General features: G+C 60.5%; 46 protein-coding genes (2 of these 46 running past the window's edge). 34 read left to right on the top strand and 12 right to left on the bottom strand.

Annotated features, from left to right (window positions below):
- The 4 genes in view from fliP to fliF are tightly spaced (each overlapping or abutting the next) and all read right to left on the bottom strand, a layout consistent with a single transcriptional unit that may run on beyond the window.
- Positions 1 to 146 carry the 5' portion of a flagellar type III secretion system pore protein FliP gene (gene fliP / locus BBF93_RS10860; protein WP_035600122.1) on the bottom strand. It extends 613 nt beyond the left edge of the window, so 146 of the gene's 759 nt are visible here — the first part of the coding sequence; the start codon lies at positions 144 to 146; the stop codon falls past the left edge of the window.
- A complete protein-coding gene (locus BBF93_RS10855) occupies positions 143 to 463 on the bottom strand; it encodes a FliM/FliN family flagellar motor C-terminal domain-containing protein (protein WP_051612643.1) in 321 nt (106 codons plus the stop codon). The genes fliP and BBF93_RS10855 overlap by 4 nt, the downstream gene beginning before the upstream one ends.
- Positions 463 to 1,074 (bottom strand): hypothetical protein, encoded by a 612-nt coding sequence (locus BBF93_RS10850; RefSeq protein WP_114105904.1) that lies wholly within the window; start codon positions 1,072 to 1,074, stop codon positions 463 to 465. Before BBF93_RS10850 ends, BBF93_RS10855 begins: the two co-directional genes overlap by 1 nt.
- The gene (gene fliF, locus BBF93_RS10845; RefSeq protein WP_114105903.1) at positions 1,067 to 2,647 is read right to left on the bottom strand and encodes a flagellar basal-body MS-ring/collar protein FliF; all 1,581 of its coding nucleotides are present in this window, start codon (positions 2,645 to 2,647) and stop codon (positions 1,067 to 1,069) included. Before fliF ends, BBF93_RS10850 begins: the two co-directional genes overlap by 8 nt.
- 128 nt (positions 2,648 to 2,775) lie before the next feature.
- Here fliF and fliL point away from each other — a divergent pair, with 128 nt between their 5' ends.
- The 6 genes from fliL (at position 2,776) to BBF93_RS10815 (ending at position 8,034) form a co-directional block, all read left to right on the top strand.
- Positions 2,776 to 3,291 carry a flagellar basal body-associated protein FliL gene (gene fliL, locus BBF93_RS10840; protein ID WP_035600116.1) on the top strand — a complete coding sequence of 172 codons (516 nt, stop codon included), beginning with the start codon at positions 2,776 to 2,778 and terminating at the stop codon, positions 3,289 to 3,291.
- Positions 3,292 to 3,295: 4 nt separating this feature from the next.
- A complete protein-coding gene (locus BBF93_RS10835) occupies positions 3,296 to 3,784 on the top strand; it encodes a hypothetical protein (protein ID WP_114105902.1) in 489 nt (162 codons plus the stop codon).
- Between the two features lie 18 nt (positions 3,785 to 3,802).
- Positions 3,803 to 4,426, top strand: a complete 624-nt coding sequence (locus BBF93_RS10830; RefSeq protein WP_114105901.1) for a MotE family protein — start codon at positions 3,803 to 3,805, stop codon at positions 4,424 to 4,426.
- A 149-nt stretch (positions 4,427 to 4,575) separates the two neighbouring features.
- Entirely contained in the window at positions 4,576 to 5,499 is a 924-nt protein-coding gene (locus tag BBF93_RS10825) for an oxygenase MpaB family protein (protein ID WP_035600113.1), read from the top strand.
- Positions 5,496 to 6,716, top strand: coding sequence for an acyl-CoA dehydrogenase family protein (locus BBF93_RS10820; RefSeq protein ID WP_114105900.1), 1,221 nt, complete (start codon positions 5,496 to 5,498; stop codon positions 6,714 to 6,716). The genes BBF93_RS10825 and BBF93_RS10820 overlap by 4 nt, the downstream gene beginning before the upstream one ends.
- A gap of 115 nt (positions 6,717 to 6,831) precedes the next feature.
- Positions 6,832 to 8,034 carry an aromatic ring-hydroxylating dioxygenase subunit alpha gene (locus tag BBF93_RS10815; RefSeq protein WP_114105899.1) on the top strand — a complete coding sequence of 401 codons (1,203 nt, stop codon included), beginning with the start codon at positions 6,832 to 6,834 and terminating at the stop codon, positions 8,032 to 8,034.
- A 23-nt stretch (positions 8,035 to 8,057) separates the two neighbouring features.
- Here the strand turns inward: BBF93_RS10815 and BBF93_RS10810 are convergent, their stop codons facing one another.
- Positions 8,058 to 9,656 (bottom strand): GMC family oxidoreductase, encoded by a 1,599-nt coding sequence (locus tag BBF93_RS10810; protein WP_114105898.1) that lies wholly within the window; start codon positions 9,654 to 9,656, stop codon positions 8,058 to 8,060.
- Between the two features lie 112 nt (positions 9,657 to 9,768).
- Between BBF93_RS10810 and BBF93_RS10805 the strand changes: the two genes are divergently transcribed.
- The 5 genes from BBF93_RS10805 (at position 9,769) to BBF93_RS10785 (ending at position 14,439) form a co-directional block, all read left to right on the top strand.
- On the top strand, positions 9,769 to 10,089 hold the full coding sequence (locus BBF93_RS10805; RefSeq protein ID WP_114105897.1) for a 2Fe-2S iron-sulfur cluster-binding protein: 321 nt from the start codon (positions 9,769 to 9,771) through the stop codon (positions 10,087 to 10,089).
- Positions 10,090 to 10,180: 91 nt separating this feature from the next.
- Complete coding sequence (locus BBF93_RS10800; protein WP_114105896.1) at positions 10,181 to 11,389, top strand: cytochrome P450; 1,209 nt, start codon at positions 10,181 to 10,183, stop codon at positions 11,387 to 11,389.
- A gap of 4 nt (positions 11,390 to 11,393) precedes the next feature.
- Positions 11,394 to 11,807: a Zn-ribbon domain-containing OB-fold protein gene (locus tag BBF93_RS10795; RefSeq protein ID WP_114105895.1), complete on the top strand. Its 414-nt coding sequence runs from the start codon at positions 11,394 to 11,396 to the stop codon at positions 11,805 to 11,807.
- Positions 11,804 to 12,973, top strand: a complete 1,170-nt coding sequence (locus BBF93_RS10790) for a transporter (RefSeq protein ID WP_114105894.1) — start codon at positions 11,804 to 11,806, stop codon at positions 12,971 to 12,973. The genes BBF93_RS10795 and BBF93_RS10790 overlap by 4 nt, the downstream gene beginning before the upstream one ends.
- A gap of 32 nt (positions 12,974 to 13,005) precedes the next feature.
- Positions 13,006 to 14,439 (top strand): aldehyde dehydrogenase family protein, encoded by a 1,434-nt coding sequence (locus BBF93_RS10785; protein WP_114107062.1) that lies wholly within the window; start codon positions 13,006 to 13,008, stop codon positions 14,437 to 14,439.
- On the opposite strand, the gene BBF93_RS10780 is transcribed toward BBF93_RS10785, so the two are convergent.
- The gene (locus tag BBF93_RS10780; protein WP_114105893.1) at positions 14,440 to 15,063 is read right to left on the bottom strand and encodes a TetR/AcrR family transcriptional regulator; all 624 of its coding nucleotides are present in this window, start codon (positions 15,061 to 15,063) and stop codon (positions 14,440 to 14,442) included.
- Between the two features lie 508 nt (positions 15,064 to 15,571).
- Between BBF93_RS10780 and BBF93_RS10775 the strand changes: the two genes are divergently transcribed.
- The 3 genes from BBF93_RS10775 to BBF93_RS10765 all read left to right on the top strand — a co-directional run bounded on the left by BBF93_RS10775 (position 15,572) and on the right by BBF93_RS10765 (position 19,717).
- Positions 15,572 to 17,992, top strand: a complete 2,421-nt coding sequence (locus BBF93_RS10775; protein ID WP_233349092.1) for a TonB-dependent receptor — start codon at positions 15,572 to 15,574, stop codon at positions 17,990 to 17,992.
- Positions 17,993 to 18,054: 62 nt separating this feature from the next.
- Positions 18,055 to 18,843 carry an enoyl-CoA hydratase/isomerase family protein gene (locus tag BBF93_RS10770; RefSeq protein WP_114105891.1) on the top strand — a complete coding sequence of 263 codons (789 nt, stop codon included), beginning with the start codon at positions 18,055 to 18,057 and terminating at the stop codon, positions 18,841 to 18,843.
- Positions 18,836 to 19,717 carry an alpha/beta fold hydrolase gene (locus BBF93_RS10765; RefSeq protein WP_114105890.1) on the top strand — a complete coding sequence of 294 codons (882 nt, stop codon included), beginning with the start codon at positions 18,836 to 18,838 and terminating at the stop codon, positions 19,715 to 19,717. Before BBF93_RS10770 ends, BBF93_RS10765 begins: the two co-directional genes overlap by 8 nt.
- Here BBF93_RS10765 and BBF93_RS10760 read toward each other — a convergent pair.
- Positions 19,656 to 21,011 carry a CaiB/BaiF CoA-transferase family protein gene (locus BBF93_RS10760; RefSeq protein WP_233349091.1) on the bottom strand — a complete coding sequence of 452 codons (1,356 nt, stop codon included), beginning with the start codon at positions 21,009 to 21,011 and terminating at the stop codon, positions 19,656 to 19,658. The genes BBF93_RS10765 and BBF93_RS10760 overlap by 62 nt on opposite strands.
- A gap of 17 nt (positions 21,012 to 21,028) precedes the next feature.
- On the opposite strand from BBF93_RS10760, the gene BBF93_RS10755 reads away from it, so the two are divergent.
- Positions 21,029 to 22,261, top strand: a complete 1,233-nt coding sequence (locus BBF93_RS10755) for an NAD(P)/FAD-dependent oxidoreductase (RefSeq protein ID WP_114105889.1) — start codon at positions 21,029 to 21,031, stop codon at positions 22,259 to 22,261.
- Positions 22,262 to 22,643: 382 nt separating this feature from the next.
- Here the strand turns inward: BBF93_RS10755 and alkB are convergent, their stop codons facing one another.
- Complete coding sequence (gene alkB / locus BBF93_RS10745; RefSeq protein ID WP_114107060.1) at positions 22,644 to 23,294, bottom strand: DNA oxidative demethylase AlkB; 651 nt, start codon at positions 23,292 to 23,294, stop codon at positions 22,644 to 22,646.
- A 178-nt stretch (positions 23,295 to 23,472) separates the two neighbouring features.
- Positions 23,473 to 25,824, bottom strand: coding sequence for a TonB-dependent receptor (locus BBF93_RS10740; protein ID WP_114105887.1), 2,352 nt, complete (start codon positions 25,822 to 25,824; stop codon positions 23,473 to 23,475).
- A 241-nt stretch (positions 25,825 to 26,065) separates the two neighbouring features.
- On the opposite strand from BBF93_RS10740, the gene BBF93_RS10735 reads away from it, so the two are divergent.
- The gene (locus BBF93_RS10735) at positions 26,066 to 27,550 is read left to right on the top strand and encodes an aldehyde dehydrogenase (protein WP_114105886.1); all 1,485 of its coding nucleotides are present in this window, start codon (positions 26,066 to 26,068) and stop codon (positions 27,548 to 27,550) included.
- Positions 27,551 to 27,557: 7 nt separating this feature from the next.
- On the opposite strand, the gene BBF93_RS10730 is transcribed toward BBF93_RS10735, so the two are convergent.
- Entirely contained in the window at positions 27,558 to 29,165 is a 1,608-nt protein-coding gene (locus tag BBF93_RS10730; RefSeq protein WP_035594625.1) for a GMC family oxidoreductase, read from the bottom strand.
- A gap of 280 nt (positions 29,166 to 29,445) precedes the next feature.
- On the opposite strand from BBF93_RS10730, the gene BBF93_RS10725 reads away from it, so the two are divergent.
- The 3 genes from BBF93_RS10725 (at position 29,446) to BBF93_RS10715 (ending at position 33,142) form a co-directional block, all read left to right on the top strand.
- Positions 29,446 to 30,924, top strand: coding sequence for an AMP-binding protein (locus tag BBF93_RS10725; protein ID WP_035594628.1), 1,479 nt, complete (start codon positions 29,446 to 29,448; stop codon positions 30,922 to 30,924).
- Positions 30,925 to 30,949: 25 nt separating this feature from the next.
- The gene (locus BBF93_RS10720; protein WP_233349089.1) at positions 30,950 to 31,741 is read left to right on the top strand and encodes an enoyl-CoA hydratase/isomerase family protein; all 792 of its coding nucleotides are present in this window, start codon (positions 30,950 to 30,952) and stop codon (positions 31,739 to 31,741) included.
- Between the two features lie 78 nt (positions 31,742 to 31,819).
- A complete protein-coding gene (locus tag BBF93_RS10715) occupies positions 31,820 to 33,142 on the top strand; it encodes an MFS transporter (RefSeq protein WP_051612233.1) in 1,323 nt (440 codons plus the stop codon).
- 13 nt (positions 33,143 to 33,155) lie between these two features.
- Here the strand turns inward: BBF93_RS10715 and BBF93_RS10710 are convergent, their stop codons facing one another.
- Positions 33,156 to 34,079 (bottom strand): LysR family transcriptional regulator, encoded by a 924-nt coding sequence (locus BBF93_RS10710; protein ID WP_035594630.1) that lies wholly within the window; start codon positions 34,077 to 34,079, stop codon positions 33,156 to 33,158.
- A gap of 133 nt (positions 34,080 to 34,212) precedes the next feature.
- On the opposite strand from BBF93_RS10710, the gene BBF93_RS10705 reads away from it, so the two are divergent.
- The 3 genes from BBF93_RS10705 to BBF93_RS10695 are packed head-to-tail and all read left to right on the top strand — an operon-like array spanning position 34,213 to position 37,778.
- A complete protein-coding gene (locus BBF93_RS10705; RefSeq protein ID WP_114105885.1) occupies positions 34,213 to 35,118 on the top strand; it encodes an SDR family NAD(P)-dependent oxidoreductase in 906 nt (301 codons plus the stop codon).
- A complete protein-coding gene (locus BBF93_RS10700; RefSeq protein ID WP_035594635.1) occupies positions 35,118 to 36,581 on the top strand; it encodes an OB-fold domain-containing protein in 1,464 nt (487 codons plus the stop codon). The genes BBF93_RS10705 and BBF93_RS10700 overlap by 1 nt, the downstream gene beginning before the upstream one ends.
- Before the next feature lie 3 nt (positions 36,582 to 36,584).
- The gene (locus tag BBF93_RS10695; RefSeq protein ID WP_114105884.1) at positions 36,585 to 37,778 is read left to right on the top strand and encodes an acetyl-CoA acetyltransferase; all 1,194 of its coding nucleotides are present in this window, start codon (positions 36,585 to 36,587) and stop codon (positions 37,776 to 37,778) included.
- Between the two features lie 103 nt (positions 37,779 to 37,881).
- Here BBF93_RS10695 and BBF93_RS10690 read toward each other — a convergent pair whose 3' ends face one another.
- Positions 37,882 to 39,027 (bottom strand): aminotransferase class V-fold PLP-dependent enzyme, encoded by a 1,146-nt coding sequence (locus tag BBF93_RS10690; protein ID WP_162786511.1) that lies wholly within the window; start codon positions 39,025 to 39,027, stop codon positions 37,882 to 37,884.
- 454 nt (positions 39,028 to 39,481) lie between these two features.
- Here BBF93_RS10690 and BBF93_RS10685 point away from each other — a divergent pair, with 454 nt between their 5' ends.
- The 12 genes from BBF93_RS10685 to BBF93_RS10630 all read left to right on the top strand — a co-directional run.
- A complete protein-coding gene (locus BBF93_RS10685; protein WP_114105882.1) occupies positions 39,482 to 40,033 on the top strand; it encodes a CinA family protein in 552 nt (183 codons plus the stop codon).
- Positions 40,030 to 41,052 carry an SDR family oxidoreductase gene (locus BBF93_RS10680; protein WP_114105881.1) on the top strand — a complete coding sequence of 341 codons (1,023 nt, stop codon included), beginning with the start codon at positions 40,030 to 40,032 and terminating at the stop codon, positions 41,050 to 41,052. The genes BBF93_RS10685 and BBF93_RS10680 overlap by 4 nt, the downstream gene beginning before the upstream one ends.
- A gap of 74 nt (positions 41,053 to 41,126) precedes the next feature.
- Entirely contained in the window at positions 41,127 to 42,908 is a 1,782-nt protein-coding gene (locus tag BBF93_RS10675; RefSeq protein ID WP_233349087.1) for a glycoside hydrolase family 15 protein, read from the top strand.
- 338 nt (positions 42,909 to 43,246) lie between these two features.
- Positions 43,247 to 46,264, top strand: a complete 3,018-nt coding sequence (locus tag BBF93_RS10670) for a response regulator (RefSeq protein ID WP_114107058.1) — start codon at positions 43,247 to 43,249, stop codon at positions 46,262 to 46,264.
- The gene (locus tag BBF93_RS10665; RefSeq protein WP_114105879.1) at positions 46,261 to 47,124 is read left to right on the top strand and encodes a protein-glutamate O-methyltransferase CheR; all 864 of its coding nucleotides are present in this window, start codon (positions 46,261 to 46,263) and stop codon (positions 47,122 to 47,124) included. Before BBF93_RS10670 ends, BBF93_RS10665 begins: the two co-directional genes overlap by 4 nt.
- Positions 47,114 to 48,949: a response regulator gene (locus tag BBF93_RS10660; RefSeq protein WP_114105878.1), complete on the top strand. Its 1,836-nt coding sequence runs from the start codon at positions 47,114 to 47,116 to the stop codon at positions 48,947 to 48,949. Before BBF93_RS10665 ends, BBF93_RS10660 begins: the two co-directional genes overlap by 11 nt.
- Positions 48,950 to 49,244: 295 nt before the next feature.
- Positions 49,245 to 49,877, top strand: coding sequence for a TetR/AcrR family transcriptional regulator (locus BBF93_RS10655; protein ID WP_206742117.1), 633 nt, complete (start codon positions 49,245 to 49,247; stop codon positions 49,875 to 49,877).
- 149 nt (positions 49,878 to 50,026) lie between these two features.
- On the top strand, positions 50,027 to 52,303 hold the full coding sequence (locus BBF93_RS10650) for a TonB-dependent receptor (RefSeq protein WP_114105877.1): 2,277 nt from the start codon (positions 50,027 to 50,029) through the stop codon (positions 52,301 to 52,303).
- Between the two features lie 4 nt (positions 52,304 to 52,307).
- A complete protein-coding gene (locus tag BBF93_RS10645; RefSeq protein WP_114107057.1) occupies positions 52,308 to 53,675 on the top strand; it encodes an MFS transporter in 1,368 nt (455 codons plus the stop codon).
- Positions 53,672 to 55,318 carry a carboxylesterase/lipase family protein gene (locus tag BBF93_RS10640; protein WP_114105876.1) on the top strand — a complete coding sequence of 549 codons (1,647 nt, stop codon included), beginning with the start codon at positions 53,672 to 53,674 and terminating at the stop codon, positions 55,316 to 55,318. Before BBF93_RS10645 ends, BBF93_RS10640 begins: the two co-directional genes overlap by 4 nt.
- Positions 55,315 to 56,931, top strand: a complete 1,617-nt coding sequence (locus tag BBF93_RS10635) for an AMP-binding protein (protein WP_114105875.1) — start codon at positions 55,315 to 55,317, stop codon at positions 56,929 to 56,931. Before BBF93_RS10640 ends, BBF93_RS10635 begins: the two co-directional genes overlap by 4 nt.
- Positions 56,932 to 56,949: 18 nt before the next feature.
- Positions 56,950 to 57,671, top strand: the beginning of a protein-coding gene (locus BBF93_RS10630; RefSeq protein ID WP_114105874.1) for an FG-GAP-like repeat-containing protein. It continues 1,810 nt past the right edge of the window; only the first 722 of its 2,532 coding nucleotides appear in the window; its start codon is at positions 56,950 to 56,952; its stop codon lies beyond the right edge, outside the window.

Below are 57,671 nucleotides of genomic sequence, written 5' to 3'. Positions count from 1 at the left end.
ACCGAGCTTGAAAGCTGTCCGTCACCGGAAGGGTTCAGCAGGCCATCCAGCGCTGCTGGCGCCTCCTGCGCATGGCCGGAAAAGGCTATGCAGGCCGCAAAGGCGGCCAGAAACAGGATACGGTAGATGGCCACGAGCCGGATCATTCCACCTCTACGGCCTTTTCGATGATCTCCACGATCTTCACCGCGATCTGGCCCTCATCTGTTTCGACCAGTTCGCCTTTGGCAATCAGCTTGTCATCGATGAACAGGTCCACCGGATCATCCACCTTGGACATCAGCGCAATCACCGAATCGGGCTGCAGCTCCAGGATTTCCTGCACGCTGAGGCGTTTCTGACCAATCGAAACGGTCACCGTTACCGGGACGCTGAAGATAGAGCGGCGATAGGCATTGCGGCCAGACGGGTCGCGCCGGTCCTGACCGTCAAACTCCTGCACCGCCTTTTCGGAAGTTGCCATCACTTGTACTCCGCATTCTGTTTATGTGTTGATCCAAGATCGTTCAGGCAGGCCGTCAGGAGACTGTCGAAATCAAACGTCGCTCCGCCCGTGCGCCAGGAAACCTCGGCGCGGCCATCGCCCTGCCCTTCCCTGGAAATGATATTGCACCGCCCCTCCAGATTGGGATGCCGGCCGGTTATTTCCTGCAGTTGCGCGGCTAAGGCGGGTTCCGCGTAGATGTCCACTTTCGGCGCCGCTGCGGGAACAAGCCCCGGAAGGTGGCGGCCAATCTCTTCGGCAAGGAAACGCCGCGACAGCTCGGGGAAAAGCTGGCCGGCAATCGCGCGCACGGTATCCACTGTCTGCTGGCGCGCTTCCGCTTCAATCCTTTCGATCGCTTTTGCGAGGCTTGAGATTGTTGCCTGCAGCGCGGCGGTTTCTTGTGGGATGGGGCGAACGGCAACCGGCTCCGCCTTCACGGCCGCAGGCGGCGTGGCGGTTTCTTCGCAAGGGGCCGGATTGGGGGGCGCGCCGCGCTCGCCCGCCGTCATGGCGCGCAACCATTCGGCCGGGCGCGGCCCGGTTACGGTGTCAAACCTGGGCAGATGCGAGAAAACCGGATCACTCATTCACGGCCACCTTGCGTGTGTCAAAGGCTGCCGCGATGGGATCAGCCTGGCCCGGCTGCTGGTCTTCGGTAAGCCATTGTTGCAGCAGCGCGGCTGTCTCTTCCTGGCGCTCGCTGGCATAGTCCTTGAGGTAGGCGAAAGGATCGGCCTCCACATCGGCCGCCGCCACCGCGCCTGCTGCCCCCGCAGCGCCAGCTCCGGCACCCAGGCCTTCCGGCGACAGCGCTTCCTTCGGCTTCTGCACCAGCATGGGGCGAACAACACCGACCCCCAGCACAATCACCACCAGCCCCAGCAACAGCGCCTGCAGGCCCGACCAGAAATACCGCTCCATCAGCTGCTCGAAGAGGCCCGGCGCCTGAACCAGATCCTCTGCGGGCACCGCCTGGAAGGGCATCAGCTCGACCGAGATCGTGTCGCCGCGCGCCATGTCGAGCCCTGCCGCCGACGCGACCAGCTTCTCGAAGTCCGCCGCCATCTGCTGTTGACGCGTGGCCGCGTCCGCCGCCGCCGGATCAATCCCCAGCGCCTGTTCATTCAGGAGAACCGCGATGCTGATCTTCTGGATTTCACCCGGCAGTGTTTCCACTTCTGTGCGCGTTTCGTTGATTTCGTAAGAAACCGTCTCGGTCGAATTCTTGTTGGTCGACGTGCCCCCGCCCCCGGTATTGCCCTGTGGCAGATTGCTGGCCACCGTCATGCCGCCGCCTGCCCCACCGCTTGACCCGCTTGTGTCATTGGTCGTCCGGTTACGGATAACCCTGGAATTGGGATCAAACGTCACGGCCGAAGTGCGCTGGCGCTGGCGGCTGACATCCACGGTTGCCGAAACACGCGCATTGCCCATGCCGACCCGCGGCTCCAGCAGGCTGAGGATCTTCTGCTCCAGCAGGCTTGCCTGCGTCGCGGCCGCAACGGCGGGTTCCTCGGTCCGGTTGGCCTTCGGGCCAGCCAGAATACCCTTCACCGGATCGATCACGGCAACATCTTCCGCATTCAGCCCAGCCACGGCCAGCGCCACCATATACTGGATCGCTTCGGCTTGGCCCGACGTCATGTCCCGCGCCGTGGTCAAGGTCACCGAAGCGGTCTGATGGGGCTGGGACCGCGCGAAACCGGAACGCAGATTCGCGCCGATATGGACGCGCGCAGATGTGACCCCGGGAATCGCCAGGATGGTCCGCGTCAGCTCCCCTTCCTTGGCGCGCCAGTAGGCCGCGTTGTACATCTCCGAAGTGACCGAAAATCCGTTCACCTGGTCAAGCAGTTCATACCCCTGCACAGAGGGGCGCGGCAGTCCCTGCTGGGCAAGATTGAAGCGGATCGCATCCCGCTTGCCCTGCGGCACAAAGATCGCTTCTCCCTTGATTTCATAAGGCGTTCCGGACTGTTCCAGCTGCTTGATGATGTCCCCGGCATGGGCCGGCTCCAGGCCCGAATAGAGCAGTGTCATCGGATCACGCGTCGCCCCCTGAACCAGGAACGTCATGGCGGCGATGATACCGGCCACGGCAGCGGCCAGGATCAGCTGCCGCGACGGGGGCAGGGCTTTGAGAGTCTCAAGGAATTTCATGAATGCTTCGGCCCCAGGCAGCTTGCGAGTCAGCTGTAATGATTAATATTTGGCGCCAAATCGTTAAGGTTATCTTTACCCCGGATCAGTCATTAGGAACCTGCCTGACAAGATAACATGGGCGCTAGATGGCTAAGAAACCCGACACGAATGAATCGGGGCAGACAGAATCCGGGAAGAAGTCCGGCGGCGGTATCGCCGGGCTGGCGATTGTTGCGGCCGCCTCTCTGGCCAGCTCATTCGCCCTGTTCTACTTCCTGACTCCGCCTGCTCCTCCGCCTGCGGCCCCCTGCCCTCCGGCAGCGGAGGGCGCGACTGCGCCGGCTATCAAGCCGCTGGCACAGGATCAGGTCTATGTGGAGATGAAGGAAATCCTCATCACCATCGGCAGCGCGCCCGCCACCCGGTACCTGAAACTCAACGTTACCATCGTCACCGGCAAGGACAGCGCCGCCAAGGTCAAGCAGGCCGAGCCGATGCTGATCGATGCGTTCAACAACTATCTCCGCTCGATAGAGCTGTCGGATCTGGAAGATCCCGGCTTTTACCCTCACCTGCGGGAACAGCTTGCACGCCGCTCCGAACTGGTGGTCGGCAGTGCAGCCTCCAGCGGTGTGCTGATCACAGAGTTTCTGCTGAGGTAGCGCCATGGACATCCAGAGCATCATCAACAGCATTCAGCCCACGGACGTCGCGATCTTCCTCGTGTCCTTCGCGGCCTGCGTATACTGTTTTGTCCTCTCCAAGCGCCTGCGGGCGCTGCAGGACACCAAGGATGGGCTCGGGGCCACCATCACGGCGATGACGAACTCGGTCTCTGCAATGTCCCAGGCCACTCATGACACCCGCACCCGGGTCGAAAGCATGGCCACCCGCCTCGCGCATCTGATCAATGATGGCGAGAAGATGTGCAAACGTCTGGAAGACACGATCATGACGATGGAGCGGTCGCAGACCCATGTGACCAACCAGGTTCATGCCGCCCAGACCGAGCTTAACGTGCTGATGCGCGATGTGCTCGACCAGTCCCGCGCCCGTATCGTCGAAATGACCACCCTGATGCGCCAGATGCGCGCCATGAGTGAGGCGGGCGAAGCCGACATCACCGCCCCGCCTCCCCGAGCTAAATCGGCCTGATCGAAAAGAGTTATGCCCATGCACAACCGCTCGAACGTCCTGCTCACTCTCGGTGTCCTCTTCACAATCGGAGGCGCCACCCGCTTCCTGCCTGATGCACTCGCTTTCGCAGAGCAGGCGCCCGCTACGGGCGCAAATGCAGCTGCCACTCCGTCGGTGCCGAAAGCGGCGCCCGCCCCGCAACCAGCTGCCGCCAGCTCAGGCAACCTCACTCAGGTCTGCTTTTCTTCTGAATCCGCCTCGCTTCTTGAAGAGGATCAATGGCTGTTCGAATCCGAACGCGAAGAAATCAGGAAGCAGCAGCTGGAGCTACAAACCTGGGAAAACCAGCTGCAGCAACAGACCGCTGAACTGAAGGTTCTGCAGGAAACCCTCGAGGCCCGGTGGCAGGAAATGCAGGTCAGCTCCGACAAGGACATCGACCACCTCGCCCGCATGTACAGCGCGATGAAGCCCGATCAGGCGGCGCAGATCTTCAACCAGATGGACCCGGGCTTCGCTGCCGGTTTCCTGCGCCTGATGGCGTCTGATCAGGCCGGCCTGATCCTCGCCAATATGGAATCTGAGAAAGCCTATCTTGTCAGCGTGAAGCTTGCCACAATGAATGATGACGTCCGCAACATGGCACTGGCGGCCAACTGAGACGCCGGAAAGACGGGCCCGGCAGCCTATCATTTGTAACAGGTTTTCCCCCAGCCGGTCGCCCCTAGGATGCCTGCTGACGCAGCGTCGTCTCTTTTGGGACGCCCTGCCCTGCGATATGCCTGTCACAAACTCCTGGGGAGGAGACGATGAGCGATCCAAAATCCTATCTCGGCTGGAAGGTGGACTATACCACTCCGCTAGGTGAGCCGGCCCTGATCCCGCCGGATTCGGTTACATGGCAGGTCTTCAAGAATCCCGTGGCGCTCGCCATTGGCGGCGTTTGCGCCGTGCTGCTGGAATTTGCCGACGCCCGCATCCGTTCCGGCGTGTGGGATCATTCGGTCTTCAAGACAGACCCTATCGGCCGCTCCAAACGCACCGGCATTGCCGCCATGGTCGGCACTTATGGCCCGGCCAGCGCGGCCCGGCGCGTCATTCAGGGCGTCACCAACATGCACGCCCGCGTCAGCGGCGAAACGCCGTCGGGCGAGGCCTACCGCGCCCTTGATCCCGAACTGCTTGATTGGGTAAGCGCCACCGCCGCCTATGGCTTCCTGATCGCCTATCATCGCTTTGTCCGAACGCTGACAGATGACGAGATGAACCGCTTCTTCGCCGAAGGCGAAGCGGTGGCCCGCCTCTACGGCGTCCAGCATCCGCTGCGCTCGGTGGAGCATTTCAATTGCATGATGGCCCATCTCCTGCCCCGGTTCGAGCCCCACCCGATCAACACCGAATTTCTGGATATCATGAAATCGGGACGCGCCGCGCCCGGCGCACCCAAAGGCCTGCAGAGCGCGCTGGTGCATGCCGCTGTCGATATCCTGCCCCGCCCCGTCCGCCAGAAACTGCAGCTCGGCAAGGAGTATGATCTTTCAGCTCTCGGACGGCTCACCGTGAAAGGCATGGCCGCCATCGCCGAACGCACGCCGGATCTCAATGGCCCCGCCGCGCAGGCGGCAGAGCGTCTCGGCCTGCCCCGCAGTTTTGTCTGGAAATCCGCACCCGAACGTCGCCGCCTTATCGAGGCAGCCGGCATCCCCGCAACGGCCAAGGAGGCCGCCGCATGAACCTGTCCTTCACCCCCGAAGAAGAAGCCTTCCGTGATCAGGTGCGGGATTTCCTTGCCGATCATCTCACCCCTGAACTGCGCGCCTATGCCCGGCGGATGACGAGTGTGTATGCGACCAAGGAAGTGGCGCTGGAATGGCAGGCAATCCTGGTCAAACAGGGCTGGGCGGCACCCTCCTGGCCGGTGGCGCATGGCGGCACGGACTGGACGCCCGCCCAGCGCTACATCTTTGACGTGGAAATGGCCCGCGCCGGCGCCCCGCCGCTCTCGCCCATGGGCATCGGCATGTGTGGCCCCGCCCTGATCGGCCATGGCTCGAAGGCGCAGAAGGATTTTTACCTGCCGCGCATCCTTTCGGGCGAAGACTTCTGGTGCCAGGGCTATTCAGAGCCCCATGCCGGCTCGGACCTTGCCGCCCTCACCATGTCGGCGATCCCGGATGGCGAGGATTTCATCTGCAATGGCTCCAAGATCTGGACCACCCACGCCCACGAAGCCAACAAGATGTTCTGCCTGGTACGGACGGACAGTTCCGGCAAGCTGCAGCAGGGCATCACCTTCCTGCTGATCGACATGGATGCCCCCGGCGTGCGCGTTGACCCGATCCTGATGCTCTCGGGCGAGCATATCCAGAACGCGGTCTTCTTTTCCGATGTCCGCGTGCCAAAAGCCAATGTCGTCGGCCAGGTGAACCATGGCTGGACGGTCGCCAAGTACCTGCTGGAGTTCGAACGGGGCGGCTCCTCCTACGGACCCCGCCTCCTCGCCCGCGTCCGGACGCTGCGCGCCGCAGCGGCGGAAGAGGGGCTGCTGGAGCCCGGCTTTGCCCGCAAGCTGTCGCTGGCCGAGGCAGAAATCCTCGCGCTGGAAGCGGCCGAGCTTCAGCAGATGTCAGAGCTGGCCGGGGGCGGCGCGCCGGGCCTCAAGGCTTCGATGATGAAGATCCGCGGCACCGAGCTCAGCCAGCATCTCACCGAACTCGCCATCGAGCTGGCCGGGGACTACGTCGCGCCCTTCCAGCCGCAGCATACGTGCCCCGGCGGTCCGGTTCTTGTCCCGAATTGTCCGGATGTGTCCGAAAATGTCCCGGTTGTGGGCCCGGAAAGTGCCGTCACTGTCTCGGCCAAGTACCTCAATGACCGGGCCGGCTCCATCTATGCCGGCTCCAATGAAATCCAGCGCGGCATCCTCGCCAAAGCTCAACTCGGGCTCTAGGTGCGGGCTGGAAGCGACGTCTTATCAATTGACTTTCCAGGCAGGATCCATAAACTAATAACATTAGGTAATAAGAGGACGCCGAACAGCGCCGCATCAGAGGGGTAGGACTTCCATGAACCTGATCGACAAATCCATTCCGGCCGTGCCGGTTGCCGCTGCGCCTGCTCTTAATCGGATCCAGACGCTCAACGACCTCAGTCCGGACCAGATCCGGGCCATCCGGCAGATACCGGGCCATGATCAGGCAAAACCGCGCGCAATCGATGCGCGCCGCCCGGCATCGATCTTTCTGGATCAGGCCCGGTTTGAACTGGAGCAGAAAAATGTGTTCCGGAAGTTTGCGGTTCCTGTGACGGTTTCCGCGCGCCTGCCGCGCAATGGCAGCGTGATCGCCCATGACGGCTATGGTGTCCCGCTGCTGATCAGCCGGGATACCGAAGGAAAGGTTCGCGCCTTCCTCAATGCGTGTACGCACAAGGGTTCAAAGCTCGTCGAGGACTGTGAAACGCATCTGACGAAGAAGCTGACCTGTCCCTACCATGCCTGGACCTTCGGGCTGGACGGGCGGCTGGTGGCCGTGCCGCGCGAAGAAACCATCGCGAACTTTGACAAGAAGGATAGGGGGCTCGCCGAGCTCGCCTGCCGGGAGGCTGGCGGTATCGTCTGGGTGATGCTGGACCGGAATGCGGAGCCGGATTTCCGCGGCATGGATGATCTGCTGGCGGCCGATATGGAAGCGTTCGATCTGCCGCACATGCATGTCTATGGCCAGAAGACCTTTGACCTCGCTGCCAACTGGAAGCTGGTGCAGGAACCCTTCCTCGAAGGCTATCACGTTCAGCGCCTCCACGCGCGTTCGGTCGGACCAATGTTTGCCGATGTTCCTAATGTGACAGATGTCCTTGGGCTGAACATTCGGCAGATTTCCGGGAAGGTAAACTTCACCCCTGAATGCCTTGATACAGAAGGTGAAAATATCCACAAATCGGTGACTCACGCCTATCTTGTGTTCCCAAACACCGTCATCGTAACCAGCCCTTACTATATCAGTGTAATGATCATCATACCGCGCGGACCTGACCGGACGATCGTGGATTATATGATGCTGACACGTGGGAAGGCCGATAACGAAAAGGCCGAAGATGTCTATCGGAGATCTTACGAGATGATCCTGAACGTGTTCGGGAACGAAGACTTCCGTGCGGCAGAAATCTCGCATACGGGCCTTTCTTCCGGCGCGATCAGTGACGTGGTTTATTGTGGCCTCGAAGAAACCATCCCGCTCTATTACGATATTCTCGAACGCTTCCTGTAAGCCCGGGCGGATCATCCTGAGGGTTATCCCCTCAGGATGATGTCCGCAGCCCGCCATGCCATCGCCATGACCGGGCCGTTTGTGTTTCCCGAGGGAATGGCGGGCAGGGCGGATGTGTCCATGATCCGGATGCCCTGAAGGCCGTGCACCCGCAGAGACGGATCGATGACGCTGGTTGCAGGATCCCGGCCCATCCGGCAACTTCCCACAGCGTGATAACCACAGGTGCCGAACCTGTCATATGCTTCAAGGATCTTTTCATCCGTATCATAGTCCGGTCCCGGCATGGTCTCGGAGTCTATAATAGCCTTTAAGGCAGGCTGCTCAGCCATGCGTCGGGCCATCCGCACCGCGCCGACCATGGACTGGCGGTCTTCCTCCGTATCACGATAATTTGTGACAAGTTCCGGCAGTGCATTCGGATCGGAACTGGTGATATGGACGGAACCTCGCGAAGTCGGCCGGAGCGGATAGGTCACAAGGTGCATGCCCGGAAACCGTTCGACATCCTGCCGGTTTTTGGCAAAATCGAAACTGAAAGGGGCCAGCAGGAACTGCACGTCCGGCCGGTTGAGACCGGGGCGCGACTTGAACCAGGCGACCTGTTCATAGGCGGCGGCGGATAAGGGGCCCTTGCGTGTCAGATAATACTGCAGCCCGCTGAGCAGAACGCGCCAGCCATGATATTTCCGGTTGTGGGAAATGTCCCGGTTGAGCTTCCACTGCATGATCAGCCCCCGATGCTCAATCAGATTTTCGCCGACATTCGGGTTCTCAAACCGGATAACTACGCCCAGCTGCTCCAGACGGTCGCGGGCGCCGACACCCGAGCGCTCAAGAATGCCGGGGGAAGCCATCGCCCCGGCACACAGGATGACATCTCTGCGTGCCGTGACGGTCTGCGCCTTGCCAGAAGCGATGACCTCAACGCCTGTGACCCGGTTCTCCTGAAACGTGAGCCTGTCTACAGCGCAGTCTGTCAGAATTGTGAGGTTTGTTCTGTGGCGTATCGGATTGAGGAAAGCCGTCGCTGCGCTCACCCGTCGCCCCTTATAGACGGTCCGCGGAGCATACCCGATGCCCTCGATATCTTCGGGCGAATTGGTGTCCGGCTTGTAGCGCCAGCCGAGTGACTGGCCGGCTTCCACAAATGCGTCCGTCAGTGCGTCCTTCGTGTCGGGCATGGTCACGTTCAGCGGGCCGCTGTCGCCGCGCGTTTCATCGGGGCCCAGTTCATGATTCTCGAGGGCGCGGTAGGCAGGACCTATATGCTCCCAGCTCCAGTCTCCACTGGTCGATTCGGCGATCGCGTCAAAATCGGCAGGCTGGCCACGAACATACATCATGCCATTGATGGACGAGGATCCACCGAGCACGCGTCCCCGAACCCATACCTCCGGGGTCTGAGCATTCGCCGCTTCCGGCTTGCTGGTGTAGGCCCATACATGCGCAGGATCGGCCATGACCTTGGCAAGCCCCTTGGGCATGTGAATGAAGGGATGCACGTCCCGGGGCCCGGCCTCGAGAAGCGCGACCTGGACAGACGGGTCTTCCGACAGGCGGTAGGCAAGCACACAGCCTGCAGCGCCCGCTCCCACGATGACATAATCAAATTCTTGCATGACGTTTTCACCTCCCCGTACCGGATTTCCGGTTTGCGCTATTGAAAACCTATTAGGCATAGGTTTAGGTTGTGGCGCAAGAGTCGTCGAGACGGGGAGGAGGCTGGCGGGCATGGTGCGTATCGAATTTGTTACTCCATCGGGGCACATCCGGCAGGTTGAGGCACAGGATGGCGAAACCCTGATGCAGGCTGCTGTACGCCATCAGATCGAGGGCATAGAAGCGGCCTGTGGGGGCGCGATGTCCTGCGGAACCTGCCATGCATGGGTTCTCACGCCCTGGAATGAGTACATCGCTGCGCCGCAGCCTGATGAGCGCGAAATCCTGGATTTCGGCGTCCATATCCGGGCGGACTCGCGTCTGACCTGCCAGATCAAGGTTTCCTCTGCGCTGGAAGGCGCCCGCATTGAAGTGCCACCGTCTCAGTCGTGATAGGCGCATGCGGGCTTTTCACTGAAAACTAATGATGTTAGATAACTTGAAATTCGGCGCAAAGACGCCTGATAGCGGAGGAATTCACGACATGGCTGACAATCTCAGACCCCCGGCTGTTCCGGGCCATGTGCCTGAAGAGCTTGTTTTCGAATTCAACATTTACGGTGATCCGCGGCTGACGGAGGATGTGCAGGCCTCCTACCAGTCGCTGCACCGGGACGCGCCCGATATTTTCTATTCCCCCCTGAATGGCGGCCACTGGATGGTGACGCGGTATGAGCACATCTTCGAGATCGTGAAGGACTATGAGCATTTCTCGGTGCGCGAAATGCAGATCCCCCGGATCGAAAGCCCGCCTGTATTCATTCCGCTCAGCCTCGATCCACCCGCAAGCCTGCCTTATCGCCAGGCACTGATGCCGCATTTTTCGCCCAAGGCGGTTGGCGCGATGGAGCCCAAGCTCCGGGCCTTCGCGGTCGAATTCATCGAGGAAGTTCTGGCCCGCGGCGAGTGCGACTTCGTGCATGATATTGCTGCCCGGTTTCCTGTCTCCGTCTTTATGGAACTGATGGGTATGCCGCTTGACCGGCTGAGGGATTTCCGTGCGCTGGCGGATGAATATTTCAAGGCGCGCACGAATGAGGAGATCGGGGCTCTGGGCGAACGTATCATCGGCCTGATGACCGAATTGGTAGAGCTTCGCCGGAAAGAGCCGGCTGACGATCTGATCTCGAAGATGATCGAATTCCAGGTCGATGGCCGGCCCATCACGCTGGGCGAGCTGCAATCCATGTTGTTCGTCATGTTCCTCGGCGGCATGGATACGGTCACCAATGTTGCCTCCTACACCTACCGTCATCTGGCCCAGGACAGCGGCCTGCAGGCACGTCTGGCATCCGATCCGTCTCTTATTCCGCGTTTTGTCGAAGAGGGGGTCCGGAGTTTCGGGGTCATCAACACGCCGCGCATCGTGGTAAAGGATTGCGAGCGCTTCGGGGTGAAGTTCAAGCAAGGCGATATGGTGCTCTGCGTCCTGCCGCTTGGCAGCCGTGATGACCGGCGGTTTGAAAATTCCGCAGACTTTGACATCGACCGGCAGGCCTTGACGCACCTTACTTTCTCTTCGGGCCCACACTTGTGTCTGGGGCACAATCTCGCCCGCATGGAAATCCGTATCCTGACGGAAGAGTGGATCAAGCGCATACCGGAATTTTCGCTCAAGCCCGGCTTGCGCCACCACTCCCGCGTCGGGACGGTCATTGCGATTGAGAACCTGCCCATCCAGTGGCCGGTCTGATCCCATGAGTAGCGCAGGCGAAATCTGGTCCACCGGGGCCGACGGCCCCTACTGGGATGGACTGGCAGACGGGCGGTTAATGCTGCCCAGATGCAGCAGCTGTGGCCGCTGGCACTGGCCGGCGGTCTGGCGGTGTGCCGACTGCGGATCATGGGATCACGAATGGCAACAGGTAGAACCTGCGGGGCAGATCTACAGCTGGACGCGCAACTGGCACCCCTTCGGCGGGCTTGAAAGCCTGCAGCTGCCATTTGTCATTGGCGTCGTGGCGCTTGAGGCGGCAGGCGGAGCAAGGCTGATGGGCCTGGTCGAGGAGCTTGCCGGCCCGGTAAAAATCGGCGCGCCGGTCACCGGCACATTTGCAACCACCGTCTATGCGGGCCGCTCCGTGCCCGCGATTCATTGGAGAACCACATGAAACCGATCGCCGGGATTGCGGCTGTCGCTGGTGTGGGCGTGCGCCAGTATCGGCGGGGCGCGTCTCCGCTGCCGGAGCGCGGCGTGCTCATCCGTGCCATCATCGATGCCTGTGAAGATGCCGGCTTCGACCCGGCACAGATCGACGGCTTCGTCTCCTATGGCGACGATCGCAATGAGCCTGTCCGGCTGATGAGTGATCTCGGCACGCGGGAACTGACCTGGTCCAGCCAGGTCTTCGGCGGTGGGGGCGGCGGCATTGCCGGGGCGATCGGGCAGGCAGTCGGCGCCATCGCAACCGGGCAGGCAAAAGCCGTCATCGTCTTCCGCGCGCTTGTGCAGGATAACAGCGGCCGGCTGTCTGCCGCGGTTATGGCGCATCACCTCAACGGCCATATGATGGCCGCAGGGCTCGTCGCCCCCGCCCAGGTCTGCGCCATCCGTGCCCAGCGTATGTTTGAACATCATGGCGTGCCCGTATCGGCCGTCGAAGCTTTCGTTGAAGCCGCCTACTACCATGGCGCGCGCAACCCCGAAGCGGTGGCTTATGGCAAAGACTTTGACCTGGAGGCCTACCGGTCCGCCCGGTGGATCAGCGAGCCGTTCCGCTTGCTTGACTGCTCCAGGGAAAATGATGGCGCCGGCGCGCTGTTGATTGTCAGTGCGGAAGAGGCGAGGGATCTTCGCAAGCCCCCCGTTCATATTCTTGGGGTCGCCCAGGGCGCCGCCGCCGGCTGGGGGGACCTTCTGGAAAACGACGCCGATGATCAGTATTCCACAGGCGGCTTCCGGTCCGTCGCGCGCCAGCTCTGGCGCCAGACCGGCCTCACCCCGGCAGACATTGATGTGGCCCAGGTCTACGAGAATTTCAGCGCCCAGGGCGTTGCTTCCCTGATCGATCATGGCTTCTGCAGTTACGAATCGGTGGGTGAATTCTGCCGGTTTGAAAATCTCATCGCGCCGGGTGGAAAGCTGCCGGTGAACACCGCCGGGGGCAACCTCGCTCAGGGTTTCATTCATGGCATCGGCATGCCCATTGAGGCAGTGCGCCAGCTGCGCGGCGAGTCGGCAAATCCGGTTCCCGGCGCGCGTACATGCCTGCTTGCTGGCGGGCCAGGCGCGCCCATTGTTTCCTCCGCCATATTCGGGACGGCAGAGACAGTTTGAAGATCAAGCATAACACGGCAGGAGGCATCGACATGACGGTGGATACAAAACAATACAGCCTACTGATTGATGGCGCCCTCACCGCAGGAGCGGAAAGCTTGGATGTCGTCAATCCGGCGACCGGCCAGGCATTTGCCACCTATCCCCGGGCCTCCGCGCAGGATCTGGACCGGGCCGTCAACGCCGCCGCGCGGGCTTTCAGCAGCTGGAAGCTGACAGACATCGGCCATCGCAAGGCGCTTCTGCGCCAGGCAGGCGACATCATCCTCACCCATGCCGATGAACTCGCCGCGATCTTCACGCGGGAGCAGGGCCGCCCCCTGCCGCTCGCCCTCCAGGAAGTTCAGGGCGCAGGCCAATGGTTCCACGCCACCGCAGCGCTGGACCTGCCGGTGGATATCACCGAGGACACGCAAACCCGCCGTATTGAAGTCCACCATGTGCCCCTCGGCGTCGTTTGCGGGATCGTACCCTGGAATTTTCCGGTACTGCTCGCGGCCTGGAAGATCGCGCCGGCGATCCTTGCGGGCAACACCATCGTCCTCAAGCCCTCGCCCTTCACACCGCTCTGTACTTTGAGGATTGGTGAACTCCTGAAAGATGTTTTCCCGAAAGGCGTCCTGAACATCCTTTCCGGCGGAGACGAACTGGGCCCGATGATGTCGGCTCATAAGGGCTTCGCCAAGATCACTTTCACCGGCTCCACCGCCACAGGTAGGCGCGTGATGGAAGCTGCATCGCGCGATCTCAAACGCGTCACCCTGGAACTGGGCGGCAATGACGCTGCCATCGTCCTGCCCGATGTGGACCCCGCCAAAGTCTCCGAGCAACTTTTCATGGGCGCATTCTTCAACTCCGCGCAAGTCTGCGTCGCCACCAAGCGGCTCTATGTGCATGACGATATTTACGACCGGGTGCGGGACCATCTGGTAACACTGATCGAAAATGCGCCGGTCGGTGATGGCAGCCAGCAGGGCATTCTCTTCGGCCCAGTCCAGAACCTTCCCCAGTACAACCGCGTCAACGCGATGATTGAAGAAGCCAGGGCCGAAGGGCTCACGCTCCATCAGGGCACCATTCCGTCCGGGAACGGCTATTTCATTCCGCTCACCCTGGTCGACAATCCTCCTGAGAGTTCCCGTGTCGTACAGGAAGAAGCCTTCGGGCCCGTCCTGCCGCTCCTGCGCTTCCACTCAGTGGATGAGGTGATCGCCCGCGCCAATGACACCGAATATGGCCTCGCTGGCGCAGTCTGGTCGGCGGATATTGAGCAGGCCGCCAGGATCGCCGCCCGTCTTGACACCGGCACAGTCTGGATCAACCAGAATCTCCAGTCCACGCCGCTCACCCCGCTTGCCGGTCACAAACAATCTGGCATCGGCGTGGAAAACGGCGTCTACGGACTGATGGAGTTCACCCAGCCCAAGGCGATCTATATTCCAAAAGATACCGCTTCTGTCGTCTGATCAGCCAGCCTTTGCGTCTCTCTCGGCGACGACGGCAACCCCGGCGAAGAAAGTTCGGAGTGTTTCAATAAAGAGACCTTCTTCATCATGCTGATTTGCCCTGACGGCGCCGGCGAGATGGGGAAGGTCGGCTGCCGAAAAGTCCGGCATGGCCGGAATTCCGCGTGAACGCGAGGCCGCGGCGAAGAGAGCAGATCCGAAGGTAATTTTCTCTGATCCCTCGATGATCTGAAGCTGGTATTCCGCCGGGTAGGGACAGAAAGAGGTCCAGTAATCGTAGGCTTCAAGGAATATGCGACGCGGAAAGAATTCAAGAAGGAGCGGTGCGGCATTGGGGTGGAGCAGGATCGTCCGCCGCGCCGCGACACAGAGGCCAATCAGCGTGTCTTCCCATCGCTCCGGATCCACGAAGGGCGCCTGGATATCCCTCAGGATGCATAGCGCCACTTCAGAAAGCAGTTCAGACTTGTCCTTGAAATGGTGGTAGAGAGAGGGCGCGCGCACGCCGATCTTTCGGGCGACAAGTTCGAGACTGAGCGCATTCAGACCCTGAACATCAATAACATCCAGCGCTGCCCGCGCGGCGCGTTCCCTGGATATCAGGGGTTTTTCAGGTCTGCCCAACTTCTGTCTCCCGCATCATTTCCCGCCAAACTTTTTGCCTGATACCAGATGGTGGTACTTTGGCGTTGCCAGTTCCTGCTTCGTCAAGACTGAGCGCCTTTTTGGCAACCCGTCACTGCAGAAAGTCCGAAAAAGCTTTAGAACTAATTTCAATAGGTAAAATCCACTAAGTGAGGCATTTTTGCAACTTTTCGGGCTCATGGTTAGAGGGAAACTGATTCCAATAAAATTCATTGTATCCTCTATAAATGCATATCGGAGCCTTTAGATTGGAATAAAACTGCGGATTATATGAGAAAAATGGAATAACATGCTGATTTATGGATTTTGTTGACGTGCGCGGATATCGCGAAGTAAGCTCCAAATAACTAATACTGTTAGGCAAAAAGCCTGAGCAGAGTTTCGGGAGGAAAGCATGTCTCTTCAATCATCAGAGTCAAATTGCGCGCAGCGGTCGGCTGCGCCGGGGTTCAGATTTCACAGGTCCCTTCTGGGAGCTGCAGCGTTCGTGGCGCTCGCCGCCGCCCTGCCGGCGCTGGCTCAGGAAGCCGACGGTCAGGTTCAGGCCGATGCTGCTGCAGCTGCCGGCGCGGCACCTGCGGCCGAAGAAGACGCTGAACGGCTGAGGCGCCTGGGGATCGTTACCGTCACGGCCCGCCGGCGCGAGGAGAGCCTGCAGGACGCACCTGTGGCGATTACCGCTTTCTCTGGCGAGGGGCTTGAAGATTATGCCGTGACCCGCTTCCAGGATCTGTCCACGCTGGTGCCGACGATGGTTGCCGGCAAAGCCGCCTCTGGCTCTTCGGCAAGCATATTCCTGCGCGGGGTCGGCTCCACCGCGCTGAGCGCGGGTTTTGACCAGTCTGTGTCCTTCATCATTGACGGTATGCCGATGAGTCGGGGACGCGAGATTTCGCTGGCCCAGTACGATATTGAACGGGTTGAAGTGCTTAAAGGCCCTCAGGCATTGTTCTATGGCAAGAACACGACCGGCGGACTGATCAGTGTAGTGACGAAATCTCCAACGGATGAATTCGAAGCGTCCGCCAAAACGGGTTACGGCTTTGAAGCGAGGGAAATCTACGGCGAAGGCATCATCTCCGGGCCGCTGACGGATTCGCTGCGCGCGCGGCTGGCCGTCCGGCTGTCGGAGTCTGACGGCGCCTTTACCAATACGGCGGCCGCAAGCTACACCGATCCTCTTGGCATGACGCGGAGCCCTGTGGCCAGCCGCCGGGGTGGCGGTGAGACGGCCAGCGGCAGGCTGACGCTTGCCTATGAGCCCAATGACATGTTTGACCTTGAGTTCAAGGCGGGCATCACGAAGGTGGAGGATGGCGGCCCGACCGACGTCCTGGAACGGATCTGCGGCAGCGGACGTACCACGCCGGCCTCGGCCAATGGCGTGCCGCCCAGCCCGAATGCAGATTGCCGGATTGATGGACGCTCGGACTCTTCCCGTCTGCCCCCTGAAGTCGCCTCTGCGAATTACCGCTATGCCCGCGACGGGGCTATGTACGCGAAATTTGACTCCTCCTTCGCCGTGCTGACGGGGAACCTCGATTTTGACAAGCTGGGGGTGTCGTCCATCACCTCATTCTATCAGTTTGAGCAGACAGACCTCAACAATGTGTCGGGCGAAGCCTATCCGGCCAGCTTCTCGCAGCTGGCAGATTTCAGCCAGTTCTCCCAGGAGCTGCGGTTCCAGACACGGTATGACAGCCCGCTGAACTTCATGTTCGGGGCGTTCTTTGCCAATTCCGAATTCACCTTCAATACCGACGCCTACATCTTCCCGGTTCCCTTCGACCCGCTCAACGGGACCTATGTAACCTTCAAACGGGACAACGGCTTTGAAGGCGACGCGCTCTCCTTCTTCGTTGAAGGTACCTTTGATATTAGCGATCAGTGGGAGTTTTCCGGCGGGGCCCGCTGGAGCCAGGAGGAGCGCGATTCCTATCAACGGTCGCTGCCCGCCCACATTGCCTTTGCCGCTGCCTTTCCGGGTAATATCAGCCTCGAAGACTCTTTCAAGGATGAGAACATTTCCCCTCAGGCGACCCTGCGCTGGAAGCCGAGCGCCAATGTCTCGGTGTATGGTGCGTATAAGGAAGGCTTCAAAACCGGCGGCTATAATATTTCCCAGGCGCTGACGCCGCTGGCTACCGTTGAGGCGGGTCAGTATGACAGTGAGACCGCAAAGGGCTTTGAGGCAGGGGTGCGGTCGCTCCTGTTCAATGACAGCCTGACGCTGAATGCGACGGTGTATGACTACACGTATGAGAACCTGCAGGTGCAGGTGTTTGACCCGGTCTCCGTCAGTCTGATCGCAGACAATGCCGGTGAGCTGGAAACCAAGGGCATCGAGATTGATTTCAACTGGGTGCCCCGGGAGCTGAGCGGCCTGAGCGTGCGCGGCGCCTTTGCGTACAATGACGCCAAATATCAGAACTATATCGGGCAATGCTATGGTGGCCAGACGGTGGCACAGGGGTGCAACCAGGTGAATGTCGGCGGCGTTTTCCAATCGCAGGATTACAGCGGGCGCCGTCCTCCCAAAGCGCCAGAAACTGCCGGACGTCTGGGGGCCAGCTATGAGTTTCCGGTATTCGGGGATCTCACGGCATCTGTTTCAGCCGACGCCAGCTATACCGGCAAGTATAACTTCACTGATACGCTGCGCCCGGATGCCGTGCAGGACTCCTTCACCCGGATTGACGCCGCTGCGCGTCTGATGGGCCGCGACAATCGCTGGGAACTGTCTTTGATCGGCCGAAATCTGACCGAAGAGTTTGTCGTGACCAGCGCGAACGATATTCCGTTCTCGGGCGGAATTGGCACAGGTACGACTACCGGGGTGACAGCAGACATGTCTGCGTTCGTCGAGAACCCGCGCGAGATCTATCTGGAACTCGCCGTTCGCTTCTAAGCTCCCGTTCCTCGGGTGCCCGCCCAGTGGCGGGCGCCCGTTTTTTTTGGTCAGGAGCGCCGATGGGCTGTCTGAACACATTCCGGCGCGAAGATGTTCTGGTCGTTGAACTCAATCGTCCGGAGAGTCTGAACGCGCTCAACAGAGACCTTGTAGACAGGTTGAGAACGGTCTTTCAGGATCTGTACCGGGACCGGACCGTCCGGGTTGTCATTCTCAGGGCAGCCGGCCGGGTATTCTGCGCCGGGCTTGATCTGAAAGAAGCCGGCGCCGGCTCAGATGAGCGGGTGTCGGTGTCCGACAGGCTGGACAGCCAGCGCGCCCTGGCGGAGGTCTATGTTGCGATGCGCCGGTGCCCACAACCTGTGATCTGTGAGGTTCAGGGGCCGGCCAGTGGCGGCGGCTTTGCGCTCGCCCTCGCATCCGATATCCGTGTTCTGGCGGAAAATGCGCGCATGAACGCCGCTTTCATCCGGATCGGGCTCAGTGCCTGTGACATGGGCGTTTCCTATTTTCTACCGAGAATGATCGGTCAGTCCCTGGCCAGCGAATATCTGCTTACCGGACGGTTTATGGACGCGCGGCGGGCCTTCGAAATCGGGCTCGCTAACCGCGTTGTTCCGATCGATCAGCTGGCTGCGGAGTCTGACGCATTTGCCGAAGACATGCTGCGAGCCACACCGCTGGGGCTCCGCCTGACCAAGGATGGACTTAATCTTTCCGTCGATGCTGCCGGGCTTGAGGCAGTTATGGCGATTGAAGACCGCAACCAGATGCTGACAGCGGGCGATCCGAACTTCACTGAGGGGATGCGCGCATTCCTGGAGAAGAGGCCGCCAAGGTATGAGTGATCTGCCGCTGGAGAGGATCACTGTCCGAACATCAGACGGACTGAAACTCGCCGCCGACATCTGCGGACCGGAGGATGGCCCCGGCGTGGTGCTCGCGCATGGAGGAGGCCAGACGCGGCACGCCTGGGCCGGGGCTCAGGCGGCGCTCTCCGGAGCCGGTTACAGGGTGATATCCTATGACGCCCGCGGCCACGGTGAGAGCGACTGGGCGAGGAACAACAAGTATCCGCTCCGCCAGCGCTGGTCCGATATGTCGCTGGTCTGCGCCGCGCTGAGAAAACCCGTTGCCATTGTCGGGGCCTCAATGGGCGGCGGGGCCGCAATGCAGGGACTTGCCGAGGGCTATCGTCCGGCCGCGCTGGTGCTGGTCGATATTGCGCCCAATGCAAACCGGGAGGGCATAGCGAGGGTTCAGGCATTCATGCGCAGCGGACTCGGCGGATATGACACTCTGGGGGAGGTAGCTGACGCCGTCGCCGCCTATCTGCCGGAGCGGCCGAGGCCTGAGGATGCAAGCGGGCTGATGAAGAACCTGCGGCTCGGGGGAGATGAGCGCTGGTACTGGCACTGGGATCCTGGCGTTGTGATGGTGGACCTGGAGGAGGAGCGCGCCGCAATGGGGGCCACAATGGCGGCGCTTTCCAAGGCGAGGGATGTTCCGCTGATGCTGGTCCGTGGTCTGAGAAGTGATGTCGTGACAGCCGATACCGCCGAGACATTCCGGCGCGCAGTGCCGGGTCTGGAGGTTCTGGAAATTGCTTCGGCGGGGCACATGGTCGCCGGAGACCGCAACGACATGTTCAATGAGGCTGTCATCCGGTTTCTGAAACGGCACGTGCCACCTGTTGGCGGTCCTGGCCGGCCTCCCGCCTGATTTCTTCACTGTGCTCGCCCAGCTGTGGGGCGGCCCGGAGTTCCTGTCCCGGATAAGCGCTGTAGGTCACCGGTCTGCGCATGCGAAAGTATGCGCCTTCGCTGGGATGGATGTCGCGCGAGAAAAAGCCTGTTTCCAGGAGATGCGGATCTTCAAGGATATCTGCCATATCCCGGACCGGCATGCAGGGTATGCGGGCATTCTTGAACAGACGGACCCATTCGGCGGTGGACTTTGAGGGAGTAATCTCCGCTGTGCGCTGGTAGAGGCGGGCCTGGTTGCGGAATTGAAGCGCAGGTGTGTTAAGGTCAGGCTGCTCCAGAAAACCGGGATCGCCCAGCACTTCAAACACTACCGGCCAGGACTGGACTGTATACGGCACAATGGAAATGGCGCCGTCAGCAGTCGGAAAAGGTTGCCGGTCCGGATCGATCTGCCGGAAATAGCATTCGGGAGCATTGGGGGGATCGAAGGTCAGGCCTGAGAGATGTTCCAGCAACATGAATTGCGTAAAGGCTTCGAACATCGGGACCTCAACAAATTGCCCGTTCCCGGTCCGAAGCTTATGAATGTAGGCAGCCAGAACAGCCTGCGCCCCTGTCAGCCCCGCTACCTTGTCGGCGATGAGGGAGGGCAGGTAGCGCGCCTTTCCGGTTCCGTCGACGCGCCCGGCAAGGGTCGCTGCCCCGCTGGCCGCCTGGATCACGTCATCATAGGCCTGAAGCCCTGAATAGGGGCCGCCGGAGCCGAATCCGACACAGTGAACGTAAATGAGCCCTGGATAATTTGCACGGACTGATTCGGGTCCGAAGCCGAGCCGCTCGATCGCTTCAAGGCGCACATTGTGGATGAAAATGTCAGCGCCTGCGATGAGCGTGTTCATCACGGCCTGATCTTCCGCAGATTTCAGGTCGAGGATGATCGAGCGTTTGCCCTTGTTGAGGTTGAGATGGCCCGGGCTCATCCCTTTGGTCTGGGCAGGTTTCCCCGAGAGACGAAAACTGTCGCCCTCAGGGGATTCAACTTTGATAATGTCCGCACCAAGCTCCGCCAGTATCTGGGTGGTATACGGACCAAATACGACGCTGGTCATGTCTATGATCCTGACCCCTTCGAGCATGGGCTGTCCTGTCATCTTGATCTTCTCCTTCAATGTGCCCGGTGTGCGCTCGCTTCCTCCAGGGGGACGGCGGGCGCGTTCGCTCGTGCTGCGAGGGATTGTGCCGGTCTCCAAATAAACTAATAACGTTAGATAAATTGGCCTGGCTGTTTCGGCAATGCCTATCAAACGCAAAAAAGGAGGGCGGCGCCATGCTGCGACGTATCGTGATTGCCGGCGCCGGGCAGGCGGCTGCGCAGGCTGTCCAGTCTTTGCGCCAGGGTGGCTATACAGGCGCCCTTACCATTGTCGGTGAAGAAACCGCGCTGCCCTATCAGCGTCCCCCGCTCTCCAAGGCCTATATGAAGGGCGAAATGGATGAGGAGCGGCTCTATTTCAAACCCGCCGCCTGGTATCAGGACAACAATATCGAGGTCATTCTCGGGGCGCACGCCACCCGGATCGACCGCGCCGCCCGCCAGCTGCATATCGAGCATGGCGGTGTGCTGGATTATGACGCGCTGATTATCGCCGCCGGTTCCCGCCCACGCAAACTGCCCTGCCAGGGGGCCGATCTCGCGGGGGTGCACGACCTGCGCACCCTGTCTGACGTCGAGCGCATCCGCCCGCAGATGGTCTCCGGCCGCCGCATGGTGATCATCGGCGCGGGCTATATCGGCCTCGAAGCGGCCGCCGTGGCCTGCACCATGGGCCTGGATGTCACTGTTCTGGAAATGGCGCCCCGTGTGCTCGCCCGCGTCACCAGCCCGGTGATGAGCGACTTCTACGCCCATGAGCACACCGCCAAAGGCGTGAAGATCCTGACCAGCACGGCCCTTTCGCATCTCGACGGCACCGACGGCCATGTCAGCGCCGCCGTGCTGGCCGATGGCACCCGCCTGCCGGCAGATATCGTCCTCGCCGGCATCGGCATCCTGCCCAATGAGGAACTGGCAAAAGACGCCGGTATTGCCTGCGCCAACGGCATCCTGACAGACCGGGATGGCCGCACCTCTGATCCGCACGTGTTCGCGGCCGGTGACTGTGCCAGCCGCCCGCTGGTTCATTATGGCCGCACTGGGCGCCTTGAGAGCGTCCACAACGCCATCGAACAGGGCAAGCTGGTGGCTGCCGCCATCCTCGGCCTGCCGAGGCCGGCGGAGGACTGCCCCTGGTTCTGGTCGGACCAGTATGACCTCAAACTTCAGATCGCCGGCCTCAGCACGGATTATGACACCATCATCCTGCGCGGCGCTCCGGAGAGCCGCAAGTTTGCCGCCTTCTATCTGCGCAATGGTACCCTCATTGCGGTTGACGCGGTCAACAGCCCGCCGGAGTTCCTAGCATCGAAGAAACTCATCATGACAGGCGCAAAGATTGCGCCTGAAATACTCAGCGACACCACCATCCCAATGAAAGACATTGCCGCAACTGCAGCGGCCTGAAGGAGGGCGCCCTCGTCCGATATAATCCGAATACAGCGCAAGAGTTTCAGAAACTGTCCGGGAGCATGACTTTGCTTGACCAGGCTTCGAGGTCCAACATGAGGTTGGTGTTACCTTTCTTGCAGCTTTTCTCCGACCAAGCCGGAGACATTCGATATACGGAGCGCGGCGCTGCCCCGTTTCTGGCACAGCTTGTCCATAAACTTAAAAACTGCTGCACATTTTGCTACACAAACCGCTACTCAATGGGCGAGTTATATCGAATAAAAACAATGCATTACATGGGTCGCCCGTTGGCGGAGAAGCTCTTCCTCTCCGCCACTTTTCTGGGAAAGTATTTCAAGGGTTCTCACATTTCATCTGTACCGCGTGTAGCCTTGCCTTAGAGGGCTCGGCGGAAGGTCAGATTTAGTCTTGCCCGCCCGACCTTCGGATGTTCGCCGTCTTTCAGGATCGGGACACCGTGATAGCAGAGGCGCGAGGGGCCGCCCCAAACGGCGACATCGCCATGGCGGAGTGCATATTTCTTGATTGGGTCGGCGCGCTTCAATCCCCCGAACTGGAAAATTGTGGGTAGCCCGAGGGACACAGAGACAATGGGATTGGCTAAGTCGCGCTCGTTCCTGTCCTGATGAAGCGACAGCCTTGCGCCAGGCTCATAGCGGTTGATGAGGCATGCATCGGGGCGGAACTTACAATATCCCGCCTCGGCCGCGGCTGAGACCGCAAGCGCGATGAAACTGCCGGGCATCGGAGGCCATGGTTTTCCGGTTTCCGGGTCAATTGCATCATAGCGATAGCCCTGGCGATTAGTCACCCAGCCCGCCTGACCGCAATTCGTCATCGCGACGGACATCACGTGGCCGCCTGGCGTGATCATCCTGCGGAAGGGTGATAGTTGGGCAACTTCCCGGACCGCGGCGAGCAGATCTTCCTCGAGATGCCGTGCGAAGCCGCGCAGAATGACTGCTCCCTCAGCCATTTCCTCGCGCGTCGTCTGGTTAGGTTCCTCTCCTCCGAACAGGTCTGTCATCATCTTTGTCTCCCTGGTGAGCCGAAGGATGCAGGAGAGGCCTATAGCACGCCAGCGGCCCAGCAGAGGGCAATATTTGTACAGCGTTTCTCCCGCCTCAACTTCCAGGACAAGGCAGCAAAAAAAGTTCAGCAGGCGGCCCTGGGCCACCTGCTGATCAGGAGAGGAGGCGGGAGCCTCAGAATGAGCGGGACAGGGAAATGCCGAAGCTCCGCGGCGCGCCGGTGTACCGCCGGATCACATCAGAGGTGCGCGCAACGTTGTTCCAATAGTATTCGTCCGTGAGGTTTCGGACAAACACGCTTGCCTGCCACGCACCATCCGCCGCTTCGATACCAGCGCGGGCATCAACCACCGTATACGCATCAATATCAAGACGCGGGTCGTCTCCGAAGCCGGATGTTGTCGCACTGCGATAATTGGCGTTCACGCCTGCGAACGCATTGAGACCCGAAGTGATGGGGGTTTCGTACTGTCCGTCAAAGACCAGCTGATATTTTGGTGTGTAAGGGAACGCATCGCCCTTGAAGTTTGCCGGCAGGCCGAGGATGCTGAAATTGTTGAAATCCTCGGTGACTTCGGAGTCTATATACGTGCCCGCCAGGGTGAGCGTGAGGCCTTCGAGGGGGAAGACGTTGGCCTGAAGCTCTGCGCCACGGATTTCCGATTTGGGCACATTCACAAGGCCGGGCAGCACTCCGAGAATAGTGGGCAGGCGTCCTTGCAGCTGCTTGTCTTCATACTCATAGGCAAACACGGCGCCCGTGGCTTCGATCAGGTTACGGACGAGAGGGGCTTTGAAGCCGGCTTCATAGGCAAGAACCGATTCCTGCGTAACAGGAGCGAGTTCGGATTGTTCGATTGCCGGGATGGTGGGCGAGCTTCCGGTCTTGTAGCCCTTGCTGATGTTAGCATAGAGCAGAACGCCGTCTGCCGGGGTCCAGTCGAGCCCAGCACGCCAGGAGACGTTGTCTTCGTTCAGCTTGTCCCGGCGGAAGCCCGGCGTCAGCGTCTGATCGACCGAAACGCAATCGCCCACACCAATGGCTACCGGCGCCAGACCGGCGCGGCCGCGGATCACATTGACCAGCGTACCGTAAGTGGCGGCCGACGTGGGGCTGCCGGCTGCCGCGCACCCAACCGAGGTAAGTTCAACCTCCGTGTACCGCACACCTGCGTGTGCAGTGACCGTCGAGGTGAGGTCGTAGTCCAGATTGGCAAAGATCGCGGACGTGTCAAATGTCTGGTCCCCGATCAGGCGGACTGCATCGGTGCGCATACCCGGGATCGTGGAGTAGGAGCTGGTTGTGTAGGGAAATTCGAACAGATCGTCTTCGCTTGATTTGTCCCGGGAGTAGTTTCCACCAAGCACCACATTGCTCCGCTCTCCCTGCCAAGCCAGGCGCAGTTCTTGGGAAAAGGAAGACAGTTCCCCGGCGACTTCGGTAAGCGAGGCTTTGGCCGATGTTCCGTCCTGATCGACGAGCTGGTTGACGTCCATTGCGGAGTAAGCGGTCAGCGAGGTCAGCGTGAGGCTTGGCGACAGGTCATAGTCTGCCCGCACGGAGGCCTGCCAGAAGCTGTTGTCCTTTTTCAGCGCTTCGCCCTCGTCCCAGTCTGCAATGCGGTTGTCTGACGGGGCGACAGGATAATTCGCCACAATCGGAACCTGGCTGATATAGGCCGGCGCCGAGTAGATCGTATCGATCCGCTGGGCAGCCTGGGTTTCGGAATTGTCGACGAATCCGTTGAGATTGATCAGCAGCGAGAGGTTTTCTGCAGCCTGCCAGTCAAACTGCAGGCGTCCCTGATAGAAGCTCTTGGCGCCAAGCGTATCATCGCGTGTGAGGCTCTCCTGCCATCCGTCGCTCACAAGGGCGCGTGCGGAGAAACGGGCATTGAGCGTATCCGAAAGCGGCGCGTTGACGTGGCCTGTTGCGTCCAGCGTGTTGAAGCTGGAATAGCTTGCCGCGATTTTTCCCGACATATCGGAGCGGGGCTTGGCAGCGATGTAGTTGATGGCGCCGCCGGTGGAGTTCTGGCCGAAGAGTGTGCCTTGCGGCCCTTTCAGAACCTCTACCCGGTCGAGGTCAAATGCGGCGCCCTGGGCCATGATCGAGAAAGGCAGCGACACTTCATCCTGATACACGGCAACGGTTGGCCGTGAGCCGAGCGTCGTGTCAAAGAAGCCGACGCCGCGCAGCGAATAAACCGGAACGCTGGCACCGCTTTCAACATAGCTGAGGCCGGGCGTGAACTTCACCAGAGACTCGATATCGCTCACGCCGCGTGCGGTCAGCTGATCGCCGGACAGGGCAGTGATCGACATTGGCACTTCGTTCAGCGATTGTTCGCGCTTCTGCGCGGTGACAACGATGGTGCCGAGCGTGCGGGCCGTTTCTTCGCTCGCTGGCGCGGCTGTTTCTACGGTTTCCGGCGGGGAACTGGCTTCCTGCGCGAATGCAGGGGCGGCCAGGGCCATGACAGCGCTGGTGCTCAGAAGAATAGTCCGAATACAGATCTTGTGCATTCTAATTGCCTCCCTGCGGACGTCGTCTGTGCCACGTCCTTGTTGATCTTTCCCGATCTGGTGAATTCCCGGCTGCCAATCGTCAAATTCTTTTCTGGGCGCTTCTATTCTTTCTGGGAATATTGCCGCGAGACAGAAATGCACTGCGGGAATAGGTGGTGCCTGATATGAATTGGTTCATTCCCGGACCGAATTGGTAAGAGGACGGGCAAAAGCAAAGTGCGGGAAGGGACAAGCGAGGATGTTGGAAGACCGACGGCTTTCGGAAGAAACGCGTCAGCGGATGAGCCGGCCATTCCAGATGCTCATCGGCGGAAAGTGGTGCGATAGCAGTTCGGGCAGAACACTCGCGGTGCTCAATCCGGCGACAGGCGAGCAGATTGCCGTCATCCCGGAAGGCGATGCGGGTGATGTGGATTTGGCCGTCGAGGCTGCAACCGCGGCGTTTGTGCGCAAGTTGTGGAGCGGGCTCGCGCCGGGCAGGAGATCAGCCATTCTATGGCGTGCAGCTGACCTGATAGACCAGCGCGCGCGTGAGCTGGCCGAGCTGGAAACGCTTGATAATGGCAAGCCCCTGACCGCCGCGCTCGGCATGGATTTACCCATGGCGGCGAGCGTTTTCAGATACTGGGCGGGATGGTGCACCAAGATTGCGGGCACGGCGCCCGTCGTGGACCTCCCGGGCGATTTCGCTGCGATGACGGTCAAGGAGCCTGTTGGTGTCGTGGGCCTGATCGTTCCGTGGAACTTTCCGCTGCTGAACGCTGCGGTCAAACTCGGGCCTGCGCTCGCAGCAGGCTGTACAGTTGTGCTGAAGCCGGCCGAGCAGGCTTCGCTGACGACCCTGTGTCTGGGGGAAATTCTTCTGGAGGCCGGTGTTCCCCCGGGCGCGGTGAACATCGTGACAGGGCTGGGGGCAGTGACAGGCGCCCGCATTGCAGAGCATCCGGGCATTGCAAAGATATCATTCACAGGCTCGACGGCTGTCGGCAAACAGCTGATCGCTGCCTCCCAGGGCAATCTGAAACGCCTGACCCTGGAGCTTGGCGGAAAATCGCCCGCGATCGTGTTGCCGGATGCGGACCTCAGCCGTGCGATCCCGGCGGTGGCGAACGGCATTTTCCGGAATGCAGGGCAGATCTGTGCGGCGGCGTCCCGGCTGCTGGTGCATCGCAGCCTGTTTGATCAGACGGTTGAGGGCATCGTGCAGCTGGCGCGGCAGCATGTGCTGGGCGACGGGCTGGACCCGTCTACAACCCTCGGCCCAGTAATATCGCAGGCGCAGTTCCGGCGTGTGCTGGGGATGATCGAGGACGCGCGGCAGGCAGGTGGCGATATCATTACAGGCGGCGGCGCTGTCGAGCGGCCCGGATACTTTGTTGAGCCAACCGTCATTGCCGGCGTTTCTGCGACAAAGGGAATTGCCGTAGACGAAGTGTTCGGCCCCGTGCTTGTGGCGCTGCCATTTGATGATGCCGAGGAGGCTGTCCAACTGGCCAACACAACCGAGTATGGGCTTTCGGCGAGCATCTGGACACGGGATATCGGACAGGCCCATCGTCTTGCCCGCGCTGTTCATGCCGGGACGGTTACGATCAATTCCGGGATGATTGCCGGCCCCGGGCTGCCATTTGGCGGGTTCAAACAATCAGGATGGGGGCGCGAAGGCGGCGCTGAAGGTCTCGATGCCTATCTGGAAACCAAGACCATCGTGACCAGCTTCTGAGGTTTGGTCAGCGCCCGGCCCGAATGAAATCTGCGGCCCGTTCGCCGATCATCACGGCCGGCGCATTTGTGTGCCCCCCGATCAGGGACGGCATCACGGAAGCGTCAGCCACGCGCAGGTTTTCGGTGCCGTGAACTCGAAGCTCCGGACTGACGACGGCTACGGATGGGTCGGTGCCCATCCGGCATGTCCCGACGGGATGCTGCGCCGTGACGACCGTTGAGCGGATGTAGGCGTCCAATGCCGCATCACTCTCAATGTCCTTGCCCGGAAATATTTCATCGCCGGCAAATTCCGAGAGTGGCGCGGTGCGCACCAGATCCCGGAACCAGCGAATGTTATAGCGGAGGCGGTCGATGTCCTCCTGCGCCTGCAGAATGTTGAGCCGGATGACCGGCGTGGCTTCGGGATCGGCAGAGCGCAATGTGACGCTGCCGGTGCTGGAAGGATGCAGCACCACGTTCAAATTGGTGAGCACTTCAGGCTTTGGACTGACGATTCCCGGAAACCAGACGCGCGCATCCAGCGCCGTGGGCATGACGATGTTTTCAAGGTCAGGCCGCTCGAGGCCGGGTTGGGATTTGTGGTAGATGATGGCCGAGAGCGGAACGGTGGATGGGAAGCCCCTACCCGTGAGCATCCAGCCAAGCCCCGACAATGCCAGCCGATCGGCCCGGATCTTTCCGGAAAAGCCAAGAGGTTGACGGGCCTGGAAGCCCATGGCGGCGAGCGGGTGCTCCTTAAGGTTCTGGCCGACGCCCGGAAGATCCAGCACCGGAGTTACACCGGCCCGGCGCAGGTCGTCACCGCGTCCGATCCCGGAGAGCATGAGGAGGTGGGGGGAGGCATAGGCACCGCCGCACAGAATGGCTTCCTGCCCGACGGCAACCCGCTGTGGGACGTTGTTCCGGACATATTCGATGTGGGTGACCCGCCCTCGATCCAGGACAAGCCGGGTGACCCGGGCAGAGGTGATGATCGTCAGGTTGGGGCGACTGCGGGCGGGATTCAGAAAAGCCTGGGAGGCGCTCGCCCTTTTGCCGCTCGCGGTTGTCAGATCGGGGAGGCCGACGCCCTCAGGCTGTTCCCCCTCGAAATCGTCGGTGACAGGCAGCCCTGCAGCCTGTCCGGCTGACTTGAGCGCGCGGGTGAGCGGCGTATCTGCGTCCGGCCGCGAGACGCCCAGGGGACCATCTGCTCCATGCCAGTGGGAAGCCCCGCGCCAATTTGATTCCGATTTCCGGAAGAAGGGCAGAACCTCTTCATAGGCCCATCCGGTTGCTCCCATTTGCGCCCATTGGTCATAATCGCGCGGATGCCCCCGGGAGTACATCATCCCGTTGACCGAAGAGGAGCCACCGAGAACCTTGCCCCGGGCTGCCGGAATGGAGCGGTCCCGCGCCCACGGTTCGGGCTCCGTTTTCAGTCCCCAGTCGTAGAGATTGGTCATGCGCAATAGCCGGAACGCCAGCGGCATTTTCAGGAAGAGGTTATTGTCGCCCGGCCCGGCTTCCAGAAGCAGAACCCGCGCGCCAGGGTCTTCACTCAACCGCGCAGCCACCACGCAGCCTGCAGAGCCGCCCCCTGCCACGACAAAATCAAAGCCATCAACCATCAGGCGCCCTTTCCGGTCAGCGTGTCCCCGGTGCGCCGGGAAACGGTGTGATCTCAGCGTTTAGGTCCCGGCTGGCCGCTGCCAAGTCAAACAACCTTTTCGGCAGGCCCATTCCTGCGGCGCATACCGGGTCGCGCGCAGTCTGTCATTCCTCTGGCTCATGAAGGCAGAGAGCAATGAATTAGCAGAAATCTGAAGACCCGCTCTAGACTCCGGAAAAATAAATTGCCCGATGCGGCCGGACGTCGCCGGACATCGGGTATGGGAGCACACAGCAGGCATGAGCAGACAGGTTCCGCTAAGCGACATTCTGGCAGTGCACGCTGCCCGCGACCCTGAACATCCTGCAGTAACCCAGGATGGGGTAACGCTGACACGGGCGCAGCTTGATGCGCGCTCCAGCCAGCGGGCGCGTAATCTTGCCCGGGAAGGCGTCGGCTATGGGGATACGATCCTTCTGGCGCTTCCCAACTCGCTTGCCTTTTTCGAATACACCTTCGCGATCTGGAAACTGGGCGCGATCCCGTGTCCGGTGTCCCCGCGTTTGCCACACCATGAACTTGCCGCGCTGGCCGGACTGGCAAAGCCAGCGGTGGTCATCGGGGCGCAGATCGAAGGTTTCCGGTGCCTGAAGGTGGAGGATCCTTTCGAGGCCGATGAAAGTATTGATCTGCCGGATAGCCCTGTCTCGCGCCATTGGAAGATCATGACCAGCGGGGGATCAACCGGCAGGCCCAAGCTGATCGTTACCCAGGCGAAGGCCGTGTTCCCGGCAGAGGGAACCGGATATCTTGGGCAGGAGCCGGAAGGAACTATCCTGAGCCCGGGCCCGCTCTATCACAATGCAGCTTTCAGCGCGGCGCATCATTGCCTCTTTTCGGGCGGACACGTCGTCTGCATGGGACGCTTTGATGCCGAGCAGGCCCTTCGCCTGATAGATCAGTACAAGGTGCATCATGTCGTGGTTGTTCCCACGGTCATGAGCCGCATATGGCGTCTGCCGCAGGAAGTGCGCGACAGGTATGACCTCTCCAGCTTGAAGACGGTGGTGCATCTTGGGGCCGCCTGTCCGCCCTGGCTGAAGCAGGCCTGGATCGGGTGGATCGGGCCGGAGCGCCTGCTGGAGGTTTATGCTGGAACGGAAGGTATCGGCTCAACCGCTATCCGGGGGGATGAATGGCTCAGCCGGCCCGGATCTGTCGGCAGGCCAACGCCGGGTGTGCGGCTGCGGATTGCCGATGCCTCGGGGAATACGTGCGTACCCGGAGAGATTGGCGAGATACAGTTCCAGGCTGGCGAGGAAGGGTGTCTGGGCTTTCAGTATATCGGCGCCGTAGCCGGGGTGAGCGATGGCTGGATTTCGCTGGGGGATCTGGGGCATGTTGATGCCGACGGGTATCTCTATATTTCCGACCGGCGGACGGACATGATTGTTTCGGGCGGGGTGAATCTGTTCCCGGCCGAGATCGAGGCGGCGCTCGACCGGCATCCTGGCGTGCGCGCGAGTGTTGTCATTGGTTTGCCCGACGACGATCTGGGCAACCGGGCTCATGCCATCATTCAGACCGATCCCGGAGGGCCGGTGCCTGGGGCCAAGGAGCTTGTCGCATTTCTCCGCGAGACACTCGCCGGATTCAAGATTCCCAAGACGTTCGAATTCACGACGCGTGAGCTGAAGGATGAGGCTGGCAAGGTGCGCCGTTCGGCCCTGCGGGCAGAAAGGATCGGCCCTGCCGCCGCGAACGAGGCTGGCCGCTGAGAGCGGCGCTGGACACGGAGTATTCATGACGCGCATTCACGAGGGAGAGAGCAACGCCATGCCGTTGTCTGACCATACTGTTTCTTTTCAACGGTCTGGCGCGGTGGCGTTGATCGAGTTTTCCCGTCCGCCGGCAAACTTTTTCAGCGCGGCGCTGCTGGCTGAGATTGTTGCCGCATTCGAGCGGGCCGATGCCGACCCTGATGTGCGTGCGATCGTGCTCGCTTCGGAGGGAAAAAACTTCTGCGCCGGCGCGGACCTGGCCGGAGAGGACAATGACCCGTTCGAGCTCTACGATCAGGCCGAACGTCTCTTTGCTATTCGCAAGCCAAGTGTTGCGGCTGTGCAGGGCGCCGCGATCGGAGGGGGGCTGGGACTTGCGCTGGCGGCTGATTTCCGTGTCGTTACGACGGGAACGCGCCTATCTGCCAACTTCGTCAAGCTGGGGATGCATCCTGGATTTGCGATGACGGCGACGCTGCCCCGGCTCGTGGGGGATCAGTGCGCCGCACTGCTGTTCCTCACCGCGCGGCGAGTGAGCGGCGAAGAAGCGGTGAATATGGGGTTGGCTGATATCATGGCCCCGTCAGAGGATCTGCTCAACGCAGCGCTCGCTCTCGCCGGGGAGATCGCGGAGAATGCGCCCCTCGCGGTGGAGGCGACGCGCGCCACGCTTCGCAGGGAGTTTTCTCAGCACGTGCGGCGCCATACGTCTGAGGAAGCGCGCCGTCAGCTGCAGCTGAAACGAACCGAGGATTTTGCCGAGGGGGTCGCGGCGGTCAATGCGCGGCGGCCGGGCAACTGGAAGCGCCGGTGACGGATTACCCTAAACAACTCCCTATCTGCTGACTGTGTCTTGAGCGCAGAGGCAGCCACCCTTCGAGAGGCCAAAGCTGTGAACACTCCCGTAGTATCCGCTCCAACGGATGAGGCCGCCAGCACCCGGTACCGATACATCGTAGTCTTTGTGCTGGCCTTTGCCTACATGCTCAACTATCTCGACCGGCAGATCCTTTCGGTTCTGGCTGAACCGGTCAAACAGGATCTCGGCCTGTCGGACACTCAGCTGGGGATGCTGACGGGCTTGATGTTTGCCTTGTTCTACACGGTCTTTGGCATTCCGATCGGTGCGCTTGCAGACAGATGGAACCGTGTACGGATTATTGCGATATCCTGTGGCATCTGGAGTGTGTTTACGGCGCTGTCGGGCCTGGCCACAAACTTTGTTACACTCGCCCTGGCCCGGATCGGGGTCGGGGTTGGAGAAGCGGGCTGTTCGCCGCCTTCCTATTCGATCATCTCCGACTACTTTCCCCCCGAGCGGCGGGGCGGCGCGCTGGCACTTTATGTGCTGGGGGTGCCTGCCGGCAGCCTGATCGGCACCATGGCGGCTGGCTGGATCGCGGTGGAGTATGGCTGGCGGAGTGCGTTTATTCTCGTTGGCCTGCTGGGCGTGTTGTTTGCACCCATTATCGTCTGGGCCGTGCGGGAACCTGTGAGGGGCCGCTATGACAACCCGGAAAAGGGCGGCGCGCAGGACACAGGCCAGAAAGCAGGGTTCTTCGAGGCGTTTCTGTTCTTTTGGAAATCCCCGACGCTTGTGCTCAACGCCATCGCGGCGGGCGCCACATCCTTTGTCAGTTACGGTCTCATGAACTGGGCGCCGGCTTTCCTGATCCGGGTCAGGGGTATGGAGCTGTCGGAGATCGCGCTCTATTACAGTGTGGCTCTGACGGGCGCTTTGGTTCTCGGCGCATGGCTTGGCAGTGTCATCTCCGACCGCTTTGGCGCGAAAAACCCAATCTGGTATTCGCTGCTGCCAGGGGCGGGGCTATTGGTGTCTACACCCTTCATATTCGGATTTACCTCTGTGGCAGCCTGGCCGGTTGCCATGGCTTTCCTGATCGTGCCGCTGGTGCTCAAATCCGTCTATCTCGTTCCTGCGCTCGCCCTGTTGCAGAACCGGTCGCCAGCGCGCTACCGGGCAACGGCCAGCGCGGTGATGCTGTTCCTCCTCAACCTTATCGGACTGGGTTGTGGCCCGTTATTCGTCGGTATGATGAGTGACTATCTGGAACCGCGTTATGGCGTGATGGCGCTGGGCTACTCACTGAACTGGCTGGCACCGTTCATGGTACTCGCTTTCCTGCTGCAGTGCGCGACTGCGCTCAGCATGGTGCGGGATCGCCGCCGCAATGCAAACGCCGGCCACGCCTGACTATCAGCGCGGATCAGCTCTGCGCGATATGACTTTGTTCAGAGACCGCCGCCTCGCTATCCTTCATGGCGCGGATGAAAGCGCGGACAGCCGGTTTGGGCTCCCACCGCTTGCGGGTTGCGCAACACATGACGGACGGGGGGAGCATGTCGCTGAGTTCGAGAATGGCAAACCGCTCCTGGAAACTGCGGCTCTGGGCGTAGATTGCAGACGTGATGCCGATGGCGTCAGAACGCTCGACGATGCGTTTGACGGCTGGAAAGTAATCAACCGTATGCACACAATGCTGCCAGTCCAGGCCCCGGTCTTCGAATAGTTTCCGGATGGCGACGCCATAGGGTCTGCCTTCTGACGGGCTGATATAGGGGTAGTCGGTCACATCCCGAAGCGACAGGGACGGGCGGCTGAGGAGCGGATGCCCCTGCCGGACAAAATGCACCGAGCGCACCGGGGCAATCGGCTCGCGCCGGATATCTGGCCAGTCCGCGAAGGCAGCGTCAAAACCCAGGGCCACATCAATCGCTCCCGTTCTGAGAAGCTGGACGGTGCGTTCAAAGGTGGAGCCGGAAATGTCAAACCGGATGGACGCATGGCGGCGAAGGAGCAGATTGAGGGCCGGAACCAGGCGCCACTCGATGGAGGCAGGGCCGACGCCGATACGCAGGGCGCCCGCCAGATGGTCAGTCGTTTTTCCCGGGCGCTGCAGAAGCTCCTTGGTGTCTTCCAGCAGGCGGGAGGCGCGGTCCACAAAATCCCGGCCTTCCTCAGTAAGGAATGAGCCCCGCGAGGTTCGGTGGAAGATTGCATACCCGATCTGCTGTTCGAGATCCGCAATGCTCTTGGTGATCGCTGACTGGGTGACGCCAGCATCTTCCGCGGCCGCCGTAAAGGAACCGTTCCGGGCCACGGCCACCACGTATTTCAGCCTGGCATCCATGCAGTGACATTCCCTCCAATCATGATGTCGCCAGATAATGAATTTGACGAACGTTCGCGTCAAGTGAGACCCACGGTGGGCAAAACAACACACAAAGGGCCGCCGCCTGTGCGGCAGCTGTCTCAGGGTAGAAATGCTGGAAGATAAAGTCGTCATCGTCACCGGGGCCGGCCGGGGGATCGGCCGGGCCATCGCCCGGCTCTGCGCTGCAGAGGGCGCGCGGGTAGTCGTCAATGATTTGGGCGGAGATCCCGCCGGGCGTGGTGCGGATGCAAGTCCAGCGGAAAGGGTCGTGGACGAAATCCGTGCCGCAGGTGGGCACGCGGTCGCCAATACGGGCAGTGTCGCTACGCAGGCGGGCGCCGCCTCAATCGTGCAGGCTGCAATTGACGCGTTTGGACGGGTGGACGCGGTCGTCAACAATGCGGGCTTTCTGCGGGACGCGATGTTCCACAAGCTGTCTCCTCAGGACTGGGCCGATGTGCTGGACGTGCATCTCAATGGCACCTTCCTCGTTTCCCGCGCTGCCGCGCCGTATTTCCGGGCGCAGCAGTCAGGTACCTTTGTCCACTTCACCTCCACAACGGCGCTTTTGGGAAATCGGGGGCAGGCCAATTATGCGGCGGCAAAGTCCGGCGTCTTGGGGCTGTCTTATGCCATTGCCCTGGACATGGAGCGCTTCGGGGTGCGCTCCAACTGCATCGCACCGACAGCATGGACGCGCCTGGTTGGCACTGTGGCAACTGAGAGTGAGGCGGACCAGAAGCGGCTGGAGGCCGTTCGCGCAATGACGCCGGAGAAGATCGCGCCCCTGGTTGCCTATCTCTGCACGGACAGGTCCGCCGCGATTACCGGGCAGACGTTTGGTATACGGAAGGATGAAATTTTTTTATACAGCCGCCCGAAGATATTGCGGACGATGCACAATGCCAACGGCTGGACGCTCGATTCTCTGGACGCGCAGCTGGTGCCAGGCTTTCGCGGTAGTTTCGAGCCTCTACACACGACTCCTGATACAATCGCCTGGGAGCCTCTATGATGGCTGGCATACTGTCCTATGGAAGTTACCTGCCGATGCGCCGCTTGCCGCGGCAGGTGATCGCCGATGCTACAAGCTGGTTCAACGGCGCCCTCTCAGGCCTTGGGCGCGGGGAACGCAGCGTTGCCAACTGGGACGAAGACACTTTGACGATGGCAGTGGAAGCCTGCCGGAATTGCCTGCCGGAAGCCGGCCGCGATGCCATTGGCCAGCTGGTTCTTGCTTCGACAACACTGCCTTTTGCGGATCGCCAGAATGCGGGCATCGCGAAAGAAGCATTGCTGCTGAGCGACCGCACGCATACGCTCGACATAACCGGTTCGCAAAGGGGGGGCACGTCGGGCCTGATTGCGGCCCTCGAGGCAACTGTATCTGGCAAGACCACGCTGCTGGCGGCCGCTGACCGGCGCCACGCGCCGGCTGCTTCTGCGGCACAGATGATCAATGGCGACGCGGGCGCAGCGCTGCTTGTCGGCCCGGGCGAACCGCTGGCGGAACTCGTCTGTGCCCGTTCTATGTCTGTAGATTTCGTAGACCGGTTCCGGGCGAGTGACGCACGCCACGATTACGAGTGGGAAGGGCGTTGGATACGCGAAGAAGGCTATATGAGCCTTGTGACCCAACTGGTGACTGAGACCCTGGGCGAAGCGGGGCTTCGCGCAGAGGAGGTTGATCATTTCCTGTTTGAAACGCCGATGCCGGGCGTAGAGGCCCGGCTGGCAAAAGCTTTGGGCATTCGCGCGGGCGCAGTGGCCCGGCCCCTGTTCCTTGAGGTAGGCTACACCGGTTGCGCCCATCCATTGCTGCAACTGGCCGCAACGCTGGAGCGGGCCACTGCGGGGGAGGTTATCTGTCTGGTGGGGTTCGGTCAGGGCTGTGACGTGCTGCTCCTGCGCGTGACCGCCGCCAATGATGGCCGCAAGCCGGCAGCGAGATTTCAGGACCAGTTGGCACGGCGCAAGGTGGAAACCAACTATACGCGTTTTCTGTATTTTTCTGGAGAGTTGGAATTTGAAGAGGGCATGCGGGCGGAGCTGGATATCAAGACCCCGCCTTCGATGCTCTATCGCGACCGCAAGACGATTCTGGGGCTGGTTGGGGGAAAATGCCGTGAGACCGGCGTGGTGCAATATCCGCGGTCTGATGTGTCAGTGGCCGGTAATGCCCGCACGCGCGGCACGCAGGAAGATTATCCGCTCGCAGACCGAATTGCCCGTGTGCGGTCATTTACTGCAGACTACCTTGCCTATTCACCCGATCCGCCGAGCTGTTACGGTATTGTAGAGTTCGAGGGGGGCGGGCGGATGATTGCGGATTTTACTGACCTGCCGGAGCCTTCCCTGGAAGTGGGGCAGGCCGTCAGGATGGTTTTCAGATTAAAGCGCACAGACCAGCGCGGCTTCCGCCACTATTTCTGGAAGGCAGTGCCGGTCACCGATCAGAACACCGGAAGGCAGGATTGAACCATGGCAAGCGGCATCAGAGACAAGGTAGCCATTCTGGGAATGGGGTGCAGCCGGTTTGGGGAGCGCTGGGATACGGATGGGCCGTCGCTGATCGTTGAAGCGTTTCAGGAAGCCATCGCGGATGCCGATATTGATCCGGGAGAGCTGCAGGCTGGATGGTTCGGACATGCCGGGAATGCGGTCGGACCAGGTGCCGTGCCGCTGGCCCTTGCGCTCAGATTGCACAATATTCCCGTGACGCGGGTGGAGAATGCCTGTGCTACCGGCACAGAGGCCCTTAGAGGCGCCGCTTATGCAGTCGCCAGCGGGGCGTGTGACTTTGCCTTTGCGCTGGGTGTCGAGAAGCTGAAGGATTCCGGGTACGGAGGGCTTCCGGGAGGATCGCGAGGGCCATTCTACGACGCCACGAATGCCAACATGACAGCGCCGGGAACCTTTGCGCAACTTGCTTCAGGCTACCGGGCCCGTCACGGCATGGCAGCAGACGACCTGAAGCGGGCGATGGCCCATGTCTCCGTCAAAAGCCATGCGAACGCGACCTTGAACCCGAAAGCCCATCTGCGAACACCGATCACGATGGAGCAGGCTGTAAACGCACCCCTCGTGGCGGCGCCGTTGGGGCTTTTTGACTGTTGTGGCGTGTCGGATGGGGCAGCTTGCGCCATCGTAACACGGCCGGAAATCGCCCGCGCTCTGGGCAAGAAAGACATCGTCACCATAAAGGCGCTGCAACTGGCCGCAACAGGAGGCTGGGAAGCGCAGGGGGCGGGCTGGGACTATAGCTATGTTCCGACGACGCGCGCGGCCGCGGCGAGGGCTTACAGTGAGGCTGGCATATCCGATCCCGCGCGCGACATCGGACTTACGGAAGTGCATGACTGTTTCTCGATCACGGAACTGGTGACAATGGAGGACCTCGGCCTGAGCAAGGACGGCGCGGCCTGGCGCGATGTTCTGGACGGTCGGTTCGATGCAGACGGCCAAATCCCCTGCCAGATTGATGGCGGTCTGAAATGCTTCGGGCATCCGATCGGTGCGACAGGGATCCGAATGGTCTATGAAAACTACCTCCAGCTTTTGGGGCGGGCTGGCGAACGCCAGGTCAGCAAAGATATCGGGTTCGCACTCTCTCATAATTTGGGCGGGGCACCCTTTCACAACATCTGCTCTATCGCGATCGTGGGACGGGGTTGAGCCCTCTTGAGTGCGGCTCGCCGCTCCGCAGGAACCGCCTCGGGCAGCGTCTCGTGAGCATTGTGAGGGTACACACACCAGCCAAGAGCCTATGCTCATCTGGTCATGCAATCTCCCTGACGCGCCGCAGTACGGCCTCTATTTCCGAGGGGGAGTTGCGGATGCTTGGTGTCAGGCGGGCATGGGGCACTGCATAGGGCGCCGCTGAAGCTATTATGCGATGATGGCGCAGACGTTCGACAGTCTCGCGCGCGGATTGCCCTTCGATATCGAAAGAGACGATACCGGCAGAGAAGGCGCGGTCGAGGGGCGTGTGGACAGTCACGCCGGGGATGGACGCAAGCCCTTCCTTGAGCTGGGAAGCGAGCGCGTGGGTGCGATCGGCAACCGCCGCCTTTCCGATCTCCATTTGCCACGCAACGGCGGCTGGCACCGCGAGCTTGTGCTCGAACGCCTGAAAGCCGCCGGGCGTCATGCGTTCCGCATTGTTGTCCCGGACCTCATCATCGTCCAGAATCCACGCATCGAAAGCGCCGCCATTTTCAATGAAACTAGGGACCGACGGGACCAGCATTTCATAACCTTTTGACCCTGCCGCAATAAAGCCGGTGCCGCGCGGGCCAAACAGCCATTTGTGGCAACCCGACATGAAGAAATCACATCCCAGATCGGAGAGTTCAAAATCCTCGACGCCAAATCCGTGTACCCCGTCTATTCCGACGAGGATCTGGCGTGAAGCTGGCCGGCTGGCGTTCAGATCTGCGATGGCGCTGGTAATTGCATGGACTGGCAGCTTGTAACCGGTGCTGGAATGCACCCATGTGAGCGCGACGAGCCGTGTCGCATTGCTGACGCCGGAAAGTATTCGGGCAACAGCCTCTTCTTCAGTAAGGGTAGGTGGGCGGTCGTAAAGCGGCACAGTGCGGACGATGGCGCCATATCGGGACGTCATCTGACGGAGGGCTTCGAAGGTGACGTAATAATCCTGTTCGGTGGTGAGCACCTCGTCGCCCGGAACGAGCACCAATCCGTTGTAAGTTATGCCTACGGCATTTGTCGTACTGTTGGTGAGGGCGATCCTGTCTGTTCGTGTTCCGAGGTAGGTGGCGATTGCTTCGCGAGCGGCTGACAGGCCAGGCCGCATATGTTCTTCTAGATAAATGACGGGATTGCGGTCAAGGCCGTTGCGATGCTCCGCGATGGCGTTTCGAACGGGCGCGGGATGGGACGCCAGCAGCATGGCGCTCATATGAATAAAATCCGTATCAAGATTGAAATCGGAACGGATACGGTCCCATACATCCGTAGCGGGGCCAGAATTATCATCGGGCAGGTCTGTACGGGCATCGGGCGCGGGTGCCCTTTGGCTCGGACTGCCCGGGTTCTGACCGGAACCGCAGGCAGCAGCCAATCCTGTCAGCGCAATTCCCGTTCCTGCTCTCAGGACGCTCCGCCGGCTTACCACCATCAGATCCGAACTTTCTCGCCTATTTGGAAATCATGTGGGTTCCAACTGCTGTTAGCGACATAAGTTCCGCGCGATCCCAAAATGAAGGGAGTCGTTGTTGAGGGGCGCGCTTTGGGGGGAACTTCCGGCCACTTTTTTCGTTAGCCACGTATCGTTGAGCGGATTGTATGCATGACGCTCGCTCATTTCGCCTTTCCCGACTGTTGCGGGTCATGGAGGGCGTAGGGAGGTTTCAATGCGGCCGGTTGAAGAGGGTGAGCGACTGGCTTTCCGGCTGGCGAAGGATGTATTGCAGGCGGCCGATATCACTGGGGTCAGCTTGGTGACCGCTGAAAGCTGTACCGGCGGCTACATCGCATCTCTGCTGGCAGGTGTTGAAGGTCTGAGCCATCAATATGAGGGCGGTGTTGTAGTCTATTCGGACCAAACCAAAATTGCGCTCTTGGGCATTTCACCCGAAGCCCTGTCGCGGCATGGGGCGGTCAGCCGGGAAATTGTCAGCGAGATGGCGGTGAGAATCCGTGGTCTTACCTCTGCGCAGCTCGCGCTGGCTGTGAGCGGGAATACCGGCCCTCGCGGTGAAGCAGAAAATGGGCGGGTGCATATCGCGGTCGCAGACACCAGCGGAGTACAGCATCGATATTATGAACTCGGAGATGTTGATCGGGACGAGGGCCGCTGGCTCGTAGCCATTCAGGCATTGGATATGCTGTTGCAGACATTGACGGCCACGGAACGTCAAGCGTCCCGCAGGGAGGCTGGCGTGCTCAAGCAGGACGTTGGATGAGAAGGCGGCAAGAGAATTTTACGGGCAAGGTGGTTGTCATCACGGGGGCGTCGGCAGGCGTCGGCCGCGCCACAGCGATTGCCTTTGCCCGCGCGGGTGCTCATCTGGCCCTGATGGCGCGCGACGCTCGCGCGCTGGATAAGACAAGGCAGGAGGTGGAGGCGGCGGGCGGCTCCGCACAAGTATTTCCGCTGGATGTGAGCGATGCGCATGCAGTCTCGGTGGCTGCCGCGAAATGCGAGGCCGCATTGGGGCCTATCGATATCTGGGTGAATAATGCCATGGCCACCGTTTTTTCCAAGGTAGAAGATCTGACTGCGGAGGAGGTTGAGGCAGTCACCGCAACCACGTATCTTGGGTATGTGCACGGCACGATGGCCGCTCTAAACAGTATGCGGCCGCGCGGACGCGGGCTGATTATTCAGGTTGGGTCGGCGCTGGCTTACCGGGGTATCCCATTGCAGGCGGCCTATTGTGGCGCAAAGCATGCTATCCGCGGCTTCACAGATTCCCTCAGGGCGGAATTGATTGCCGACGACTGCGGTGTACAGATTACCGCACTACATCTTCCGGCAATCAATACGCCGCAGTTTGACTGGGCCCGTTCGCATCGAAAGCGTCTGCCCCGGCCAGTGGCACCGGTTTATGAGCCGGAAGTGGCCGCAGAGGCCATTTTGCACGCCGCACGCCGGCCGGCACGGGAATATTGGCTCGGAAGCAAGACGCCGCTCCTGATCATGGCGAATACGCTCTTCCCGGCTCTGATTGATCGTCAACTGGCCGCTGAGGCTGTGACTGGTCAGGATCGTCCGCGCAGCCGTCTACCGGGCCGCAAGGACAATCTGGAATCGCCGGTTCCCGGCGGGCATGGAGTAAGGGGGGCATTTGGCAGAGAGGCAAAGCCACGCGCAATGATTGTATCGGAAACCCGGATCCGGGCAGGATGCGCCATTGGAGGTGGGCTCCTTCTGCTCGCCGCTGGGATAGGTCTCGGCCGGTACTTTCTCCAGCAGCGCTGAAAATCCTCACCCGGAATAAAATGCCGAGACGAGCCCGCGCTCGGGCCGGCAATGATCAGAGGAAGCACGGTAGATTGGTACATAGCACACCCATTGAAGACTACGCCTTGATCGGCGATTGCGAGACTGCCGCTCTGGTTGCGCGGAACGGGTCCATAGACTGGCTCTGCTGGCCGAGATTTGACTCGTCTGCCTGCTTCGCTGCCCTCCTCGGCACGCCGCAGCATGGGCGGTGGAAACTGTCGCCCGCCGCAAAGGTCGTGGAAACGCGCCGCAGATATGCAGGTGAAACTCTGATCCTTGAAACCCGCTTTGAGTGCGCGGAAGGGGCGGTCATCCTGACGGATTTCATGCCGGTACGCAGACAGCATGAGATTTCCGAAATTGTGCGGATTGTGACAGGCGTCAGGGGGAGCGTGCCGATGCGGATGGAGCTGGATATCCGCTTTGATTATGCCCGGATCCGTCCCTGGATGACCTGGGAAGAGGGGCGGATGCGTGCGGTCGCCGGGCCCCATGCTGTCTTTCTTGCTCTGCCGGATAAGCTGGAAAGGGCCGAAGAGGTTGAACGACTGGAATTCGCCGTCTCCGCGGGAGAAAGTGTGCCGTTCACCCTGTCCTATGAGGCATCCCATCTTCCGGCGCCCCGGGTCTGCGATCCGGAGGGGGCCCTCAGAGATACCCACCGGTTCTGGTCTGGCTGGGCCGAAAAATGCCGGTATGAAGGCCCCTGGCGAGAAGCGGTCATGCGCTCCCTGATCACTGTCAAAGCGCTGACTTACCGGCCGACAGGCGGCATTGTCGCGGCGCCGTCAACGTCATTGCCAGAGAAGTTCGGCGAAGAACGCAACTGGGATTACCGCTATTGCTGGCTGAGAGATGCTTCTTTCTGCCTTCTGTCGCTGATCAATGCCGGATACCGAGAGGAGGCAGAGGATTGGTGCAACTGGTTGCTGCGGGCCATCGCCTGCGACCCGGCCGGCGTGCAGCCTCTTTACGGACTGGGGGGCGAACAGCGGATATCTGAACAAACCCTCGACTGGCTCCCAGGCTACGCCGGTTCGCGTCCTGTGCGGATCGGGAACGCAGCTTACGACCAGCTCCAGATAGATGTCTTCGGGAACATTCTCGATGCGGTATACCAGGCGCGGCAGGCTGGCCTCTCCCTACATGCCGACTGGACCAGACTGATCCCGCAATTGCTGGATCATCTTGATGAGGTCTGGACTCAGCCCGATGAAGGCATCTGGGAAGTGCGTGGGCCGCCCCAGCATTTCGTGCATGCAAAGATGATGGCATGGGTTGCCTATGACCGGGCGATCCTGCTGGCGGAAGCGTTTGATCAGCCTGGGCCGGTGGCGCACTGGCGGGACCAGCGGTCGCTGATCCGTGCAGAGATAATGCAGCGTGGGTTTGACCGGGAGCGGGGTGTCTTCGTCCAGGCCTACGGGCGTCCCAGCCTGGATGCGGCGCTTTTGCTGATGCCTCTTATGGGATTCCTCTCCGCCGATGACCCGCGGATGGTGGCGACCGCAGAAGCGATTGAGCGTGAGCTTTCCCGTGCTGATCTGGTCCACCGGTATGACACAGATGAAGCCAGTGATGGTCTATCTTCAGAAGAGGGCGCCTTTCTTGCCTGCAGTTTCTGGCTGGCTGACAACAAGCTGAAACAGGGAAAGCGCGAGGCTGCTGAATCTCTCTTCAGGCGTCTCTTGTCTTTGCGTAATGATGTAGGGCTATTGGCCGAACAGTATGACAGCGAGCGAGGGGCCATGACCGGCAATTTTCCACAGGCATTCTCGCACTTCGCCATGATCGATACGGCGTTGCGGCTGTCAGGTCATGAAGAACGCTGAAGTTTCTGTGCGGCGAAAAGCAGAGCGGGTCGCTTCCGCGCCCCGGTTTGACCAAGACTGGCCCTGAAAATTTTTTTGATGTGGGCGGGGAACCGGGAACAGACTTCTGCGTTTAGTCACGCGTTTACTAAATGTTTGCATGGGGTCTTTTCAGGTTTTGCCTTACCTTTCAGGGCCTGAGCCGGGAAATCCGGTGTGGCGGAAGGGGGTGAATAGGCTGAGCCACCGGCAATTTTATTCAGGATGGACCGGTGCAGATTTTACCTAAAGACCGCAAAGAACTTGGCGCTTTAGCGGGGATCTTCGCATGCCTTGCCGGTGTCTTCATTCTGGATCTGATGACCCCGCTGGGGTTCGCTGTTTGGATTCTGTACCTTCTCCCCCTGCTGCTCGCTTTTCGCGGCAATGAGCCCACGGCGCCCGTAGTTGTGGGCGCCCTGGTGTGGGCCGCTCTGGCAACGGGTTATTATCTGGGCGCCGATGGCATCAATCCGGAGATTGCCGGGATAAACCGGCTCATGGCTGCCGTCATCGTAGCCGGCGTAGCGCTCGCCGGCCGGGCCTTGATTCTGGGCCGCAACCGCTTGAGGGATGCCGACTGGGTACAGAAGGGCGAGGTGGACATCGCCCGCGCCGTTCAGGGCGACCTGACGCCCCGCACCCTCAGTAACCAGGCACTTGAAGTGCTCGGCGCACGTCTGGGGGTCCGGGCAGCGGTCATCTATGAGTGCGGGGCGCGAGGTCTTGAGCGTGTCGCCACCTGGGGCGCCAATGCCGATGCGCTGCCCGAAGTGGTCCGGCCGGGCACGGGACATCTCTGGCGCGCCGTCAGTGAGGAGCGGTTGATCGAGATCGAGGCGACCCCTGAAACTGCGCTTGGTTGGATGTCCGGTCTGATGCAGGGCCGGGCCGCTTACAGCGCCCTGGTGCCCCTGCACGATGACAGCCAGATCAATGCGGTTCTCGAACTCGGCATGGATAGAGCCCTTACCGAGCGGGATCGCCGGATGCTGGAGCGTGTCGCCGAAAAAGTCGGCATTGCATTCCGGTCGGCGCTTTACCGGTCCCAGTTGCAGGAATTGTTGGAGGAAACCCGCCGCCAGTCTGAGGAGCTTCGCAGCCATGGCGAGGAACTCGCGGCGACCAATGAGGAGCTGGAAGAGCAGACCCAGGCGCTGAAGGAAAGCCAGCGTATGCTGGAGGAACAGCAGTCCGAACTGGAGGAACAGAACGCCCAGCTGGAAAGCCAGACGCAGGAGCTGGAAGAGCAGCGCGATGCCCTGGTCCGCTCGCGCCAGGCACTGGCCGAGCAATCGGAAACCCTGGCGCGCGAGAGCCGCTACAAATCCGAATTCGTGGCCAACATGTCGCACGAACTGCGCACCCCGCTGAACGCCCTCCTGATCATGTCGCGTCTGCTTGCCGAAAATCGCGGTGGGACGCTGACCGAGGAGCAGATCCGGTGGGCTCAGACAATAGAAAGCTCGGGAAAGGATCTCCTCGCCCTCATTAATGACATCCTAGATCTCTCGAAGATTGAAGCCGGCCGAATGGATCTCTCCGTCAACGAGGTTGATCCGCAACTGGTGGCAAGGAAGCTGGTGCGCAGCTTTGAGGCGCAGGCGAGGTCAAAAGGCATCAGCGTTACCGCAGAAGTTGCCGCCGACGCTGGTATGCTGCATACGGATGAAGTTCGCTTGGAGCAAGTGCTCCGTAATTTCCTGTCGAATGCTCTCAAATTCACCGAAAAGGGCAGGGTGACGCTCGCTGTGCGCGCCCAGGGCGGCGACATTGCATTCTCGGTGAAAGATACCGGTATCGGTATCGCGCAAACCCAGCAGGACACTATTTTTGAGGCCTTCCGGCAGGCTGACGGCACGATTTCCCGCCGCTATGGAGGCACTGGCTTGGGCCTGTCCATTTCGCGGGAACTTGCCGACCTGCTTGGCGGCACAATTACGCTGGACAGCGCACCCGGCAAGGGCAGCACCTTCACGCTGACCGTTCCGAGAAACATCGCCGCTCAGGCCAATGCGGCACCGGAAGTGGCGCCGCCGCCGCTGCGCGAAGGGATCGCGTCCGGTCCGGCCAAAGAGATATCTGATAACAATGCCCCGCTTCATGCGCTTGCTGGACTGGAAGATGACCGGGCACACATCGCCGAAGGTGACCGGATCATGCTGGCGGTGGAGGACGATCCGGCCTTTGCGCGGGTGTTGTATGAACTGGCGCATGAGCTGAAATTCAAATGTATTTGCGTTGGCCGCGCAGACGATGCGATCCGGGCCGCACGGAAATACCTGCCGCAGGCGATTGTGCTGGATGTCGGGCTCCCCGATCATTCCGGCCTGACGGTTCTGGACCAGCTGAAACGCGACGTGGCGACACGGCACATCCCCGTTCACATGGTGTCGGCTGATGACTACACCCATGAAGCGCTATCCCAGGGCGCCATCAGCTACATGCTGAAACCCGTCCAGCGCGCAGATCTGTCCCAGGCGATGCAGAAGCTGGAGCAGCGCCTCGAGCAGAGAATGCGCAGTGTGCTGATCGTCGAAGATGATGAAATTCAACTCGAAGGGCTGCAGGCGCTTCTCGGGAATGACGGTGTTGAGACCGTTGGTGCGACTACGGCCGCAGAAGCCCTTACCGCGTTCCGCGAGCGTAATTTTGACTGCATCGTCCTCGACATGACGCTGCCGGATGCTACTGGGCTCGACCTGCTCGAAAAGCTCGCCGCTGATGAAGATACAAGCTTCCCGCCCGTGATCATCTATACCGCGCGCACGCTCAGCGAGGCGGAGGAGCAACGGCTGCGCCGCTACTCCAAATCCATTATTATCAAGGGTGCAAAATCGCCGGAGCGCCTGATCGATGAAGTAACATTGTTCCTGCATCAGGTGGTGTCGGATCTGCCGGCCAAGCAGAGGGAAATGCTGGCCGCTTCGCTCAACCGGGATGCGCTGCTGGAGGGTCGCCGTATCCTTGTCGTTGAGGACGATATTCGCAATGTCTATGCGCTTACCGGCATATTTGAGCCGCATGGGGCGACTGTCCAGATAGCCCGCAACGGCCGCGAGGCGCTGGACGTCCTTGGGCGGATCGCTGATGGAGCGCAGCCGCGGGTAGACCTTGTGCTGATGGATGTGATGATGCCGGAAATGGACGGTCTCACTGCCACGCGCGAAATCCGCAAGATTGACCGGTGGAAATCCCTGCCGATTATCATGCTGACGGCCAAGGCAATGGCCGAAGACGAAAACCAGTGCCTTGCCGCCGGCGCGAATGACTATCTGCCCAAGCCGGTGGATGTCGACAGGCTTCTCTCATTGACCCGTGTGTGGATGCCCCGATGACGACTGCGGCGATTACTTCCGCATCGGTGGAAATGGTCGAACTGGACCTGTTCCTCGAAGCTCTTTTCCGGCGATACCATTACGACTTCAGGTCGTATTCGCGGGCCTCATTGCAGCGCCGGGCAGAGGTGGCCTGCATGCGCTTGAATTGCGCAACCCTGTCCGATCTGCAGCGCCGTCTTCTGCATGAGCCTGATGTGCTGCCGGAGGTGATCGACGCAATGACGGTTCAGGTCAGCGCCCTGTTTCGCGATCCTGAATTTTATCTCAGCCTGCGGCAGGATGTGATCCCCTATTTGCGCACTTTTCCCTCGATCAAGGTTTGGGTCGCGGGCTGCGCGGATGGGGAGGAGCTCTATTCGCTCGCTATCCTCTTCCGGGAAGAAGGCCTGTTCGAAAGGACCGTATTCTACGCCACGGAAATCAATCGCCGTGCGCTGGCGAAGGCGGAGACGGGTGTCTACGACATAAGCCGGATGACGGAGTTTTCCCAGAACTACCAGCAATCAGGCGGGCGTTCCTCGCTCTCGGATTACTACACTGCCGGGTATGGCCGCGCTGTGTTCGACCGGACCCTGCGCAGCCGGACGGTATTCACGGAGCATAATCTGGCGACGGATCAGGTTTTCTCCGAAGTCCATCTCGTATCCTGCCGGAATGTTCTCATCTATTTCGATCATGCGCTGCAGGAACGGGCAATTGGCCTGTTTGCGGAGTCTCTCGCGCGCGGAGGGTTCCTTGGTCTCGGCGCGCATGAGACATTGAGATTTTCCGGCCACGCACAGGCTTTCATTCCATTTGATGAGACCCAGCGCATCTGGCGCCGTTCTGCCGTTCAGGAGGTACACCATGCCCGATAAAGCCATCCGCTTCCTGATCGTAGATGATATGGTCGAAAATTTGATGGCGCTGGAAGCGCTGCTCCGCCGAGACGGGCTGGAGGTCCATCAGGCGCAGTCGGCGGCTGAGGCGCTGGAGCTTTTGCATGTCAATGACTACGCCCTGGTGCTTCTCGATGTCCACATGCCTGAAACGGACGGGTACGAACTGGCAGAACTGATGCGCGGGGCAGAGCGGACGCGTCTTGTGCCGATTATCTTCGTGACCGCTGTGGAGAAGGACGAAACACGACGTTTCAGGGGCTATGAGGCCGGCGCCGTCGATTTCATTTTCAAGCCCATTGATCCGGTTATTCTGAAATCCAAGGCAGAAGTTTTCTTCCGCATCGGCCAACAGGCCCGCGATCTTGCAAAGCAACGCGATGAAATGCGCGCCATCGCCCAGCACCGTGACCAGGCAATGGCCCGGCTAAGGGCGCATACGGATAATTCTCCGCTTGGCTTTGTCGAACTGGATGGCGGACTGGTGATACGCGGCTGGTCACAGGGGGCCGAGCGGATATTCAGCCGGCCCGCCCGCCATATGCTTGGTCAGGCCCTCAAGGCGAGCGGATGGCTTCCGGACGAAGCCACGGAAACGTTGAAAGGGTGGGTCGATGAACATAGCGACTCTGATCGCTCGCTGCGACATAGCCTCGAGGTGGTTGCGAGAACGGCTGATGGCCGTGAAGTGACCTGCGAAGTTTATGGGTCCGTGCTGATCGAGGCGGATGGACAACATCGTTCGCTGAGCCTGCAGGTGCTCGATATATCCCCGCGGCGGCAGGCCGAGGAAGTGCGCTCGCTGCTCATCGGGGAACTCAATCACCGTATCAAGAATACACTCGCCAATGTTCAGGCGATTGCGCGTCAGACCTTGCGCCAGTCCGCAGATCTTGCGGAGTTCGATCGCAGCTTTTCAGGGCGGCTTCAGGCCCTCGCGCGGGCGCACTCGATTTTGTCGGATGCAACCTGGTCCAGCGCGCCTCTGGATGATCTCATCGAAGACCATATCCGGGCCGGCACGCTGGCAGCGGATCGCCTGCGCCGCACTGGGCCAAGGGTCGAAATTTCTCCCGAGAATATGCTCCGCATGGCGCTCACCCTGCATGAGCTGACCACCAATGCCCAGAAATATGGCGCGCTCTCGGTGCCGGGTGGCGAAGTTCATCTCGACTGGAAACTGGAAGGAGAAGGGCTTGTGCTGCGCTGGCAGGAAAAGGGTGGCCCGCCCGTGACCGCGCCTGCTCGCACTGGGTTTGGTCTGACGCTGATTGCGTCCAGTGCCGGGGGCGAGGAAGGAACCGTTGCCGCTGAATGGAGCCGTGAAGGTGTCGTATGGACCATCCGTCTCCTGAGGGGTGTCTCGCCCCTTAAAGGCGTGCCGGCAGCGCCCAAGCCTTCTTCCGTCTTGGCCGTCGCGCCCGGGGAGGAGCTCGCCGGCCTCCACGTCCTGGTGGTAGAGGACGAGCCGCTGGTTGTGCTCGACCTGACACATGAAGTCGAGGAAGCCGGAGCTGAAGTGGTCGCCGTCGCAAGAACGCTTTCGGAGGCGCTCGATGCCGCCAACGGCGATGGAATAGACTTGGCCATTCTCGATGGTAATCTCCGAGGTGAGAAGGTGGACGCCGTCGCTGAACTGCTGGCACGGCGCGATATTCCGTTCTGCTTTGTGTCCGGCTATGGACCCGAGCATCTTCCGAGCGCATTCCGCTCTGTGCCAGTCATACAGAAGCCGTTCAGTTCAGCGGGCCTGCGCGCCGTCCTTCGCCGCTTGGCAAAACCCCGGCAAGCTCAGGTGGCCTGACGGACTTGCGGCACTTTGAGCGCCGGGCTGGGGCGCCAGCTAAACCGGGATTGAGGTGCGCAGATCTGCGGCCTGGAGGCGGTGTCGTCGCAATCGGGCTTCAACATAGACCCGCTTGATTTTCCTTACGGATACGTGGGTAATCAGATGGAGAAACCTGATACGTGCAGGTGCAGCCCTGTCGGCTAGACATCCGGGCAGCCCCTGTTCCTGTTGAACTGACGCCGGAGAAGGCATGACATCCGAAACTAAAAAACCACCAAGACGGTCGAAGAAGGCCGAGCAAAGAGCAGAGATGACTGAACAGATTCTCGATGCTGCCGAGTATCTGTTTTCCATCCACGGCCTGCATGGTGTCACGCTTCGGGATGTCGCCAAACGCGTTGGCGTCCACCACAGCCTGCTGAACTATTACTTCACCGACAAGCGGGAGCTGTTTGACGAGGTGTTCAAGCGGCGCGCCGAAGTGACCCGGTCGCTGCGCATGAAGGCGCTGGACGAATATGAGGCTTCATGCGGTGGAAAACCGACCGTGGAGGGCGCGCTGCGGGCGTTTCTGGATACTGACCTGGATCTCTACATCCAGGGCGGAGAAGGCTGGCAGAACTTTGCCAGCCTTGGCGCGCAGGTGGCCAATACGCCGCTCGGCGCCGAACTGTTCGACGAACATTTCGACGAACTGGTGCTGCGCCTGGTGGGCATTCTGAAGCAGGCGCTTCCGGAGTGCGATGATGTGGATATCTTCTGGGGCTATCACTTTGTCACCGGCGGATTGATGCTCACCTTGGCCCGGACCGGCCGGATTGACCGCTTGTCCGGCGGGCTGTGCAAGTCCGATGACTTCGCGGCAGTCAAAGAGCGGATGGCGCGGTTCATGGCGGCGGGCTTCATCGACATCTGCAGACAGTCGGCCGCTTCGCGCGGCTGACGGCGGTGTTGGAGCGCTCGCAAGAAGAGTGAGTTTGCCCGGTTCGAAAATAATATTCACTCACGGGTGAGTGAATATTGACAGTGCGCCCGGAATGGCGCACCAAACTCCCAAGCGCCCATCAACGAGGCGCCTCAGGGAGGATCATCATGAAGATCAGAATTCTCGCTTCCGCGAGCGCGGCGGCCGTTCTTTCCATGCTTGGAGGCGCAGGCGCCCAGGAGGCCGGGCAGGCACCAGTCCGGTCAGAAGAGCCGGAGGCGCAGCGAAGCCTCGACAAGGTTGTGGTTACGGCCACGCGGCGTGAGGAAAGCCTGCAGGATGTCCCCCTCAGCGTGACGGCCTACCAACAAGAGGCCCTGACTGAGAAGGGGATTGTCAGCTATGATGGCCTTGCCCGCGAAACGCCCGGCGTTGTGATCAACCAGCCGACTGCCAACTTCAATAACTTCACGACCCGCGGCATTGCCACCAATGGCTATGGCGCCAATCTCCAGGCAGCCACTGCCATCTACATCGATGAACTGCCGATTTCGTCGAACGGAAACTCGACCATTCTTGACCCGACACTCTATGATGTGGAGCGTGTGGAAATCCTGCGCGGTCCGCAGGGCACGCTGTTTGGCGCGAACTCGCTATCCGGTGCTGTCCGTATCCTGACAAAAAAACCCAACACCAAAGAATTCGAAGCTTCCGCGCTGGTTGATTATGGCCTGACGGACGGCGACGCGTTCCGCCAGCGGTATAACGGCATGGTCAACATCCCGCTGGCTGAAGACAAGCTGGGCCTGCGCGTTGTCGGCTTCTATCGCGACGAAGAGGGCTGGGTCGATAATATCGGCACCGGAATCGAAGGCGCCAACTCGCTGACTTCCTATGGCGGCCGCGCGATCTTGCGCTGGGAACCGACCGACGCGCTCGATATGCAGCTGATGGTTATCCATGAAAACAGCCAGCCGGATGACTCCGGGCTGACCAATCCAAACCGCGGCGAGTTTGTTCGTCTGACGGACCGGCCGGACCTTTTCCAGTCTGATTTCACCACCTACAATTTCGCGCTCGACTATGATTTCGGCTTTGCCAACCTCACCAGTTCATCGACCTACTCAAATATCGATGGGAAATTTATCGTCGACCTCGCCGGCACGTTCGGCCAGCTGATTCCGTTCGCTCTGGATGCAGTCGGCTATGATGAGACGTTCGTGCAGGAGGTGCGCCTGGCTTCGGCAGATGGCGGCAACTGGGACTGGATCATCGGCGGCTTCTATTTCAACAAGCGCCGCGACATTACCTATGACTACCGCTCGTCTCAGGAATTCCTTGATACACGCGGTCTCACCGGCTTGCCGGATGAATATTACCTCCGTTTCACCAGCTATTTCGACCAGTTCGAAACGGCAGGATTCGGCGAACTCACCTACCGCTTCTCCGATCAGTTCTGGATGACCGGCGGCGCGCGCTACACAACGACTTCCGTGCAGAGCTTCACCAATGAAGGCGGCTATAACAGCAACTATCTGGCGCTCGCCCTTGGTGGGGCCACCAATGTTCCGATTACGGTGTTTCCGGTGGCTGCCGTGGAAGGTCTGAAGGTCGAAGGTGACAAGCTCTCCTATAAGCTCAGTGCTTCCTACAAGCCTGTCGACAATGTCACAACTTACGCTTCTATTTCGACCGGCTTCCGCTCCCCGGTGGCCAACGCACGCGCTGGCGCTGTCAGTATCGTCAATCCGAATGATCTGGTCATTCCAAACGGCGCAGACTCCGACTCGCTGACAAACTATGAAGTTGGCGCGAAAGGCTACTGGCTGAACGGCAAACTGGCGGCAAATGTCGCAGCCTACTACATCGACTGGCAGGACATTCAGGTGCAGGCAAACCGCCTGTCAGACCAGGTTCAGTTCGCAACTAATATCGGCGGTGCGGTCAGCAAGGGGCTCGAGTTTGAAATCGCTGCTTATCCGGCGCAGAATTTCAGCTTCTTCCTCAACGGATCGCTGAACGATTCTGAAGTGACCGACGTGACACCGACAGAGGCCGCCATGTCGGGCGCCGAAGAAGGCATCTCGCTTTCCTTCCCAACCTTCCAGGGTTCGGCCACGGTCCGCTACGATTGGAAGATGGGGGGCAACACCGATGCGTTCGCCGCGGCAACTGCGGCTTATGTCGGCGATTTCCCGGGGATGTTCCCCAACGTACCGGGTAATCCGAACCTCGTCGCACCAACCTTCGATTATACGGATGCGTATACGGTTGTGAACCTTCAGGCCGGGATGTCGCGCGACCAGTGGAAGGCTGTTGCCTATGTCGAGAATCTGATGGACGACAGCTCCATTACCTATGTCCACCCGGAAGCTTTCCTTGACGGGCGCTATGCAAGGCTCCGTCCCCGGACGGTCGGTGTCCGCCTGAGCTATGAGTTCTGAGCCGATGCCCAGCCCAGACAGCGCGGTACAGGCCGCCTCCCCGCCCGGAACCGCTGTCCCGCCGGCCGCGCCTTATGCGCGGCCGGATGGGAAGGCCTGGTTCGTTCTCGCCATTCTGTGTTTTGTCTATGTATTGAACTTTCTGGACCGGCAGATCATTTCCATTCTTGCCAAGCCCATTCAGGATGAACTCGGCATTACAGATGGTCAGCTTGGCCGGATCACCGGCCTCTATTTTGCTCTGGTTTACTGCATCCTGGGCATCCCCGTCGCCTGGATTGCAGACCGCACGAACCGGGTGAAAGTGCTGTCGTTTGCGTGCGCCATCTGGAGCGCAGCGACGCTCTTCTGTGGCCTTGCGCGCAGCTATCCGCAGCTGGTGGTGGGCCGGCTGGCGGTCGGTGTTGGAGAGGCAGGCGGCGTGCCGCCATCCTATGCCATCATCTCGGACTATTTCCCTCCAGGACGGCGCGGAACAGCGCTGGCCCTGTTCAATTTCGGCCCTCCCATCGGCATGGCGCTCGGTGTGGCGTTCGGTGCCTCCATGGCGGCGGCATTTGACTGGCGCATCGCGTTCATCTCGCTTGGCGTGGTTGGAATAACCACCGCGCTGTTTGTGTATTTCTTCGTGCCTGAGCCTGAAAAGGGAAGGCTTGATGCCCCGCCATCAGCACCGGCCGTTGAGGCATCCGCAGGCAAAATACCTTCGGCAGGATCCGGCTTCTGGAGCACGATACGGATGTTCTTTGCACGGCCGGTTTTGATCCTCACGGCGCTGGCCAGCGGCGCTATCCAGTTTGTCACCTATGCCACGCTGAACTTCACGACGCTGTTCCTGATGCGCGAGAAGGGTATGACGCTACAGGAACTGGCGCTGTACTATTCGATCCTTCTCGGAGTCGGGGTTGCTGCCGGCATGTATGTATCTGGCTGGCTGGTCGACCGGTTTGGCCAAAAGTCAAAAGTTGCCTATGCGCTGGTGCCGGCTATCGGCCTGGCGGCGGCCATTCCCTTTTTCCTCGGTTTTGTCTGGGCGCCCGGATGGCCCCTTGCGCTGCTGTTCCTGATCGGGCCGACTTTCTTCAACTATTTCTATCTCTCGCCAGCCGTCACCCTGGTGCAGGAAGAGGTTCGCCCGGATCAACGCGTGCTGGCCGGCGCGCTGCTGCTGTTGATCATGAACCTTATCGGCCTCGGTCTTGGGCCGACCTATCTCGGCATGGCGAGTGACATGTTCAGAGTGGCAAACCCGGAAAACTCGCTCCAACTTGCATTCTACACACTGACACCGTTTTACGGTCTGGCGGTCCTCCTGTTTCTTTGGCTGGCCCACGCAATCCGGAAGGAAGAAGCGCAGAGGACAAAGCCATGAAACGCATGAATTCTATTCTTGCAGCCCTCACGGCCGTGCTTCTGGCTACTTCGTGTGCAACGCAGGCCGGCGGCGCTGTTCCTGTCATCAGCGCTCCGGCTGGCATGATAGCGGGAACCACGACGGGAGATGTCGCGGTCTACAAGGGTATTCCGTATGCGGAGGCGCCTGTCGGGGAGCACCGCTGGAAACCGCCTGTTCCAACTGCCCCCTTCGAGACGGTGTTTGCAGCCTCTGACTTCGGTCCGGCTTGCATCCAGCCTCGCCCCAGAGAAGGCAGCATATATGCCAATCCGCCCGAAACGGTCAGCGAAGACTGCCTGACACTCAACATCTGGGCGCCTGCAGAGGCCACATCTGCGCCTGTGATGGTGTGGATACACGGTGGCTCCCTCACCGCGGGCTATTCGGGTGAGCCCCTCTATGACGGAACAGCGCTGGCAGAGGCAGGCGTTGTGCTGGTGTCGATCAACTACCGGCTGGGCGTGCTGGGCTATCTTGCCCATCCGGAGCTCAGCGGCGAATCGCCTGACGGCGTGTCCGGCAATTACGGCCTGCTGGATCAGATTGAGGCGCTGCGTTGGGTCCAGCGCAATATTGCAGCCTTTGGCGGGGATCCCGCCAACGTCACGGTTGCCGGCGAGTCTGCCGGGGCGCTGAGCATAATGTACCTCATGGCGGCGCCGGATGCCCGGGGGCTTTTTCACAAGGCGATTGCCCAAAGCGCCTATCTCATTCCGACGCCTGAATTGAAGACGGCGCGATATGGTCATTTCGCGGCGGAGGATGTGGGCAGCTACATTGCCCAGGCGACTGGCGCAAACGATCTTGCCGGTCTCCGCGCACTGGACGGTGAAACTCTGACGGCTGCCGCGGCAGCAGCAGGGTATGCGCCCTGGGGCACAGTTGATGGCAGAATCCTGAAACGGCAACTCGTCGACACATTTGATGCTGGCGAGCAGGCTGGCGTGCCTATTCTTGCCGGGTTCAACAGCGGGGAAATCCGGTCCATGCGGTTCCTGATGTTGCCCGTGCCGGAAAGCGGAGAGGCTTATGAAGAGGCCATCCGAGAGCGGTATGGGGATTTGGCCGATGAGTATCTTCGGCTTTATCCGTCCTCTGATCTTGTAGAGGCAGCTCTCGCGGCGCCGCGCGATGCGCTCTACGGCTGGACGGCAACGCGGCTGGTGCGGGATCAGGCCGCGCTTGGCGAAGCGGCCTATCTCTATCATTTCGATCATGACTATCCGGCCGCCTCGACGCTGGATCTGAAGGGGTTCCATGCCGCCGAGATCCCCTATGCGTTTGGAAATCTCCGGAAGACGCCGCGTTTCTGGCCCGAAATACCAGAAACTGCAGAAGAGCAGGCGCTTTCCGATGTCATGCTCGGCTATTGGGTTTCATTCGCGCGGGATGGCCGGCCTGCGGTGACTGGCACTCCGGAATGGCGCCCCTTTGCGCCTGGCAAAGCGTATATGAGCTTTGCCGGAACGCCCCGGCCGGCCAGCGATCTCGATCCCGGCATGTTCGATCTGCATGAGACAGTCATGTGTCGGCAGCGCGCGGAGGGTTTACAGCTCTGGAGTTGGAATATCGGCGTGAAGGCACCTGTCATCCCGCCCGCAGGAAATGACTGCCCATGAATGTAGACAGTATGCAGGCCTATGACCTGACCCTCGATAAATTCCTCAGCCATGCCGCCAAATGGCATCCGGATGCGGAGCTTGTCACGGCTGGGGATGTGCTGGGCGCGGCGAGTGACAGGGCAGGCTATGCGGCGCTGGAATCTCGGTGCCGGGCAGTTTCGGGCCTCTTGTCTCGCTTGGGCGTGAAGCCTGAAGATCGTGTGGCGACGCTTGCCTGGAACACTCGCGCGCATGTCGAGGCATGGTACGGTATTATGGGAATGGGGGCAGTATGCCACACGCTGAACCCACGTCTGACGGCCGAACATCTTGCCGCGATGGTGACCCAGTCTGAAGCGCAGATACTGATCGTGGACGGTGATCTTGTGCCCTTGGCTCGCCAGGTGGCCGAGCAGGTGCCTGGGATCAGGCAGATACTGGTCACCAATACGCCTGAGGCGGAGAAAAGCCCGGAAGCAGGCCTTTCGACGGTCGCGTCATTGGAGACGCTGCTGGCCGAAGGAGCGAACGCGCCGGTGGTCTGGGGGGGATTTCCCGAAACGGCGCTCTCGGGCCTCTGCTTTACCTCCGGCACAACTGGCGCGCCCAAAGGCGTCGCCTACACCCATCGTTCCAGCTATCTCCATACGCTCCGTGTCCTGCAGGCCGATGTCATGGCGATTACGGCGCAAGATGCCGTGCTGGCCGTGGTTCCGATGTTTCATGCCAATGCCTGGGGGCTTCCTTTTGCGGCCCCTGCGGTGGGCGCCAAGCTCGTCCTGCCGGGGCGGCGCAGTGATGGTGCCAGCCTGGCCCGGCTTATCAGCGAAGAGAACGTAACCATCGCTGTCGGCGTGCCCACCGTCTGGCTGGGGTTGATCGATTATCTGGATGAAACAGGTCTGCGGCTGCCCTCCCTGAAGCGTATCATTGTGGGCGGCGCGCCCATGCCGCCCGCGCTGATGCAGCGGCTGGAGGAAGGACTTGGCATCATCGTGCAGACAAGTTGGGGGATGACGGAGCTTTCTCCGCTCGGCGTGATCATGCCGCCAGATGCGCCTATGCGCTCCCCCGAGTTCTCTGGCCGCCCTGCCATCGGCATGGATCTCCTCATTACCGATGCCAGCGGAAAACCCCTACCACTGCAACGCGGCGCCGAGGGACATCTCAAAGTGCGTGGTCCATCCGTGGTCGAGCGGTATCTTGGGCAGGATCAGTCTGCTGCTGGTGATGATGGATGGTTCCCAACCGGCGATCTGGCACGGATCGACGAAGACGGACATCTTATCATCACCGGGCGCGCCAAGGATCTCATAAAATCTGGCGGGGAGTGGATAAACCCGGCTGAAATAGAAGCAATCATCAGCGCATTGCCGGAAGTGTCGCTCGCCGCTGTGATTGGCCAGCCGCATCCCAAATGGGGCGAGCGTCCGCATCTGATCGTCGAACTCCGCAACGATAAGGAGATAGATGATGATACTCTTCTGGCGCCGCTCGAAGGAAAAGTGGCAAGCTGGTGGATTCCTGATACCGTGATCCGCCTGCCTGCAATGCCACTGGCTGCCACAGGCAAGATCGACAAACAAAAGCTCAGGGCTGATTTCGGAGTCTTACAGGCTGACCTTCCGTGAGCAAAAGGAAACTGGCCGATGAAATTCATCTCCTGTCTGGCATCCGCCGCCCTAATGCTGGCAGCCTGCACGACCAGCCCGGCCGGTCTCAAGGGTAACCCGCTTCCGGAAACCCTTCCGGGCTGCTCTCAGGCGATTGCTTACTCGCAATCCCACCGAGGCCTTTCCGTCCTTGTGCTGCAAAACGGAGATGTCGTCTGCAGCACGGGAGGGGCGAGCATTGAAACGCCATATGAGCTCTGGTCCGGAACGAAGAGTTTCGTGGGCGTCATGGCGGCTGCCGCCGTTCAGGACGAGTTGCTGTCCCTGGATGAACTCGCCGCAGACACATTGCCGGAATGGGCCGATGACCCGGTTAAATCTCGCGTCACGCTGCGACAAATCCTCTGGATGGTGGAGGGTCAGCCCAGCGAGATCGGGAATCCGCCAGGGTATGCCGGCGCGGTCGACGTTGGCTTCAACGCGGCGCCCGGGGAGCGGTTCCAGTATGGCCCTGTGCCCATGCAGCTTTTCGGCGAGATCATGCGCCGCAAGCTTCTTGCCGCGGGGCTGGACGCAGATCCGCTTGCCTATTTTGACCGGCGTATTCTTGGCCCCCTGGGCATAACCGGCTATCGCTGGCGGCAAGGCACAGATGGATATCCACTGATGCCCCAAGGCGCGCTGATGTCCGCGCGTGAATGGTCCGTGTTCGGTGAGTTCGTTCTTCGCGGCGGCTATAGCCCGGATGGGACGCTGCT

Source organism: Hyphomonas sp. CACIAM 19H1 (assembly GCF_003325995.1).
In the GTDB taxonomy this organism is placed as follows: domain Bacteria; phylum Pseudomonadota; class Alphaproteobacteria; order Caulobacterales; family Hyphomonadaceae; genus Hyphomonas; species Hyphomonas polymorpha.
Note: the sequence above shows the minus strand (reverse complement) of the source record. Positions and strands in the feature narration are given on the sequence as shown.

What these genes read in the sequence shown, in the direction of transcription:
- BBF93_RS10855 (WP_051612643.1), bottom strand. Translation starts at nt 463, where the DNA reads ATGGCAACTTCCGAAAAGGCGGTGCAGGAGTTTGACGGTCAGGACCGG.
- BBF93_RS10850 (WP_114105904.1), bottom strand. Translation starts at nt 1,074, where the DNA reads ATGAGTGATCCGGTTTTCTCGCATCTGCCCAGGTTTGACACCGTAACC.
- fliF (WP_114105903.1), bottom strand. Translation starts at nt 2,647, where the DNA reads ATGAAATTCCTTGAGACTCTCAAAGCCCTGCCCCCGTCGCGGCAGCTG.
- fliL (WP_035600116.1), top strand. Translation starts at nt 2,776, where the DNA reads ATGGCTAAGAAACCCGACACGAATGAATCGGGGCAGACAGAATCCGGG.
- BBF93_RS10835 (WP_114105902.1), top strand. Translation starts at nt 3,296, where the DNA reads ATGGACATCCAGAGCATCATCAACAGCATTCAGCCCACGGACGTCGCG.
- BBF93_RS10830 (WP_114105901.1), top strand. Translation starts at nt 3,803, where the DNA reads ATGCACAACCGCTCGAACGTCCTGCTCACTCTCGGTGTCCTCTTCACA.
- BBF93_RS10825 (WP_035600113.1), top strand. Translation starts at nt 4,576, where the DNA reads ATGAGCGATCCAAAATCCTATCTCGGCTGGAAGGTGGACTATACCACT.
- BBF93_RS10820 (WP_114105900.1), top strand. Translation starts at nt 5,496, where the DNA reads ATGAACCTGTCCTTCACCCCCGAAGAAGAAGCCTTCCGTGATCAGGTG.
- BBF93_RS10815 (WP_114105899.1), top strand. Translation starts at nt 6,832, where the DNA reads ATGAACCTGATCGACAAATCCATTCCGGCCGTGCCGGTTGCCGCTGCG.
- BBF93_RS10810 (WP_114105898.1), bottom strand. Translation starts at nt 9,656, where the DNA reads ATGCAAGAATTTGATTATGTCATCGTGGGAGCGGGCGCTGCAGGCTGT.
- BBF93_RS10805 (WP_114105897.1), top strand. Translation starts at nt 9,769, where the DNA reads ATGGTGCGTATCGAATTTGTTACTCCATCGGGGCACATCCGGCAGGTT.
- BBF93_RS10800 (WP_114105896.1), top strand. Translation starts at nt 10,181, where the DNA reads ATGGCTGACAATCTCAGACCCCCGGCTGTTCCGGGCCATGTGCCTGAA.
- BBF93_RS10795 (WP_114105895.1), top strand. Translation starts at nt 11,394, where the DNA reads ATGAGTAGCGCAGGCGAAATCTGGTCCACCGGGGCCGACGGCCCCTAC.
- BBF93_RS10790 (WP_114105894.1), top strand. Translation starts at nt 11,804, where the DNA reads ATGAAACCGATCGCCGGGATTGCGGCTGTCGCTGGTGTGGGCGTGCGC.
- BBF93_RS10785 (WP_114107062.1), top strand. Translation starts at nt 13,006, where the DNA reads ATGACGGTGGATACAAAACAATACAGCCTACTGATTGATGGCGCCCTC.
- BBF93_RS10770 (WP_114105891.1), top strand. Translation starts at nt 18,055, where the DNA reads ATGGGCTGTCTGAACACATTCCGGCGCGAAGATGTTCTGGTCGTTGAA.
- BBF93_RS10765 (WP_114105890.1), top strand. Translation starts at nt 18,836, where the DNA reads ATGAGTGATCTGCCGCTGGAGAGGATCACTGTCCGAACATCAGACGGA.
- BBF93_RS10755 (WP_114105889.1), top strand. Translation starts at nt 21,029, where the DNA reads ATGCTGCGACGTATCGTGATTGCCGGCGCCGGGCAGGCGGCTGCGCAG.
- alkB (WP_114107060.1), bottom strand. Translation starts at nt 23,294, where the DNA reads ATGACAGACCTGTTCGGAGGAGAGGAACCTAACCAGACGACGCGCGAG.
- BBF93_RS10740 (WP_114105887.1), bottom strand. Translation starts at nt 25,824, where the DNA reads ATGCACAAGATCTGTATTCGGACTATTCTTCTGAGCACCAGCGCTGTC.
- BBF93_RS10735 (WP_114105886.1), top strand. Translation starts at nt 26,066, where the DNA reads ATGTTGGAAGACCGACGGCTTTCGGAAGAAACGCGTCAGCGGATGAGC.
- BBF93_RS10730 (WP_035594625.1), bottom strand. Translation starts at nt 29,165, where the DNA reads ATGGTTGATGGCTTTGATTTTGTCGTGGCAGGGGGCGGCTCTGCAGGC.
- BBF93_RS10725 (WP_035594628.1), top strand. Translation starts at nt 29,446, where the DNA reads ATGAGCAGACAGGTTCCGCTAAGCGACATTCTGGCAGTGCACGCTGCC.
- BBF93_RS10720 (WP_233349089.1), top strand. Translation starts at nt 30,950, where the DNA reads ATGACGCGCATTCACGAGGGAGAGAGCAACGCCATGCCGTTGTCTGAC.
- BBF93_RS10710 (WP_035594630.1), bottom strand. Translation starts at nt 34,079, where the DNA reads ATGGATGCCAGGCTGAAATACGTGGTGGCCGTGGCCCGGAACGGTTCC.
- BBF93_RS10705 (WP_114105885.1), top strand. Translation starts at nt 34,213, where the DNA reads ATGCTGGAAGATAAAGTCGTCATCGTCACCGGGGCCGGCCGGGGGATC.
- BBF93_RS10700 (WP_035594635.1), top strand. Translation starts at nt 35,118, where the DNA reads ATGGCTGGCATACTGTCCTATGGAAGTTACCTGCCGATGCGCCGCTTG.
- BBF93_RS10695 (WP_114105884.1), top strand. Translation starts at nt 36,585, where the DNA reads ATGGCAAGCGGCATCAGAGACAAGGTAGCCATTCTGGGAATGGGGTGC.
- BBF93_RS10690 (WP_162786511.1), bottom strand. Translation starts at nt 39,027, where the DNA reads ATGAGCGCCATGCTGCTGGCGTCCCATCCCGCGCCCGTTCGAAACGCC.
- BBF93_RS10685 (WP_114105882.1), top strand. Translation starts at nt 39,482, where the DNA reads ATGCGGCCGGTTGAAGAGGGTGAGCGACTGGCTTTCCGGCTGGCGAAG.
- BBF93_RS10680 (WP_114105881.1), top strand. Translation starts at nt 40,030, where the DNA reads ATGAGAAGGCGGCAAGAGAATTTTACGGGCAAGGTGGTTGTCATCACG.
- BBF93_RS10670 (WP_114107058.1), top strand. Translation starts at nt 43,247, where the DNA reads ATGACCCCGCTGGGGTTCGCTGTTTGGATTCTGTACCTTCTCCCCCTG.
- BBF93_RS10665 (WP_114105879.1), top strand. Translation starts at nt 46,261, where the DNA reads ATGACGACTGCGGCGATTACTTCCGCATCGGTGGAAATGGTCGAACTG.
- BBF93_RS10660 (WP_114105878.1), top strand. Translation starts at nt 47,114, where the DNA reads ATGCCCGATAAAGCCATCCGCTTCCTGATCGTAGATGATATGGTCGAA.
- BBF93_RS10655 (WP_206742117.1), top strand. Translation starts at nt 49,245, where the DNA reads ATGACTGAACAGATTCTCGATGCTGCCGAGTATCTGTTTTCCATCCAC.
- BBF93_RS10650 (WP_114105877.1), top strand. Translation starts at nt 50,027, where the DNA reads ATGAAGATCAGAATTCTCGCTTCCGCGAGCGCGGCGGCCGTTCTTTCC.
- BBF93_RS10645 (WP_114107057.1), top strand. Translation starts at nt 52,308, where the DNA reads ATGCCCAGCCCAGACAGCGCGGTACAGGCCGCCTCCCCGCCCGGAACC.
- BBF93_RS10640 (WP_114105876.1), top strand. Translation starts at nt 53,672, where the DNA reads ATGAAACGCATGAATTCTATTCTTGCAGCCCTCACGGCCGTGCTTCTG.
- BBF93_RS10635 (WP_114105875.1), top strand. Translation starts at nt 55,315, where the DNA reads ATGAATGTAGACAGTATGCAGGCCTATGACCTGACCCTCGATAAATTC.